This is a genomic window from Flavicella marina, from assembly GCF_009193215.1.
In the GTDB taxonomy this organism is placed as follows: domain Bacteria; phylum Bacteroidota; class Bacteroidia; order Flavobacteriales; family Flavobacteriaceae; genus Flavicella; species Flavicella marina.
On the sequence record NZ_VYVA01000006.1, the window covers coordinates 1 to 57,671 of the forward strand.

The 57,671-nt window shown below is 34.2% G+C and carries 54 protein-coding genes and 3 tRNA genes; 36 read left to right on the forward strand and 21 right to left on the reverse strand.

The features are described from left to right. Positions 1-238 precede the first annotated feature (238 nt). The 9 genes from F6P99_RS11805 to F6P99_RS11845 all read left to right on the forward strand — a co-directional run bounded on the left by F6P99_RS11805 (position 239) and on the right by F6P99_RS11845 (position 12,356). Positions 239-1,204, forward strand: coding sequence for an AAA family ATPase (locus F6P99_RS11805; protein ID WP_152287699.1), 966 nt, complete (start codon positions 239-241; stop codon positions 1,202-1,204). 3 nt (positions 1,205-1,207) lie between these two features. Next, the gene (locus F6P99_RS11810; RefSeq protein ID WP_152287700.1) at positions 1,208-2,140 is read left to right on the forward strand and encodes a DUF58 domain-containing protein; all 933 of its coding nucleotides are present in this window, start codon (positions 1,208-1,210) and stop codon (positions 2,138-2,140) included. Then, entirely contained in the window at positions 2,127-2,639 is a 513-nt protein-coding gene (locus F6P99_RS11815; RefSeq protein ID WP_193316071.1) for a DUF4381 domain-containing protein, read from the forward strand. The genes F6P99_RS11810 and F6P99_RS11815 overlap by 14 nt, the downstream gene beginning before the upstream one ends. Then, positions 2,629-3,633 (forward strand): VWA domain-containing protein, encoded by a 1,005-nt coding sequence (locus F6P99_RS11820; protein ID WP_152287702.1) that lies wholly within the window; start codon positions 2,629-2,631, stop codon positions 3,631-3,633. The genes F6P99_RS11815 and F6P99_RS11820 overlap by 11 nt, the downstream gene beginning before the upstream one ends. Next, positions 3,626-5,341 carry a VWA domain-containing protein gene (locus tag F6P99_RS11825; RefSeq protein WP_152287703.1) on the forward strand — a complete coding sequence of 572 codons (1,716 nt, stop codon included), beginning with the start codon at positions 3,626-3,628 and terminating at the stop codon, positions 5,339-5,341. The genes F6P99_RS11820 and F6P99_RS11825 overlap by 8 nt, the downstream gene beginning before the upstream one ends. Next, on the forward strand, positions 5,335-6,645 hold the full coding sequence (locus F6P99_RS11830; protein ID WP_152287704.1) for a BatD family protein: 1,311 nt from the start codon (positions 5,335-5,337) through the stop codon (positions 6,643-6,645). The genes F6P99_RS11825 and F6P99_RS11830 overlap by 7 nt, the downstream gene beginning before the upstream one ends. Before the next feature lie 27 nt (positions 6,646-6,672). Next, positions 6,673-8,886, forward strand: coding sequence for a tetratricopeptide repeat protein (locus tag F6P99_RS11835; protein WP_152287705.1), 2,214 nt, complete (start codon positions 6,673-6,675; stop codon positions 8,884-8,886). Positions 8,887-9,076: 190 nt separating this feature from the next. Further along, complete coding sequence (locus F6P99_RS11840) at positions 9,077-10,603, forward strand: arylsulfatase (protein ID WP_152287706.1); 1,527 nt, start codon at positions 9,077-9,079, stop codon at positions 10,601-10,603. Positions 10,604-10,799: 196 nt separating this feature from the next. Further along, positions 10,800-12,356 carry an arylsulfatase gene (locus tag F6P99_RS11845; protein WP_152287707.1) on the forward strand — a complete coding sequence of 519 codons (1,557 nt, stop codon included), beginning with the start codon at positions 10,800-10,802 and terminating at the stop codon, positions 12,354-12,356. A gap of 146 nt (positions 12,357-12,502) precedes the next feature. Here the strand turns inward: F6P99_RS11845 and F6P99_RS11850 are convergent. The 3 genes from F6P99_RS11850 to F6P99_RS11860 all read right to left on the reverse strand — a co-directional run bounded on the left by F6P99_RS11850 (position 12,503) and on the right by F6P99_RS11860 (position 15,808). Beyond that, positions 12,503-12,576, reverse strand: a tRNA-Thr gene (locus tag F6P99_RS11850). A 186-nt stretch (positions 12,577-12,762) separates the two neighbouring features. Further along, positions 12,763-14,103, reverse strand: a complete 1,341-nt coding sequence (locus tag F6P99_RS11855) for a DUF5723 family protein (protein WP_152287708.1) — start codon at positions 14,101-14,103, stop codon at positions 12,763-12,765. Between the two features lie 13 nt (positions 14,104-14,116). Further along, positions 14,117-15,808 carry a hypothetical protein gene (locus F6P99_RS11860; RefSeq protein WP_152287709.1) on the reverse strand — a complete coding sequence of 564 codons (1,692 nt, stop codon included), beginning with the start codon at positions 15,806-15,808 and terminating at the stop codon, positions 14,117-14,119. Between the two features lie 142 nt (positions 15,809-15,950). Between F6P99_RS11860 and F6P99_RS11865 the strand changes: the two genes are divergently transcribed. From F6P99_RS11865 to F6P99_RS11875, 3 genes are read left to right on the forward strand one after another with little or no spacing between them, the layout of a single operon-like run. Further along, a complete protein-coding gene (locus F6P99_RS11865) occupies positions 15,951-17,231 on the forward strand; it encodes a hydroxymethylglutaryl-CoA reductase, degradative (protein WP_152287710.1) in 1,281 nt (426 codons plus the stop codon). Further along, on the forward strand, positions 17,232-18,131 hold the full coding sequence (locus F6P99_RS11870) for a GYDIA family GHMP kinase (RefSeq protein ID WP_152287711.1): 900 nt from the start codon (positions 17,232-17,234) through the stop codon (positions 18,129-18,131). A gap of 3 nt (positions 18,132-18,134) precedes the next feature. After that, the gene (locus F6P99_RS11875) at positions 18,135-19,355 is read left to right on the forward strand and encodes a BaiN/RdsA family NAD(P)/FAD-dependent oxidoreductase (RefSeq protein ID WP_152287712.1); all 1,221 of its coding nucleotides are present in this window, start codon (positions 18,135-18,137) and stop codon (positions 19,353-19,355) included. On the opposite strand, the gene F6P99_RS11880 is transcribed toward F6P99_RS11875, so the two are convergent. After that, positions 19,352-22,207 (reverse strand): TolB family protein, encoded by a 2,856-nt coding sequence (locus F6P99_RS11880; protein WP_152287713.1) that lies wholly within the window; start codon positions 22,205-22,207, stop codon positions 19,352-19,354. The genes F6P99_RS11875 and F6P99_RS11880 overlap by 4 nt on opposite strands. Positions 22,208-22,224: 17 nt before the next feature. Beyond that, positions 22,225-22,461 (reverse strand): hypothetical protein, encoded by a 237-nt coding sequence (locus F6P99_RS11885; protein ID WP_152287714.1) that lies wholly within the window; start codon positions 22,459-22,461, stop codon positions 22,225-22,227. A 134-nt stretch (positions 22,462-22,595) separates the two neighbouring features. Between F6P99_RS11885 and F6P99_RS11890 the strand changes: the two genes are divergently transcribed. From F6P99_RS11890 to F6P99_RS11910, 5 genes are all read left to right on the forward strand, one after another. Next, complete coding sequence (locus F6P99_RS11890; protein WP_152287715.1) at positions 22,596-23,681, forward strand: diphosphomevalonate/mevalonate 3,5-bisphosphate decarboxylase family protein; 1,086 nt, start codon at positions 22,596-22,598, stop codon at positions 23,679-23,681. A gap of 2 nt (positions 23,682-23,683) precedes the next feature. Beyond that, positions 23,684-24,262 (forward strand): toxin-antitoxin system YwqK family antitoxin, encoded by a 579-nt coding sequence (locus F6P99_RS11895; protein ID WP_152287716.1) that lies wholly within the window; start codon positions 23,684-23,686, stop codon positions 24,260-24,262. Positions 24,263-24,330: 68 nt separating this feature from the next. Further along, a complete protein-coding gene (locus tag F6P99_RS11900) occupies positions 24,331-25,257 on the forward strand; it encodes a mevalonate kinase family protein (RefSeq protein ID WP_152287717.1) in 927 nt (308 codons plus the stop codon). A 1-nt stretch (position 25,258) separates the two neighbouring features. Beyond that, complete coding sequence (locus F6P99_RS11905) at positions 25,259-26,197, forward strand: geranylgeranylglycerol-phosphate geranylgeranyltransferase (protein ID WP_394349543.1); 939 nt, start codon at positions 25,259-25,261, stop codon at positions 26,195-26,197. 77 nt (positions 26,198-26,274) lie between these two features. Further along, a complete protein-coding gene (locus tag F6P99_RS11910; protein ID WP_152287718.1) occupies positions 26,275-27,132 on the forward strand; it encodes a pseudouridine synthase in 858 nt (285 codons plus the stop codon). 50 nt (positions 27,133-27,182) lie between these two features. On the opposite strand, the gene mnmD is transcribed toward F6P99_RS11910, so the two are convergent. Next, positions 27,183-27,854, reverse strand: coding sequence for a tRNA (5-methylaminomethyl-2-thiouridine)(34)-methyltransferase MnmD (gene mnmD, locus F6P99_RS11915; RefSeq protein WP_152287719.1), 672 nt, complete (start codon positions 27,852-27,854; stop codon positions 27,183-27,185). A 182-nt stretch (positions 27,855-28,036) separates the two neighbouring features. On the opposite strand from mnmD, the gene F6P99_RS11920 reads away from it, so the two are divergent. From F6P99_RS11920 to nadB, 3 genes are all read left to right on the forward strand, one after another. Beyond that, positions 28,037-29,113 carry a branched-chain amino acid aminotransferase gene (locus F6P99_RS11920; RefSeq protein WP_152287720.1) on the forward strand — a complete coding sequence of 359 codons (1,077 nt, stop codon included), beginning with the start codon at positions 28,037-28,039 and terminating at the stop codon, positions 29,111-29,113. An 87-nt stretch (positions 29,114-29,200) separates the two neighbouring features. After that, a complete protein-coding gene (nadA, locus tag F6P99_RS11925) occupies positions 29,201-30,199 on the forward strand; it encodes a quinolinate synthase NadA (protein WP_152287721.1) in 999 nt (332 codons plus the stop codon). A 26-nt stretch (positions 30,200-30,225) separates the two neighbouring features. Next, positions 30,226-31,794 (forward strand): L-aspartate oxidase, encoded by a 1,569-nt coding sequence (gene nadB, locus F6P99_RS11930; RefSeq protein WP_152287722.1) that lies wholly within the window; start codon positions 30,226-30,228, stop codon positions 31,792-31,794. A gap of 278 nt (positions 31,795-32,072) precedes the next feature. Here the strand turns inward: nadB and F6P99_RS11935 are convergent, their stop codons facing one another. After that, complete coding sequence (locus F6P99_RS11935) at positions 32,073-32,459, reverse strand: pyrophosphohydrolase domain-containing protein (RefSeq protein ID WP_152287723.1); 387 nt, start codon at positions 32,457-32,459, stop codon at positions 32,073-32,075. A gap of 80 nt (positions 32,460-32,539) precedes the next feature. Here F6P99_RS11935 and F6P99_RS11940 point away from each other — a divergent pair, with 80 nt between their 5' ends. Then, positions 32,540-32,728, forward strand: a complete 189-nt coding sequence (locus F6P99_RS11940; RefSeq protein WP_152287724.1) for a hypothetical protein — start codon at positions 32,540-32,542, stop codon at positions 32,726-32,728. On the opposite strand, the gene F6P99_RS11945 is transcribed toward F6P99_RS11940, so the two are convergent. Further along, the gene (locus F6P99_RS11945) at positions 32,725-33,645 is read right to left on the reverse strand and encodes an ion channel (protein ID WP_152287725.1); all 921 of its coding nucleotides are present in this window, start codon (positions 33,643-33,645) and stop codon (positions 32,725-32,727) included. The two genes, F6P99_RS11940 and F6P99_RS11945, sit on opposite strands and share 4 nt — an antisense overlap. 157 nt (positions 33,646-33,802) lie before the next feature. On the opposite strand from F6P99_RS11945, the gene F6P99_RS11950 reads away from it, so the two are divergent. Then, positions 33,803-34,186, forward strand: coding sequence for a VOC family protein (locus tag F6P99_RS11950; protein WP_152287726.1), 384 nt, complete (start codon positions 33,803-33,805; stop codon positions 34,184-34,186). A 44-nt stretch (positions 34,187-34,230) separates the two neighbouring features. After that, on the forward strand, positions 34,231-34,635 hold the full coding sequence (locus F6P99_RS11955; protein ID WP_152287727.1) for a DUF6146 family protein: 405 nt from the start codon (positions 34,231-34,233) through the stop codon (positions 34,633-34,635). On the opposite strand, the gene F6P99_RS11960 is transcribed toward F6P99_RS11955, so the two are convergent. Continuing rightward, positions 34,622-35,002, reverse strand: coding sequence for a DUF423 domain-containing protein (locus F6P99_RS11960; protein WP_152287728.1), 381 nt, complete (start codon positions 35,000-35,002; stop codon positions 34,622-34,624). The genes F6P99_RS11955 and F6P99_RS11960 overlap by 14 nt on opposite strands. Before the next feature lie 102 nt (positions 35,003-35,104). Here F6P99_RS11960 and F6P99_RS11965 point away from each other — a divergent pair, with 102 nt between their 5' ends. The 3 genes from F6P99_RS11965 to F6P99_RS11975 are packed head-to-tail and all read left to right on the forward strand — an operon-like array spanning position 35,105 to position 36,400. Beyond that, the gene (locus F6P99_RS11965) at positions 35,105-35,707 is read left to right on the forward strand and encodes a thioredoxin family protein (protein WP_152287729.1); all 603 of its coding nucleotides are present in this window, start codon (positions 35,105-35,107) and stop codon (positions 35,705-35,707) included. A 1-nt stretch (position 35,708) separates the two neighbouring features. Further along, positions 35,709-36,098, forward strand: a complete 390-nt coding sequence (locus F6P99_RS11970; RefSeq protein WP_152287730.1) for a rhodanese-like domain-containing protein — start codon at positions 35,709-35,711, stop codon at positions 36,096-36,098. After that, positions 36,098-36,400, forward strand: coding sequence for a rhodanese-like domain-containing protein (locus F6P99_RS11975; protein ID WP_152287731.1), 303 nt, complete (start codon positions 36,098-36,100; stop codon positions 36,398-36,400). Before F6P99_RS11970 ends, F6P99_RS11975 begins: the two co-directional genes overlap by 1 nt. 52 nt (positions 36,401-36,452) lie before the next feature. Here the strand turns inward: F6P99_RS11975 and F6P99_RS11980 are convergent, their stop codons facing one another. From F6P99_RS11980 to F6P99_RS12000, 5 genes are all read right to left on the reverse strand, one after another. After that, positions 36,453-37,166, reverse strand: coding sequence for a tRNA1(Val) (adenine(37)-N6)-methyltransferase (locus F6P99_RS11980; protein ID WP_152287732.1), 714 nt, complete (start codon positions 37,164-37,166; stop codon positions 36,453-36,455). A gap of 21 nt (positions 37,167-37,187) precedes the next feature. Next, on the reverse strand, positions 37,188-37,712 hold the full coding sequence (gene rimM, locus F6P99_RS11985; protein ID WP_152287733.1) for a ribosome maturation factor RimM: 525 nt from the start codon (positions 37,710-37,712) through the stop codon (positions 37,188-37,190). Between the two features lie 14 nt (positions 37,713-37,726). After that, on the reverse strand, positions 37,727-38,293 hold the full coding sequence (locus tag F6P99_RS11990; protein WP_152287734.1) for a 30S ribosomal protein S16: 567 nt from the start codon (positions 38,291-38,293) through the stop codon (positions 37,727-37,729). A gap of 130 nt (positions 38,294-38,423) precedes the next feature. After that, complete coding sequence (locus F6P99_RS11995) at positions 38,424-39,962, reverse strand: glycerol-3-phosphate dehydrogenase/oxidase (protein WP_152287735.1); 1,539 nt, start codon at positions 39,960-39,962, stop codon at positions 38,424-38,426. Continuing rightward, a complete protein-coding gene (locus F6P99_RS12000; RefSeq protein WP_152287736.1) occupies positions 39,949-40,719 on the reverse strand; it encodes a glycerophosphodiester phosphodiesterase family protein in 771 nt (256 codons plus the stop codon). The genes F6P99_RS11995 and F6P99_RS12000 overlap by 14 nt, the downstream gene beginning before the upstream one ends. Positions 40,720-40,880: 161 nt before the next feature. On the opposite strand from F6P99_RS12000, the gene F6P99_RS12005 reads away from it, so the two are divergent. The 7 genes from F6P99_RS12005 (at position 40,881) to F6P99_RS12035 (ending at position 49,487) form a co-directional block, all read left to right on the forward strand. After that, on the forward strand, positions 40,881-41,348 hold the full coding sequence (locus F6P99_RS12005) for a Dps family protein (protein WP_152287737.1): 468 nt from the start codon (positions 40,881-40,883) through the stop codon (positions 41,346-41,348). Between the two features lie 154 nt (positions 41,349-41,502). Further along, positions 41,503-46,002 carry a DNA polymerase III subunit alpha gene (gene dnaE / locus F6P99_RS12010; protein ID WP_152287738.1) on the forward strand — a complete coding sequence of 1,500 codons (4,500 nt, stop codon included), beginning with the start codon at positions 41,503-41,505 and terminating at the stop codon, positions 46,000-46,002. Between the two features lie 4 nt (positions 46,003-46,006). After that, the gene (gene hemW, locus F6P99_RS12015) at positions 46,007-47,134 is read left to right on the forward strand and encodes a radical SAM family heme chaperone HemW (protein WP_152287739.1); all 1,128 of its coding nucleotides are present in this window, start codon (positions 46,007-46,009) and stop codon (positions 47,132-47,134) included. Positions 47,135-47,179: 45 nt separating this feature from the next. After that, a complete protein-coding gene (locus tag F6P99_RS12020) occupies positions 47,180-47,689 on the forward strand; it encodes a DUF2062 domain-containing protein (RefSeq protein WP_152287740.1) in 510 nt (169 codons plus the stop codon). After that, entirely contained in the window at positions 47,679-48,029 is a 351-nt protein-coding gene (locus tag F6P99_RS12025) for an MmcQ/YjbR family DNA-binding protein (protein ID WP_152287741.1), read from the forward strand. The genes F6P99_RS12020 and F6P99_RS12025 overlap by 11 nt, the downstream gene beginning before the upstream one ends. 78 nt (positions 48,030-48,107) lie before the next feature. Further along, positions 48,108-48,725, forward strand: coding sequence for a GDSL-type esterase/lipase family protein (locus F6P99_RS12030; protein ID WP_152287742.1), 618 nt, complete (start codon positions 48,108-48,110; stop codon positions 48,723-48,725). 33 nt (positions 48,726-48,758) lie between these two features. Then, entirely contained in the window at positions 48,759-49,487 is a 729-nt protein-coding gene (locus F6P99_RS12035; protein ID WP_152287743.1) for an esterase family protein, read from the forward strand. A gap of 119 nt (positions 49,488-49,606) precedes the next feature. Here F6P99_RS12035 and F6P99_RS12040 read toward each other — a convergent pair whose 3' ends face one another. Continuing rightward, the gene (locus tag F6P99_RS12040; RefSeq protein ID WP_152287744.1) at positions 49,607-50,995 is read right to left on the reverse strand and encodes a dipeptidase; all 1,389 of its coding nucleotides are present in this window, start codon (positions 50,993-50,995) and stop codon (positions 49,607-49,609) included. A gap of 95 nt (positions 50,996-51,090) precedes the next feature. Between F6P99_RS12040 and F6P99_RS12045 the strand changes: the two genes are divergently transcribed. Next, positions 51,091-51,172 (forward strand) — tRNA-Leu (locus tag F6P99_RS12045). A gap of 293 nt (positions 51,173-51,465) precedes the next feature. Here the strand turns inward: F6P99_RS12045 and F6P99_RS12050 are convergent. After that, positions 51,466-51,539, reverse strand: a tRNA-Met gene (locus tag F6P99_RS12050). 127 nt (positions 51,540-51,666) lie between these two features. Here F6P99_RS12050 and F6P99_RS12055 point away from each other — a divergent pair. Both F6P99_RS12055 and F6P99_RS12060 read left to right on the forward strand, forming a co-directional pair. Then, positions 51,667-52,047, forward strand: coding sequence for an START-like domain-containing protein (locus tag F6P99_RS12055; protein ID WP_226913071.1), 381 nt, complete (start codon positions 51,667-51,669; stop codon positions 52,045-52,047). Positions 52,048-52,132: 85 nt separating this feature from the next. Next, on the forward strand, positions 52,133-52,960 hold the full coding sequence (locus F6P99_RS12060) for an aminotransferase class IV (RefSeq protein WP_152287746.1): 828 nt from the start codon (positions 52,133-52,135) through the stop codon (positions 52,958-52,960). 3 nt (positions 52,961-52,963) lie between these two features. On the opposite strand, the gene F6P99_RS12065 is transcribed toward F6P99_RS12060, so the two are convergent. The 5 genes from F6P99_RS12065 to F6P99_RS12085 all read right to left on the reverse strand — a co-directional run bounded on the left by F6P99_RS12065 (position 52,964) and on the right by F6P99_RS12085 (position 57,556). Then, the gene (locus tag F6P99_RS12065; RefSeq protein WP_152287747.1) at positions 52,964-53,521 is read right to left on the reverse strand and encodes a YqgE/AlgH family protein; all 558 of its coding nucleotides are present in this window, start codon (positions 53,519-53,521) and stop codon (positions 52,964-52,966) included. Between the two features lie 98 nt (positions 53,522-53,619). Beyond that, the gene (locus tag F6P99_RS12070; protein WP_152287748.1) at positions 53,620-53,892 is read right to left on the reverse strand and encodes an HU family DNA-binding protein; all 273 of its coding nucleotides are present in this window, start codon (positions 53,890-53,892) and stop codon (positions 53,620-53,622) included. 176 nt (positions 53,893-54,068) lie between these two features. Beyond that, the gene (gene fmt, locus F6P99_RS12075) at positions 54,069-55,019 is read right to left on the reverse strand and encodes a methionyl-tRNA formyltransferase (RefSeq protein ID WP_152287749.1); all 951 of its coding nucleotides are present in this window, start codon (positions 55,017-55,019) and stop codon (positions 54,069-54,071) included. 71 nt (positions 55,020-55,090) lie between these two features. Beyond that, positions 55,091-57,025 carry a RecQ family ATP-dependent DNA helicase gene (locus tag F6P99_RS12080; protein ID WP_317162588.1) on the reverse strand — a complete coding sequence of 645 codons (1,935 nt, stop codon included), beginning with the start codon at positions 57,023-57,025 and terminating at the stop codon, positions 55,091-55,093. Then, positions 57,026-57,556 carry an AAA family ATPase gene (locus tag F6P99_RS12085; protein ID WP_152287751.1) on the reverse strand — a complete coding sequence of 177 codons (531 nt, stop codon included), beginning with the start codon at positions 57,554-57,556 and terminating at the stop codon, positions 57,026-57,028. Between the last annotated feature and the right edge of the window lie 115 nt (positions 57,557-57,671).

The window sequence follows — 57,671 nt, forward strand, 5'->3', positions numbered from 1 at the left end:
TACTGCCAATGGTGGGAGAGTATGTCACCGCCTTTTTTTTAAAGCCTCAATCAGATTTATGATTGAGGCTTTTTTTTTTTGCTTTTTTTAGGTCGATTTATGACTTGTTCAATTTGTTGAGTAAAGTGTTTGCTTCAGTTTGTTTATATCCAATTATCTTACTATTGTTTTGTTTATATTTACTATAAAATAAGTGGGGTTTCTTTCCTGCTAGTATTGAACATTCAAATTTTGTTGCATGACTGTATTAGATAAAATAAATAGTTTAAAAGTTCAAATGTCGAAGTCTGTTATCGGACAAGAATTGTTAATAGATAGATTGTTATTGGTATTGCTGGCAGATGGAAATATTTTGTTGGAAAGTTTGCCAGGTTTAGCTAAAACAAGAACGATAAAAAGTTTGGCAAACGAATTGAATTGTGGGTTGAGCAGAATTCAATTTACTCCTGATTTGTTGCCTTCTGATATTACGGGTACTGAAATATACCAACCTGAATCTCAAGAGAAATTTATTTTTCAGAAAGGTCCGATATTCAATAGTTTAATTCTGGCTGATGAGATTAATCGAGCACCTGCCAAAGTTCAATCTGCTTTGTTAGAAGCAATGGAGGAGCGTCAAGTGTCTGTTGCCGGTACAACTTATAAAATGGAACCTTTATTTATGGTTATGGCTACACAGAATCCTGTTGAGCAAGAAGGAACTTATCCCTTACCAGAAGCTCAGATGGATCGTTTTTTAATGCATGTAACGATAGAATACCCAGATGATAATTCTGAATTAGAAATTATGCGTTTGAACAGAAGTGAGCAATCTGCTGCAAAAAATGATATAGTGACAAAACTTGAAACTTCTGTGGTATTTGAAGCGCGTGAAGAAATTTCGAATATTTCTATTTCTGAGGGGATGGAACGTTATATAGTAGATATTATTTCTGCTACACGTTACCCTTCTAAATATAGTGAAGAATTGGCGAAATATATTGATTATGGAGCAAGTCCTAGGGGGACTATTTCTATAGATCGTGCTGCTAGAACCCATGCATGGATGTCTGGAAACTCTTATGTTTCTCCAGACAATATTAGAGCTGTTGTTCATGACTGTTTGCGCCATAGAGTTAGTTTAAGTTATGAGGCAAATTCGCAAGGTGTGTCTGTTGATGATGTTATAAATGAAGTGCTGAATCAAGTTGCTGTAGTTGCATAATCTATGAAAGAATCGTCTGAATTTCCAGAAAATGTTTTTGTTTCACTTGAGAGTTTACTTAAGATGGAACGCGTGGCTCGTGGTTTTAGTTTTTTAGCAAATAAACAACGTGTGAAAAGTATTTTGGGAGGTAAGAACGCTTCAAAGTTGAGAGGACGTGGTTTGGACTTTGAAGAAGTTAGGAATTATGTACCGGGAGATGATGTTAGAAATATAGATTGGAAGGTAACTGCTAGAACTCAAAAAACGCACTTGAGAGTGTTTACCGAAGAAAAAGAAAAACCTGCACTCATTATTGTCGATCAAACCAAATCAATGTTTTTTGGTAGTAAAGTGAAAACAAAATCCGTTGTTGCCGCTGAGCTGGCTGCTATGGCTGCTTTTAAAGTTGCTAAGGAGGGAGATAGAGTCGGTGGTATCGTATTCGGAGATAATGGTGTTGATGCAGTTTTACCTAAAAGGAACAAAAAAAATATATTGTTTTTTTTCGAAAAATTGGTGAAAAGGAACCGAGAGTTAAGAGATTCATCATCGAGTAATTTTGAAGTTGGGTTGAATGAAGTATTTCAAAAAATCAGGAACATTATTACACATGACTTCTTAATATTTATCATTGGTGATTTTCATAGGTATTCAGAAAGTGTTGTTAAAGAAATTACCTATATGGCTGCTCACAATGATGTGATTCTCGCGAAGGTAGTCGATCCTTTAGAAAGGAATATTATTCCTGTAAAATATGTTGGTGGTAATGGAAAGGAACAGCTGTCTATAAATGGAGAAGATCAAAGATTGGTGAAAGATTTTCAAAAAGGTTTTGATAAGGACTATAGGGCTTTCGAAAAAGAAATGTCGCGACATAAAATACCTTTGTTTCAAATAAATACGGTTGATGATGTTAGTGATCAAATTCAAACTATTTTCAATGGAACAGCATAAATTGATAATAACATTTTTTCAATTGGCAACGTCGCAAAAAATAGATGCTGATTTAGGACCACTAATCGAACCTGAACCAGTGACGTTTTCATTTGATACTTTTGGATGGAAAGTCTTTTTTTGTAGTGTTCTTATATCAATTGTGCTTTTGACAACATTCAACTTAGTGCGATATGTTAAAAATAAATATCGACGTATAGCGGTGAAAAAACTCAGAAGTATAATCGGTGAACAAAATGCATCGAATTCTCAAAAACTTGTAATAGTAAATACATTGCTTAAGAGAGTTGCAATTCAAGTATATGGTCGTAAAGAAGTCGCTAGATTATTTGGAGAAGATTGGATGGCATTCTTAGAATCAAAATGTTCTAAAACTTCGTTTATACAACATCATACGATTTTTAAAAATGCAACTTTTGAATTAAATGAGATATCAGATTTCGATTTAGAAACTGTTTTGCTAACAACAAAAAAATGGATAAAATACCATGCCAGATAATTTTGAAATTATACATAAATGGGTTTTGATATTGACGCCATTACCATTGCTGTTGTATTTTATCGTACCGGCTTTAAAAATAAAGAGTGCCTCTTTGTTGATACCAAACATGGTGAAGTCTAGTGAATATACAAAACAGAAACCATCAAGAAATTCACTAATACCTAAAAAGCACTTCTTTGAAATTATCATGCTTAGTTTCGTTTGGGTATTGTTGTTATTGAGTTTGTCTTCACCGCAACTTGTTGGTAAAGCAGAGTTAAAGCCAAAAAACTCTAGAAATTTTTTAATTGTAGCAGATTTGTCTTTTAGTATGGCACAGAAAGATTGGAAGATTGAAAATAAACCAGTTACACGATGGGAAGCTGTAACATCTGTAATGAATGAGTTTATAGAAAAAAGAGAAGGTGATCGAATGGGTTTGGTGCTTTTTGGTTCAAATGCCTATGTACAAGCACCTTTTACACCGGATTTAATTACGGTTAAAACGATGTTAGATGAAGCTGCAGTTGGTTTAGCGGGACAAACGACATCGATTGGTAAAGCAATTATGAAAGGAATTGATTTGTTTGATAAAGACACCATTAAAACCAAAGTCATGCTTTTATTAACAGATGGCGTAGATGCTGGAATTGGAGTTCTTCCTTTGGATGCCGCTGATATTGCAAAAAGAGATTCAATACTGATTTATACTATCGGTATAGGTGATCCAAATAGTGGAAACTCAGATTTAGATGAAAAGACATTAGAAGAAATAGCAGAAATTACCGGAGGACAATATTTTAGGGCTATTAATACAGATCGATTGAATTCGATTTATGAGGAGTTAGACAAACTTGAGCCGATTGAATATGAAGAAGAGTCGTATCGACCAAGAACACTATTGTACCCGTACCCTCTTGGTTTGGCAATAGTATTATTTTTGTGCTATGCTTTGTTTGCTGAAATTATTTCGTTTTATAAAAAACAATTAAAATCAGATGAAAATGATTGATTCTTTAAATACGGAGTTGTTTGAGGACTTTCATTTTCTAAGACCTCATTTTCTATGGTTGTTGATTCCATTGGGAATCCTTCTTCTTTTGCTAATTGTTTCTAGAAAAGAAGAAGTGAAATGGAAAAAAGAAATACCTCTTCACCTTAGGCCTTTTATGATTCAAAAAGGAAATCAATCGAAGGTAGTACTTTGGAAATTAGTTTTATATCTGATAGTTGCCATAGGTATGATTGGGTTATCAGGACCAACATGGTCTAAAATTGAAATTCCTGGTAAAACTTTGGAGACTCCGATGGTTATCGTTCTGGACCTGTCTCAAAGTATGATGGCAGCAGACATTCAACCAAGTAGGTTGGAGAGAGCAAAGTTTAAAATAATGGATTTGTTGAAGGAAAATCCAGGTGCCCGTGTAGCCTTGGTTGGGTTTTCTGGGACGGCACATGTAATACTTCCATTGACCAACGATTATTCATTGATTGACTCTCATATAAATCAACTAAGCCCGAGTGTAATGCCTTTTTATGGGAGCGATTTAAATGCTGGAATTGAAAAAGCGATTGAATTGACAAATGTTACAGAAGCACCCGCCACAATAGTTGTTTTTTCAGATGACTTTACAGATGAAAGTTTTGCATATTTTAACGAAATACTTCAAAAGACAAATTCGAAATTCGAGATTTTTCCCGTGAATACATTGACTGGTTCTACGATACCTATTGGTAAGTCTAATCGATTAATGAAAGATAGTAAAGGTGAAAATGTTCATTCTAAACTGAATGAAGATGTATTACAAAAAATGAACTCCTTAGCAGGTATTCGTGTAAACTACCTAACTTTAGATAATAGCGATGTGGCATTGGTTGCGAAAAAAATAAAAGATCATTTAAAATTTACAGATAAAGCTGAAGAAAAAGAAGACGATTGGGAAGACCAAGGATTGTTTTTTATCATTCCATTTACTCTGATTATTTTGATATATTTTAGAAAAGGAATGGCTATTTATTTTCTATTAATCATATTTACGTCTTGTTCTAACGTAGATGATTACAAAGATCTATGGTTTACGAAGGATTATCAAGGACAGTTGGCATTTGACAATTCAAACTTTGATGCAGCAGCAAAATTGTTTGAAAATCCGTTGCGAAAAGGTGTTGCTTATTATAAAGCTGGAAATTATGACGAAGCCATTCGAGCATTTTCGAAAGACTCATCAGCAGAAGGAATGTATAATTTAGGTTTGTCGTATTATAAAAATGGTGATTATGCGGCGGCGGCTTTGGCTTTTGGTAAGACGATTGAAATAGATTCTACATTTAAACAAGCAAAGAAAAATTTACAAATATCACAGTATTTATCTGCAGGAACGAGTGAAACTTCTCCTGAAGCAGAAGTAGATTCAGGCAATGAGGAAAGGGTTCAAAACGAACAAAACAAGAGTCCAGAAGATTTGAGTGGAGGAGGACAAGAGGCTACCGAAAAAGATATGCAGAAAAAACGTTTGGAAGAAACTACCAATACAGATATTAGAAAAGGCAAAGAGTTAGATGAGTTGCCTGACGATTTTGAATTAGGGAAACCGCAAGAAAGTCCAAAAATATTGATGCAAAAAGTAGATGATGATCCTTCTCTATTTTTAAAAAGAAAATTTAGACATCAAGTAAAGGTTCAAGGAATAACGCCAAATGGTAAAATGGATAGATGGTAATAAAAAAGAAATATTTGATATATCTGTTTTTATGTTGCTCAATTTTGGTGCATGCACAAAGACATCTTAGAACAGAAGTTAGCTTCAATAAACGCGCTGTTTATGTAGGTGAGCCGATGGAAGTCAGTGTTTCGGTGTATTCTTCTACATGGTTTACCGAAGGTGTAGATCCAGGAAATATAAAAATAAACGGTGCATATACAGTGTATTTTAGATCGCTAAGTACCTCTAAAAAATTCGAAAATAAGTTGTATTCTGGTGTTACACTTTTTTTTAATGTGTTTCCATACAACGAAGAAAATGTTGAGTTTCCATCTCTAGAGTTTGTTGTTGAAACTCCCGATGAAGGCAATTATGTTGGAGTTAGAAGAAAGGTGAAAACTAGAGCTAGAGAAATTATTGTAAAACCGATACCTCCTGGTGTCGATAAAGAAGCTTGGCTCGTTTCTTCATCTGTTCGAGTTTATGATTCGTGGAGTGGTGGTGTAAGTAAAGTTAAAGTAGGTGATGTTCTTGAAAGGAATATTACCATGAAAGTAGGTGGTACTATTTCAGAATTTATCCCCAAAATTACATTCGATACGGTTCAAAATGTTAGTTTGTACCCTAAAAGGTCTTATTTAAAAAACAACAAATCAAAGACTTCAATTAGTGCACAAAGAACAGATGGAACTAGATACCTGTTTGAAAAAGAAGGAACTTATACAATTCCCGAAATAATTGTGTATTGGTGGAATCCAAGGTACAGTAGACTGTACAAACGAATTTTAAAGGAAAAAACGATTGAGGTTGCTTCGAACCCTGATTTAGGGATGTTAGAAAGTGTTCGTGAAAAGTTAGAGGCCACTGTTGAAAATGAAACTCAAGAAAATGAAGAGTTTTCTATTATGGGATTTTCTTTAAAAGAGTTTATGGTAATTGTTTTCAGTGCTCTTTTTACAATGTTTTTCGTTTTTAAAATTACTAGGAAGGTTTACAGATACGCAAAAAAGAAAAGGGTAATATACCGAATGTCTGAAGCATATTATTTTGAAAGCTTTCTAAAAGAATCTGAAAATACAAAACAACAAACTAAACTTTATAAATGGTTAGATCAATTACACTTACCTGAAGCTAGTATTAATTATTTTATTAAGATGTATGGTACATTAAAAATAAAAGAAGTTTACAATGTTGAATTGAAAAATGGAAATAATTTTATTCAAACAATTGCGTGTAAGAAAGAATGGAAGAAATCAAGAAAGAATTTTATCACTTCAAATAAACCTATTACTAATACCGACTCTAATTGGGTAAATCCTTAGATTTGTAACTATACTCATCAATTGCTCATGAATAGTTTTTTTCGAAAAAATGTTAAAATATTACTGCTCTTAACAGTTGCGACCTTTGTTAGCTGTAAAAAAGAAAATAAAGATTCTTATGCGAAGGTTTCATATGATTACACTACATCTAAATTTGTTGGTGCTGAAACCTGTAAAGAATGTCATGACACAGAAGTGAAAAGTTGGGAGGGCTCTCATCATGATTTGGCAATGAAAATTGCAGACTCAACGACAGTGTTAGGAAATTTCAACAATAGTGTCTTTATTCATAAGGATGTGAAAACTTCTTTTTATAAAAAGGGAGATGAATTTTTTGTAACCACCGCGAATAAAAATGGAGATCCAGAGGAGTACAAAATAGTCTATACCTTTGGTGTAACTCCATTACAGCAATACATTGTTGCTTTTCCAAATGGTGCATTTCAGTGTTTATTAACGGCTTGGGATAGTGTCGAAAACAAATGGTTTCATCTGCAAAAAGATGTGAATTTGGCACATGATGAATGGCTGAATTGGACAGGTGGAGCATCTAATTGGAATACAATGTGTGCCGATTGTCATTCGACAAACCTTAAAAAAAATCTAACATCTCAGACAGGTCAGTATAACACAACTTTTAGTGAAATAAATGTGAGTTGTGAAGCTTGTCATGGGCCGGCATCAGGACACGTAGCATATTATAAAAACCCGATAACAGATGTAAGTCCACCTAAACTATATATGGACAGTCATACAGGATCGAAAGAATTGGTAGATAAATGTGCACGATGTCATTCTAGACGTACCCAAATTACAGATTATTTTGATTATCAAGGGGAGTTTATGGATCATTATATACCGAGAATTCTAGAAGCACCAACATACGAGTTAGATGGGCAGATAAAAGATGAAGATTATGTATATGCATCTTTTGTGCAAAGTAAAATGTATCATAATGGTGTTTCCTGTAAAGACTGTCATAACGTGCATTCTCTCAAATTGAAAAAATCTGGAAATGCACTTTGTTTAGACTGTCATAGGTCGCATTATGACTCTGAAGAACATCATTTTCATGAAAGAGGAACAGAGCAATCCTTATGTATAAATTGTCATATGGATGGCAAAATATATATGGGGAATGATTACAGGCGTGACCATAGTTTTAGAATTCCAAGACCTGATCAATCACAAATTTATGGAACACCAAATGCTTGTGTTTCTTGTCATAAAGATAAAAGTAATGATTGGGCAGCGAAGGCAATTGTAAAAAATTATGGAACAGAAAGAGAAGATCATTTTTCCGATTATTTATTGAAAGGTTCGAACGGTGATAAAACCATGTTACTAACGTTGATGAATACTTTGAGTTATCCAAATATTGCAAGAGCCACGTCAATGTTTCATTTGATAAATCAAGGAGCTACGAAGAAAGAGGTTGGTTTGATTGCAAGGCATTTGAAAGATGCTTCACCTTTAGTAAGACGTGAAGCTATAATGTCTATTCAGAAGATTAGAGATGCATCTTATGTCGAGCAAATAATACCTTTATTAGATGATTCAGTAAGATCCGTAAGAATGGCTGCTGTTACCTATATCATTTCCTTAAAGATTAATTTGAACTCAAATTCAAGCTTTAAAAAGGCTGAAAAAGAGTATTTAAAATTTTTAGACCTTAATTCTGATTTTGCAAGTGGACAATTACAAATAGCTGAATATTTACAAACGAAAGGAGAAATAGAATTGGCTATAAAGGCTTATGAAAAAGCGATACAAATAGATTCATACTACAATACGGCAAGAATGAATTTAGCATTATTGTATTATCAAAAAAATGAAGTTTCTAAAAGTATCGAGTTGTATGAAAAGGTAATTGAATTGGAGCCTGATTTTGGCTATTCATATTATATGTTGGGATTGCTTTATAATGAAATACAAAATCCAAAATTAGCATTGAAATATATGGCTACAGCTATAATTAAAGATCCTTTTAATGTAAATGCACACTATAATTATGCATTAATGTTACAAGCTAATAAAAAAGAGCAGCAAGCAATTTCTGTATTAATTAATGCAGTAGTGACGTTCCCTACTAATGAAAAGTTGTTGTATGCGAAATTGATAGCTGAATTAAATGCTAATGACACCAAAAATGCCTTTGTAACTTGTTCTAAATTACTCGAGATTTCTTCTCAAAATGAAACCTATCGACAAATATTGGAACAGTTGAAGTTTACTGAGTAATCGATAGTATATAGTTACATACTAGTAGCAAGAAAACATAGTAGTTTTATTAACAACATTATTGCTATATTAGAGGTAACACTTTAATATTCAGAAAAAACACGAAATTACAAGTTGTTTTTTGAGTCAAGTAAGAGCTGTCAATTCAATTACCTTATTAAAAATTTAAATATTAATTAAATATGTTATTATGAAAATGAAAAAAATGAATTTCTTAAAATGTGTGATTTCTTTTGTTGTTGTGGCAATAGGAATGAGTGCACAAGCACAAAAAAAGCCAAATATTTTGGTGATCTGGGGAGATGATGTCGGTTGGGGAAATATTAGCGCATACAACCATGGAATGATGGGGTATAAAACTCCTAATATAGACCGAATTGCAAATGAAGGAGCTATGTTTACTGATTGGTACGCACAACAGTCTTGTACTGCAGGACGTGCTGCATTTATTTTAGGGCAACACCCATTTAGAACAGGACTGCTTACTATTGGAATGCCCGGATCTACTCAAGGTATAAAAGACAATCAACCGACGATCGCAGAGTTGCTGAAGAATCAAGGTTATACTTCAGGTCAGTTTGGTAAGAATCATTTAGGTGATCGAGATGAGCATTTGCCTACAAATCATGGTTTTGATGAGTTTTATGGAAATTTATATCATTTAAATGCAGAAGAAGAACCAGAAACATATTATTACCCAAAAGATCCTGAATTTCATAAGAAGTTTGGTCCAAGAGGTGTAATTCATGCAACATCAGATGGTAAAATTAAAGATACAGGACCGTTAACTAGAAAACGAATGGAAACTGCAGATGATGAGTTTACAGCGGCTGCTATTAAGTTTATAGAAAAAGCACATGCCAATAAGCAACCTTTCTTTGTGTGGTTAAGTGCAACTAGAATGCATGTTTGGACACATATGAAAGAAGAGAGTATCGGTGTTACAGGAATTGGTTTGTACCCTGATGGTATGGTTGAGCATGATAAAACTGTTGGAGTTGTTTTAGATAAATTAGAAGAATTAGGAATCATTGACAATACCTTAATAATGTATTCTACTGATAATGGAGCAGAGAAGTTTACATGGCCTGATGGAGGAACGACTCCATTTAAAGGTGAAAAAGGAACTACTTGGGAAGGTGGTTTCAGAGTTCCATGTGCGATTCGTTGGCCGGGTGTAATCAAACCTGGTACTGTTGAAAATAGTATTTTTTCTCATGAAGATATGATGCCTACGATATTGGCTGCAGCGGGTGTTTCAGATGTAAAAGAAAAATTATTGAAAGGTTACAAGGCGAACGATAAGAAATTCAATGTCCATTTGGATGGATATAATATGATGCCTTACTTGAAGGGTGATGTTGAGGAGAATCCTAGAAAAGAGATTTTTTATTTTGATGCTGGAGGAAATTTAAACGCTTTAAGGTATGGGAATTGGAAACTGCACTTTTCTACTATGGAAGGAGCGATCAACACAGCATATAGAAAAACACCTTCTTGGCCGTTAGTTGTAAATTTAAGAGCAGATCCGTATGAGGTATCTACAGATTCTGCTTTATACATCCGTTGGATGGCAGATAATATGTGGTTGTTTGTTCCTGCACAAGCCTACATAGGTAAGTTTTTACAGACCTTTAAAAAATACCCACCGGTTCAGGGTGGTTCTTTGGGGATCGACAAAGTTGTTCAGTCGTTGAATACGCCCCCAAGAAACTAAGCTGTTGTTTTTATTATTGAAAAGCTTGTACTAGGTATCTAGTACAAGCTTTTTTTATGCAAGCATAATTCTTATCTTAGAGGTAAACATTTGTTAAGGTGTGACCATGCATTTGTTTGTAATTTAGTTTGGTCAGTTTTTTTATGTTACGACATTGAATTATTTGAAAAATCAATTATTAATTAAATATGTTATTATGAAAATGAAAAAAAGGGATTTCTTCAAATCCATTGTTTCAACAGTTGCTTTGATTGCAATTGGAATGAGTGCAAATGCACAAAAAAAGCCCAATATATTGGTAATATGGGGAGATGATATAGGTCAATCTAACATTAGCGCTTATACGAAAGGAATGATGGGGTATACAACTCCAAATATTGATAGAATTGCAAATGAAGGATTGATTTTCACAGATTATTACGCAGAACAAAGTTGTACAGCAGGTAGGTCTTCATTTATAATGGGTCAAAGTGTTTTTAGAACAGGTTTGAGTAAAGTTGGGTTACCTGGTGCCAAAGAAGGGATTTCTTCTGAAGATCCTACAATTGCTGAATTGTTAAAGCCAATGGGATATGCCACGGGACAATTCGGTAAAAATCATTTAGGGGATAGAGACGAGCATCTACCTACGAACCATGGATTTGATGAGTTTTTAGGAAATCTATATCACTTAAATGCAGAGGAAGAACCAGAGTTGCCAGATTATCCAGATCCTAAAAAATATCCAAACTTTAGAAAAAAGTATGGTCCAAGGGGGGTAATTAGTAGTTCTTCTGACGGGAAAATTAAAGATACAGGACCATTAACTAAAAAGAGAATGGAAACTATCGATGATGAAACTATCGCTGCCGCAAAAGCTTTTATTACGAAAACAGTGAAGTCTGGAAAGCCATTTTTTGTATGGTGGAATGGTACTAGAATGCATTTTAGAACACATGTAAAAGATGAGCATAGAGGAATTTCTGGACAAAATGAATATGGTGATGGAATGGTAGAACATGATATGCATGTAGGAGAATTATTGAAACTATTAGATGATTTGGGAGTTGCAGATAATACGATAGTAACTTACGGTACAGATAATGGACCACATAAAAACTCTTGGCCAGATGCTGCTGCAAGTCCGTTTAGAGGAGAAAAAAACACCAACTGGGAAGGTGGTTGGAGAGTACCAGCGATGATTCGTTGGCCTAAAAAAATAGAAGCAGGTTCTATTTCTAATGATATATTTTCTGGTATGGATTGGCTTCCTACGTTTGTTGCTGCTGCAGGAGATAAAAACATAAAGAAAAAATTGTTAAAAGGTCATAAAATAGGAGATAAAACTTATAAGGTTCACTTAGATGGTTATAATATGTTGCCACTTTTAACAGGAAAATCGAAAGAAAACCCGCGTCATGAGTTGTTTTACTTTTCTGATGATGGAGACTTAACCGCAATGCGTTATGATGATTGGAAGTTTATTTTTATGGAGCAACGAATGGCCGGAACTTTAGGAGTTTGGGCAAATCCATTTACTCCGTTAAGAGTTCCAATGATTTATAATCTAAGACGTGATCCGTATGAAGAAGCAACAATTACTTCGAATACTTATTATGACTGGTTATTAGATCATGTGTTTTTATTAGTTCCAGCACAGGATGTAGTAGGAGAATTTTTAGGTACTTTTAAAGAGTATCCACCAAGAATGAAGGCTGCAAGTTTTAGTTTGGATAAAGTATTAGATAAGCTATCTACACCGACGTCGAATTAACAAACAAATTTATATAAAGAAAAGGTCAGTCTGATTAGATTGACCTTTTTTTGTGTTTTATATTTTGCTGCATACTACTCGACGAGCAGTGATTTTTGCTACTAAGTGAAAAGCAAAAAAAAACACTCCAATTGGAGTGTTTTTTGAGCCGATAGAGGGACTCGAACCCACGACCTGCTGATTACAAATCAGCTGCTCTAGCCAGCTGAGCTATATCGGCTTGTTTAAAGTAAATTACTTTACCTTTAAAGCGCTGCAAATATAATATGGATGTATCTATTGTACAAGAAAAAAAAGTATAAAAATGAAACTTTTTTTTAACTCGTTGGAAATCAATAAAACACTATGGAAATAAAAAAGCTACTCGTATACGAGTAGCTTTTTTACTTAGAATATGCAATTATTACTATTGAGCTTCTGCCTCTGCAGCCTCTTTAGCTTTGATGTGTTTGTTGTATCCGAAAACAAAGTTTAAACCAACACGAACGTTTGCACCATATGCTTCTTCTGGTTTAGCGAAAAGTGCTTTTAAACTATCAGTTGCAGCATACAATTGTAAAGGACCTAGTTTCATAGCAAAGTTGGCACCGAATAAAAAGTCATTATCAATTCCTCCCATACTTGCTAAGACACCGAAAGTAGTTTTCTTTAGAGTTCTATTGTATCCTAAAGAGTAACTTGGCTTAAACTCGTCAAAAGCATGTGTGTTAAAAGCTGCTAACGTAAATGTATTCTTTTCAGTTAAAGCATAACGGGCAGATAAATATGTTTTCATATTTAACTTAGTTTCGAATTCTTCCTCAGTTTCATTCGTTTGAAATATAGCTTCAATTCTATCCAAGGCATTGTCTTCAAGACCTGCTCTACTTCTTAAATCAACACCAGAATATACTTCTCTATCTGTGTCTTCTATATTAAAGTTTTTTACATCTTCTTTCCAAGTAATCGAACCTATGTCATTTACAGCGATTTCAAAAGTCAATTTTTTTGTTGCTTTGAAAGTTGCTCCAAAGTCAAATCCAAAACCTGTATTCTCTGTAAACACTTTAAATTCTTCTTCACTATCTCCATTAAAAAATGAACCTGCACTATTGACTGTTGCATTTTGAGCAGAAAGAATGAAATTTCCAGATTCATCAATTTCTAAAGCAGCCATTGCTCCATCTTCAGTAGAACTATGAACAAAACCATTCAAGTATTTTGCTCTAACTGCAAGGGCAAGTCTATCGTCAAAAAATGTTTGCGTAAATCCAATACCAATTTCGTTATACCCTGTATATTCATTTTGCTCTTGTAACAAGAAATCACTTGTAATACCGTTAGCCGCAATACCTAAGAAGTCTTTTGTGTACCTCCAGTTGTTTGTTGCACGCGTATTAGCAAATATGGTTAACGATCCTCTCTTTCTTTTGAAAGCCATGTAAAAAAGGTTGATAGTAACATCAACGTTCATGTCATTAAAATCACCAGCTTCGTTATAAAGGTTTGCTAAGTTATATTCTAACTTATTGGTGTTCTCATTTTTCACCAACAATTCATTTACTTTAAATCCAGAGTTAAAATTAAAACCTAAGTTGGCAACTGGTACGGCAAATGTAAATGAGTTTTTAGGAATATAAACTGGAGATACATTTTGGGTTTGTACTACATAATCTCCTAAGTTGTAAAAAGAAAAATAATCTTGCGCATTGATGTTGCTAATTCCAACAACTAAAAATGCTATGTATATGTATATATGTTTTTTCATCTCTATGTTGTTTTTAGTTGTTTTCTTCTTCATCAGGTGCGATTTCAAGTGCGATATCTGCAGATAAAATCAACTTAATTTTATCGTTACCGTTTAATTTAACAGCGTTTGTTCCAGAATTGAAAGTAATATCTAAACCAACATCAGTTGCCTGTTTTAATAATTCCATTTCAGCATCATTAAATTGAAGTTCTGCTGAACTAGTTGTAGATCCATTTGATTTACCTGTGTTGTCTGTTGGTGCAGCTTCAAATACTGGAATTGACTTTGTAAGTCCTAATAAATTTCCATTTTCCTTGAAAATCAAATTGATAGTACCAGATAAAGGTATTTCGTTGATGGTTGCAACTTTAAGTAGTATGTTATTTAAGTCATCAATATCATCACCCAAATCTAGTTCAATATCATCTTGAGAGATTTTTACATCTGTGAACTTTACATCTAAAGGAACATCAACAGTGACATCAACAGATAATCCATTATTTGTTGCAGAATAGAAATTTTCATTTGTACCTCCAGAAACAGGATTAGCCATACCTGCAACATTCAAATTGAATCTTGTAGGTTTCGAAGATAATAATGCGTTAATGTTCGAGTTTGTATTGTCTAAAGTAGTAGTTGTTACAACAGATGCAGCTCCTGCAGTGTAAGTAGAAATACCATCGAAAATCATATAATCGCTTCCTGCTGCTAATTCATCTGCATCAGTACTTGTGTAAGTTAAGGCTGTAGCAGGAGTTCCAGCACCTGTGTCACCAGAAATTCCACTAACATCGATTCCAATAGGGAATCCAAATCCATTACTTGCTGAGATTGTCATTGAAGCATTCTCAAAAGCAATACCACCATCACCGAAGTCTTCGAAAAAGTCTAAATCTATAGTGTTGTTGTCAACAGAGAAAGCTTCTTGTTTAAAGTCACCATAGACAACATCCGTTCCCGCACCTGTTAATACAGCACTATAAGAAATTTGATCTGAAGCAGTAAGAACATTTCCAGGAGCGAAAGTAAATGTTGCAGACATATTTAAAACAACGCTATTTACAGTGTTGTCAAAACCTGATCCGTCATTGGTGAAATCTGCGTTGTAATCATTCAATAGAACCACCAATTGTTGTGTTCCTGCACCTGTAAAGTTTACAGTTCCAGAATATGGAGAATCGTCTGTTTTTTTCTTGAAAGTAGGAATATCCATCGTCAAAGAAATGGCAGCATCAAATGTTGAGTTAAATGAGATTGTCATGGTACCTGAACTTAGTTCTGCACCGGTTAAATCTTGGCTCAATGCTAAGTCATAAACAACTTGGTTGTTTTGAGCTTTCCCTCCGGCTAATGGTCCAGGAACTGGATCAGGAAGCGTTATAGGAAATGTAGCAGGTGAAATGTCTGAAGCCGTTACAGGAGTTGCAACTGAAGAATTAATAGTAACATCATTAATTTCAACATCAAAAGCAGTTTCGTTTCCTCCTGAAATACTTTCAGTATAAGAAAAAGATAAATTTCCATTAGCATCTTCATCCAAAGAAGAAACCTCTAATTCGTCAAATAATTCAGATAAAGTATAGGTCGCATGCCCAACAGGTGCTTTTAGTCCCCCATCCCATACAAAATCTTCAATATCGCTATCAAAATAAGAGACATCACACGATGTGAATGTCGTTGCTATAGCGAACAGCAACATAGTTAAATAAGCAGTTTTTTTCATAAAATTTATTTATAAAGTGAGTATTAATGGTCTGTGTACAAATATAGGAATAAAATATTAACATAATTTAACAAACGTATTTGTAGTGCTCTTTTTGGTGTAAGCGGTATATTTGCAATCATTAATGATTTTATACTAAAATATGGTACGTAGAATTACGGGATTTTCAAAGCTTTCCAAAGAAGAAAAGATTGATTGGTTGGTGAAAGCATTTTTCAATCAAGAGTCCATTACTAAAGAGACTTTAAAAAGTTATTGGAATACAGATGAAAAGTTACAAAGGTTACACGATGATTTTATAGAGAATACCATTTCAAATTTTTATTTGCCCTTTGGAGTGGCACCAAATTTTATTATTGATGGAATAGATTATACGATTCCTATGGTAATAGAAGAAAGTTCTGTAGTTGCTGCAGCTTCTTTGGTTGGGAAATTTTGGAGTACTAGAGGTGGTTTTATAACGACAATTTTAGGTACAAAAAAAATTGGCCAAGTACATTTTATGTATGAAGGAAATACAACCGACATCGAGGCATATTTTAATGGAATAAAATCTGATTTAATTGAAAGTACCGAGGCAATTACTGCAAACATGCGTAAACGTGGCGGTGGAATTTTAGACATAGAATTGCGTTCAAAAACAGATCAATTGGCTAATTATTACCAATTGCATGTGACGTTTGAGACGAAAGATTCAATGGGGGCGAACTTTATCAATTCTTGTTTAGAGGCTATTGCAGCTCGATTTGAGAAAGATGGTATACAAATAGTAATGAGTATTTTATCGAATTATGTACCTGAATGTTTGGTTCGTGCTGAAGTGTCTTGTAAGGTAGAAGAATTGATTCAAGGAACATCTGAAATTGACCCGTTGGTATATGCTGAAAAATTTAAAACGGCTGTTGCCATTGCCAACGTAGAACCACACAGAGCGGTGACACATAACAAGGGAATAATGAACGGAATTGATGCTGTCGTGTTGGCTACAGGAAACGATTTTAGAGCAATTGAAGCTTGTGCGCATGCTTATGCGGTGAAAGAAGGAAGCTATAAGAGTTTGACTCAATGTGAGGTGAAAGATGGTGAATTTCGTTTTTGGATAGAAATACCTTTGGCTTTAGGAACTGTAGGAGGATTGACAGCTTTGCACCCAATGGCCAAGTTATCTTTAGAATTGTTACAAAATCCTTCAGCTGAAGAATTGATGAAAATTATTGCGGTTGCAGGATTGGCTCAAAACTTTGCAGCTTTAAGAGCATTGACAACGACTGGGATTCAAAAGGGACACATGAAAATGCATTTGATGAATATTTTAAATCAACTTGGCGCGACAAACGAACAGAAAGAAAAAACGGTAAAATATTTTGAATCTATTCCAGTTACGCATAGTGCGGTTCATGAATTTTACAAAACCTTGCAATAAATGGAGCGTTTTTATAGTAATGGTAAATTGCTGATTACCGGTGAATATGCTGTTTTAGATGGAGCTAAATCTTTGGCCTTGCCCACGAAATTTGGACAGAGTTTAGAAGTAAGTCAATTAGATGTTCCGGTGTTGATTTGGGAAAGTTTTACCTGCGAAAAACAACTATGGTTTCAGGCTGAAATTCAGTTGAATCAATTGCAAGAAATGAGCCATGACCCAAAATTAAAAACCCTGCAAGAAATATTACTTGCTGCTCAAACCTTGAATCCAGAGTTTTTGAAAGATGGCAAAGGAGCGTTTGTTCAAACATTTTTAACATTTCCGAACGAATGGGGGTTGGGTACTTCATCAACATTGATAAATAATATTGCAAGTTGGGCAAATATAGATGCTTTTCAATTGTTACAAACCTCTTTTGGAGGAAGTGGGTATGATATAGCTTGTGCTCAGAATAATACAGCCATTCATTATCAATTGGGGAATGATTCTCCTTCGGTGATTCCATTTAAGTTTTCACCCGAATTTATAGATCGAATTTATTTTGTTTATTTGAATCAAAAGCAAGACAGTAAAGAAGGAATTCAGCTGTATAGAAATACTGAAGGTGATAGAAATACTCTGATCGAAAAAATTTCAGAAATCACAGAGAAAATTACGATTGAAAAAAGTTTTGAGGTATTTGAATCACTCTTAAAGAAACATGAACAATTGATTGGGGAATTTATCAACATTGTTCCGCTACAAGATCAGTTGTTTTCAAATTACCAGGGCGCAATTAAGAGTTTAGGAGCATGGGGTGGTGACTTTATTTTGGTGACCGGAGATGTTTCAACACCAGATTTCTTTCGAGAAAAAGGATTTGATACGGTATTGACCTATAAAGAAATGATTCTTTAAACTATGGAAGCAAAAAGAGATGTGATTATTGTTGGTGGAGGTGCTGCAGGTTTTTTTACAGCGATTACTGCGAAAGAGTTGAATCCAAATTTACAGATTACCATTCTGGAAAAAGGAAAAGAGGTTTTGCAAAAAGTTAAAATCTCTGGAGGAGGTCGTTGCAATGTTACACATGCCTGTTTTGTGCCGAAAGATCTTACAGAATTTTACCCAAGAGGTAAAAAAGAATTGTTAGGGCCTTTTCATCAGTTTATGACAGGTGATACTATGGAGTGGTTTGAGTCAAGAGGAGTTCCTTTAAAAATAGAAAAAGACAACCGAGTTTTTCCACAGTCAAATTCATCACAGAGTATTATTGATTGTTTTCAAAAATTAGTTGACAAATATAATATTGAAGTTTTAAAAAATCATGGGGTAAACTCTGTGATAAAAGAAGACAATTTATGGAAACTAAATACGAGTAAAGGAATATTTTGTTCTGATAAATTGGTGGTTACTGCAGGAAGCAGCAAAAAAGTTTGGGATCTTGTCTCAAGTTTAGGGCACAAGATAATAGAACCTGTTCCATCGTTGTTTACGTTCAATATAAAAGACAGTCGCTTGACTGATTTATTGGGAGTTTCTGTACCCAATGCAACTGTAAAAATTATAGGAACTAAATTAGAAAGTCATGGTCCATTGTTGATTACGCATTGGGGAATGAGTGGTCCAGCAGTTTTAAAATTATCAGCTTTTGGAGCAAGAATTTTAGCAGAAAAAAAATATGTGTACGAAGTAGAGGTCAATTGGTTGTCGAAACCTTTTGGGCAAGTTGTACAAGAGTTACATAAAATAAAAAAAACAAATTCAAAGAAACAGATTGCTTTACGTTCTCCGTTTGAACCTATTTCTAAAAGGTTGTGGGAGCGATTTGTAACTACAGTAGGTGTAAATCCTACTAGTAGGTGGGCAGATTTGAGTAATAAATCTCTTGATGAAATTGCCAGTCAATTGACAAAAGCAGTTTTTAAAGCAAGCGGAAAAAGTACCTTTAAAGATGAATTTGTTACAGCTGGTGGAATTGCGTTAAAAGAAATTAATTTCAAAAAATTTGAAAGTAAATTACACAATAATTTATTCTTTGCAGGTGAGGTTTTAAATATTGATGCAGTAACAGGCGGATTTAACTTTCAAAATGCTTGGACAGGTGGCTTTATCATCGGAAATGTCTTGGCAGAAAATTAAAACCCTAGTTGTAAAAATACCTCAAAAGCATTTGTTTTTGTAGGGTTGCTTAGGTTGTTGTTTAATAAAAAACTTTGACGCAAACCTAAAGCAATAGGAGCTATGTTGAAATAGATATTGTCAAAAATTAATTCGGCACCATATGAATTTTGATTCAAACTTATTGGGCTGATTACGATAATTGGATCAAATTCTGTTCCTTCAATTGTATATTCATTCGTCTGTAATACACTGGCATCAAAAAATGCATTCAATCTGATACGTTTGAAGTAGGTGATTCCCCAAATACCGAAATCAGGATAGAGTAAAGGTAATTCGTAGTTTGAAGAGATTTTTACAACTTCACTGTTTACAATTCCAGAGTATCCTCTAGCGTATCTAAAAGTATCAGAATAACGGTATGTGTTGGAGAGGAGTTCTTTTTGCCAATTCAATGCAAAATTTAAACTGTGGTTTTTTACGATACCAGGAAAGAAAAACAAACTGTTGATGTAGAGTTTTTCAGCGGTTGATTCATCGTTACTTTTATTGTAGTTGATGTTTATGTACTGTCCCCATCTAGGAGCAACATTTTGCAAAGCTCTTCTTCTTATGTTTGAGAAGGTAAAGCTCGATTCAAATGCACCGAAATCTAAGTTAATCGAATCGTCTAGACTGTAATTAGAGGTGCTATGTTGTATGTAGTTGAATGCTAATTTTAGCGATTGAGAATAATTGCCTTTGTAGCGAGAGAGTGGGATAGAAAATCCTCCTCCATAAAAGATTTCATTAAAACTTGTTGAAAACCCAATGTCGTTAAACCCAAACGTTGAGTTTCTATCTAGTGTTGCAGTATTAAAATTCCAATTTAATAAACCTCTACCATATGAGATGTTTGCTCTCAGGCTGTTTGTGTTTTCGTTTAGGTTTCTCAATACAGCGACATTCGCATTAAAATCGTTTAATATGTTTTTAAACTGAACATTGGCACCAAGTGTGTTGGTAGATGTTGTAGAAGTTGTCAATCCCCAACTATGTAATTTTGTTCCTCTAAAAAAACTAGAATACTCTTTTATATCGTAGGAGTTTTCTGGTATAGAATCTAAAATTGAGTGTTCAATCTCAGTTGTTTTTACATTGTAAAATGCATCTAAATTTTTAAAAACAAAATGCTTTGCAGTATTCGTTTTTTGCTCTCTTAGCTGGTAACCATTACTTGTAAATTCACTAAAAACAATTTTTTGTTCATCTTCAGTGATGTTCGGAAAATAGGCGCCTACTTTTACTGATGTGATTTTTTTTAGTTGTTTGTTTCCGAAAGTATCGATGCTGTAAATATTGTCAATGCCGCTAAAGGCACCAGAAAAATAAATTTTTTCGTCCCCTACAGAATATTGGCCAATTGTAAAGTTGGTCCAATCGGATAGTTGAATTGTTTTTTTTGTTTCAAATGTATATTTGAAAAAAGCAAGTTTTCCCTGTTTTTTTGCTAAATAGATAAGAGCTTTGTCATCCTTCGTCCATTTAGGAGTGCTTATAAAAAGAGATTCTTTATTTAGTATGGTTTCCAATACATGTCCTGTTTCTGCATCGATTAAATCAATCTGATAAGATATGTTTTCAGAATATTTTACTGCAGCAATTTTTTTTGTATTTGAATTGTATGATGGAGAAAAATAACGTTGCTTAGTTGTAATTGTGTTTTTTGATTTGGTTGTCAAATCATAGGTTACAATATTGCTATAATTTTTGTTAGCATATCTAGGGTCACGTTGGTGCTCTGTCCAAACCAATTTGTTCTCAGTACTTGCAAGATATTCTTGTGCAGAAATACCTATTGTTGTCAGTTTTTCTTCGATTCCATTATCCAACTGAACGATATAGGGTGTCTCTTGAAAACTTTTTTTAATTGCAATGATACTTCCATCTTTTCGATAATGAGGAAAAGTGTAGTGGGTAATTGTTTTGTTGTTTTTTGTTATTTTTTTGGTTTCTAAAATGTCGAGTTGTGCTGCTTCAGATACCCATTTTTCTTGTAAGGCAAGGGCACTTTCTTTATACATTTTTGTTGTGGTTAGTCCGGTATGTGCTTTCATTGCACTAGAAAAAGGGTAAAAACCATATTTGTATTTTCCGGCATCGGCCAATATTTTACTTCCTTTTTCGATGCCGTAGTTGTTTCTTACATGATTGTTAATCATATAGCCTAAAGGATATATGTTTGGTACAATGTCTTTATAAGAGCCGTTTTGTGCTTTGTGATACGAGTAGATTTTTCCTTCTAAAAACAAAGCTCGTTGTTCTTTGAAAAAATAGGGGATTCTCCCTCTTCCGTTTTCAGACAAAAGAGTTTCAGACAAAACGGCATCTCCTTCCAAATACCAAGAAGGGATACTAAGTCCCTGACTAGCTGCCCATCCATTTTGACCAGCAATGACATGAAATATTTTTGTCAATCCTCTATTTGCATTTGCATATTGAAGTGCATGTCGGTATTCGTGAACCGAAAGCAAGTCGAGCCAATCAGGAGTTCCTAAAGAGGATTGGTCTTGTGGACTGATGGCAAAAAACTCCGATCGGTATGGAGATAGCGTAACAAAACCATTCGAGATCGTTTGCTGATTTTGTAGGACGAGGTCAATTTTTTTTGATTTTTCTCCTACTGATATAGTTTTGTGATTGTGAATGTACTCAATTACATCAGCGATTCTTCTGGCTTGAGCACTTGTACCTCTCGGGAAAATAATTTTTACATTTTCATTTTCAATTGTTTTCCAATTGATATTGGCATCATGATTTCCGATAGTTTGCGCAGATCCAACGAAAGCACAAGAAAGTACAAGAATTAAAAGAAGACGAAGTGTAGGTTTCATAGCAAATGGTGAGAGGTTTATTGAGCCAATTCTCCTCGGTGAGGTTTTAACGCATCTCGATAGGTTTTCATATCAACTTCATCAACAACAATGAAAGCAGTGGCGTGCATTTCTGAAATTTCTGAAAAATCAATCTCGTAAAAATGCAATTTTTCTAGGTTGGCAAATTCTTCTAAATGAATGCAATGGTGTTTTGCAGTACCTAAACCAGTAGGGCCTTTAAAATCCCATATAAGTTTTAATTTTCTATTCAAAATACATGTTTGTTAATTGTGATAAACAAATGTAGTAAAAACAATAAAGTGACATTGACGAAACTCAAAATATGTATCTCTTGTTTGGGAGTCTATTTCGTTAAATGAAGTATATTTGTCAAAAATTTTAAGATTTGACTACAGAAAATTTTATAGCAAGTTCAAGTTTAGCGCTTATAACTTCCGGAAGTACTACTTGGAAAACTCCGAGTAATATTGCGTTAGTGAAATATTGGGGAAAACGTGATCCGCAATTACCAGAAAATCCATCTATTAGTTTTACGCTGAACAATTGCCATACAATTACAACTTTGTCTTTCGAAAAAAAAGAAAATCTAGCAAGCGATTTCGAATTCAAGATTGTTTTTGAAGGCGAAGAAAAACCTTCGTTTCAACCAAAAATTCAGAAGTTTTTTGAACGAATTGTTGCCTATGTTCCTTTTATCAAGGCTTATAAATTTGTAATTAGTTCAGAGAATTCTTTCCCTCATAGTAGTGGAATTGCATCTTCAGCGAGTGGTATGTCAGCTATTTCGATGTGTTTGATGCAATTAGAAAAGATGTTAGATCCAAGTATAACTGAAGAGTACTTTTATAAAAAAGCATCGTTTTTAGCTCGTTTAGGTTCAGGAAGTGCATGCAGAAGTATCAAAGGAGAATTGGTAGTTTGGGGTGCACATAAAGATATTGAAGGGAGTTCTGATTTATTTGGTGTTCCGTTTTCTTCTGAAGTTGCTCCAATCTTTAAAAATTACCAAGACACGGTTTTATTGGTCGATAAAGGCGAGAAACAAGTTAGTAGTACTGTTGGTCATGATTTGATGCATGGGCATCCCTATGCAAAGAATAGGTTTGCTCAGGCAGTAGACAATATTTCTAAAATGAAAAATGTTTTAGAAAAAGGTGCAGTAAAAGAGTTTATCGAACTTGTAGAAAGTGAGGCTTTGACGTTACATGCAATGATGATGACAAGTCAACCTTATTTTATTCTAATGAAACCGAATACCTTAGAGATTATTCAAAAAATTTGGAGCTATCGTGCAGCAAACAATTCTAATATTTGTTTTACGCTTGATGCTGGTGCCAATGTTCACATATTATACCCCAAAGTAGAAAAAGAAGCGATTCATAGATTTATCGAAGAAGAGCTTTCGGTTTATTGTCAGAATGCTCACTATATCCACGATGAAGTTGGTGAAGGTGCACAAGAAATTAAATAAATATGAAACTAAAGGGAATAGTAGTTTTCTTTTTTATGGTGTCTGTAAGTAGTGCTTTTTCGCAAAAAGACACGATTTGGTTTGATGCGAATTGGAAAGCGGTACAAAAAGATTCTTCGAGTTATTATCGATTGTCAGAACATAAAGAAGTTCGCTTTAAAGACTTTTATCATTTTACGGATTATGATAGTTTAGGTGTTAAGTTGAAGACCGGAGTATCGTTAGAAGAAAGATCAGATAAATTTGAGGGAGAAGTGGTGCACTATCACAACGGCGAAAGAATTGCCGAAAGAATTCTTTATAAAAATGGGTTTCCTTACGGAACACACAGGGTTTATTACGAGTCAGGGAAATTAAAAAGCGTTAAAACGTATGCCTATTCTAAGTTAAATGGTCCGAGCAAGGTGTATTTTGAAGATGGTGCTTTGAAAGAATCGGGTGCGTATGAAGATGGTTTTCGAAGTGGAGAATGGAAGGTGTACCATACCAATAGAAAATTAAAAGAACAAGGACAGTACCATAAAGGCCATAGAGTAGGTGTGTGGAAGGTGTATTATTACAATGGTACTTCTCAAGAGTAAAAACGGTAATAACTTGAATGTGTGCAAAAAAACGTATCTTTGCAACAGCTATAGTAAATAAATACCCTATGAAAGGACCTTTATTTTATGCCAAAATATTATTGTTTGGTGAGTACGGAATCATAAAAGATTCTAAAGGATTGGCAATACCGTACAATCATTACCAAGGGGCATTAAAAATTTCTGATTCTCAAACAGAAATTACTGAAAAATCTAACCAAAACTTATTAAAGTTATATCGATACTTGTCAGAATTAGATACTGATTTGGTTCGTTTTAATTTGAAAGGATTCAAAGTTGATATTGATAATGGAATGTATTTTGATTCTAGTATACCTCAAGGATATGGAGTTGGAAGTTCTGGAGCTTTAGTTGCTTCGATATATGATAAATATGCAATAGATAAGATTACAGTTTTAGAAAATCTTACAAAAGATAAATTGCTAAAGCTAAAGCAGATTTTTTCTTTGATGGAGTCATTTTTTCATGGCAAAAGTTCTGGATTAGATCCGTTGAATAGTTATTTGAGTTTGCCAATATTGATCAACTCAAACAAAAATATAGAACCTACAGGGATTCCTTACCAAAAGGAAGGAAAAGCTGCTGTTTTCTTGTTAGACTCTAAGATTATAGGTGAAACAGAGCCTATGGTGAATATCTTTATGAACAAGATGAAAAACGAAGGTTTTAGAAAAATGTTTAGCGAAGAATTTGCGACCCACACCGATGCTTGCATCGATGATTTTTTACAAGGTGATGTAAAATCTCTTTTTTCTAACATGAAAAGCTTGTCAAAGGTGGTGTTAGAAAATTTCAAACCTATGATTCCTTCTGCCTTTCATAAATTATGGAAGCAAGGGATAGATTCAAACGATTATTACTTGAAACTTTGCGGTTCTGGTGGTGGTGGTTATATTTTGGGTTTTGCTAAAGATTTTGAAAAGGTAAAAAAACAATTGAGCGACTACAATTTAGAGCTAGTTTATAGATTTTAAAATGGATCTATTAGAAATCTCTGAACAAAATAAAAAAGCCAAGCGATCTATTTTATACGGAGTATTAGGGATGTTGTCTGTTATGAGAGGGTACAATATTCTCGTTGTAGTGATTGCACAATACCTAGCCTCTATTTTTATCTTTTCTCCAGAGAAACCTTTAAGAACGATTCTTTTAGATTTTCATTTGTTTGTAACAGTATTTGCTACCAGTTTGGTAATTGCAGCTGGTTATATTATCAATAGCTTTTACGATTCAGAAATTGATCGAATCAACAAACCGATCAAATCAAAAATTGACAATTTTGTAAGTCAGAAAACCAAATTAAAAACATATTTCGCTTTAAATGCATTAGGGTTTTTGTTAGGTTTTATTGTTTCTTGGAGAGCAGCCGTATTTTTCGCAATTTATATTTTTGCTATCTGGTTGTATTCCCATAAGTTAAAAAAACACCCAGTTGCAGGTTTGTTGTCTTCGTCTGTTTTGGCAATGTTGCCCTTTTTCGCTGTTTTTGTTTATCATAAAAATATATCTGAAATTATTTTTACCCATGCTGCTTTCTTGTTTTTTATCATTACCATACGTGAGTTGATCAAAGATTTAGAAGGAGTGAAAGGAGCTTTTGTAAACGATTATCAAACGATACCTGTAAAATATGGAGAAAGGTTTACTAAAATCTTGATTTCAATAGTGGTGGTGTTTTCATTGAATCCAATTTATTTTTTATGGAAATATCCAGAAATAGGGGAGATGAAATATTATTTTTATCTTGTGTTTACTGTGTTTTTAATGTTTCCGTTTCTTTTATGGAAAGCTAAGAGTATACAACAGTACAATGTGCTGCACAATGTATTGAAGTTTCTAATCGTTTTAGGTGTTTTTAGTTTGGCGCTCATAGATACTTCAGTGTTGATAACTAGAATTTTACAGAAAATATAATCTAGATTTCTTTTCTTAGATTTTCAAACTGAAAATCAATATTAAACTGTATTTTTGCAAAAATTAAAATTTTAAAAATGAGTACAGAAAGAAACTCGTCGAGAGGACGACAGGGATCTAATAAATCCGCATCGAGAAGAACAAATAATTCACAAGGAAGTTTTAAAAAGCGACCAAGTAAGTTTGAGAAAAAGGCTCCGGCAAAACCTGTGAAGACAGATGCAGATGGAATTAGATTGAATAAATACATTTCTAACTCGGGTGTTTGTTCTCGAAGAGAAGCAGATGTGTTGATCGCAGCAGGTAGTGCTATGGTTAATGGAAAAGTGATCACTGAAATGGGGTACAAAGTTCAATTGACAGACGAGGTTCGTTTTGATGGAGCACTTATAAATCCAGAAACGAAACGATATGTTTTATTGAACAAGCCAAAAAATTACATAACCACTATGGACGACGAACGCGGACGTAAGACGGTTATGGAATTGGTGCATATGGCGACTAAAGAACGCATTTACCCAGTGGGTCGTTTGGATAGAAATACAACTGGTTTGCTGTTGTTTACTAATGATGGTGAGTTGGCAAAAAAGTTGACACACCCTAAACACAATGTACGTAAGTTATACCATGCATCTTTAGATAGAAAATTTGCTGTCAAAGATTTACAAACCTTGAGTGAAGGTGAGTTCATGGTAGAAGGTAAAAAGGTTTTTATTGATGATGTAGCTTATGTTGAAGGGGCTTCAAAATCAGAAGTTGGGATTGAAATTCATTCAGGAAGAAACAGAATTGTTAGAAAGATTTTTGATACTTTGGGCTACAAAGTAGTAAAATTGGATCGTGTGATTTTTGCAGGAATGACGAAAAAAAATATTCAAAGAGGTCATTGGAGACATCTTACAGAGCAAGAAGTTAGTAATTTAAAAATGATATAATTACCACTTCTTTTCAAATAAAAAAAGCCTTTTCAAATGAAGAGGCTTTTTTATTTGTCTGAAGTTTTTACTGCATGAAGCATTTCCCTTTTTCCTGGAGGGCCAGGCAATTTGGTTACCGTAAAACCAACGGAAATCATTGCTCTTCTTACACTTCCTTTTGCAGAATATGTTACTAATATTCCATTTTCTTTCAGTGAATTGTACATCTTATGAAAAATTTCTTCTGTCCAAAGTTCAGGTTGTACTCTAGCACCAAAAGCATCAAAATAAATAAGATCAAACGTATTTACATCGTCGATATCTTTGATAAATTGTTGTCTTTTGGTCAAGTAGAAGTCTTTGTGCACTTCTTGCTTTTTGTTCCAATCAAACAAGTGCATTTCTTCAAATTTGTGTGAAAAGTTTCGTGCTTCCAATTCCGACACGTAATTCAATTGCAAAATCTCATCCTCCTGAATTGGATAGGCTTCTACTCCTGTGTATTCTATTTTTAAATTTCTTTTAGCGGCTTCAATTAAGGTAATAAAGCAATTCAAACCTGTTCCAAATCCTATTTCAAGTATCGATAAGTTAGAGCTGTTGTGAGTTTCTAAACCATTGCGAATAAATACATGATAGGCCTCTTGAATAGCCCCGTGCTTCGAGTGGTATTGCTCGTCCCATTCAGGCATGTGAATCGTAGTGGATCCGTCAGAAGTTATGATGATTTCTCTTTTCAATTTGAAACTGTTAATTTGACAACAAATATACCTAAAGGATTTAGGATTGCTAAAAAAATGATTTATTATTTGAGTTAAGAAAAATAGGAGGTCAATTTCATGCGATAATTCATAGGATAAGATGTCTATTATCAATAAAAGTGTTATTTTTGTATTCTTGTTTATAGGAAACAAATTAGATCATGATATTAGATAAAACAACAGAAATCGACATCCAAAAAGTTACAGAATCTAAAATCTCACAGATAGATTTTAGCAACCTTGCTTTTGGAAACGTCTTTACAGATCACATGTTAGAGTGTGATTATAAAGATGGCAAATGGCAAACGATCAAAATTAGACCTTATGGTCCAATAACTTTAGATCCATCTGCGAAAGTCTTTCATTATGGTCAAGCAATTTTTGAAGGGATGAAAGCATACAAAGATGATATCGATCAGATTTGGATGTTCAGACCTGATGAAAATCAAAAAAGATTGAACAAATCAGCGGTTCGTTTAGAGATGCCAGAATTTCCAGAATCATTGTTTTTTGATGGTTTAGAAACTTTGTTGAACATTGAAAAAGATTGGATTCAGAAAGAAGAAGGAAGCTCTCTTTACATACGTCCGTTTGTAATTGCAACTGAGGCAGGTGTATCTGCGAATCCGGCGAAAGAATATAAATTTATGATTTTATGTTCTCCAGCACAATCTTACTATAGTGGTGAAGTTCGTGTATTGTTTGCCGATACTTACAGTCGTTCAGCGAGTGGAGGTGTAGGTTTTGCAAAATGTGCAGGAAACTATGCTGGGCAGTTTTACCCAACGAAGTTGGCAAATGAAGCGGGTTACCAACAAGTAGTTTGGACAGATGCTAGTACACATGAAAATCTTGAAGAAGCTGGTACGATGAATGTTTTCTTTAGAATTGGAGATAAAATTATAACAGCTCCAACTTCTGATAGAATTTTAGATGGAGTAACTCGTAAGAGTGTATTGACTTTGGCTGAAGATTTAGGTATCGAAGCTGAGGTTAGAAATATTTCGGTGTACGAAATAGAGGAAGCTGCAAAGAACGGAACGTTGCAAGAAATGTTTGGAGCAGGAACAGCTGCCGTAATTAATCCGATACTAGGTTTTCACTTTAGAGGGAATGATTACGAATTGCCAAAATTAGAAAGTACGTATGCTGATTTATTCAAAGATAAAATTACAAGCATACAAACAAAGAAGGCCGAAGATAAATTTGGTTGGACCTATAAAGTTAGGACTCTTTAACCTACAACAAATTACGAATCAAAACTTGTGTGAGTTACTTGCACAAGTTTTTTGGGATATAAAAAGACCTCCATTAACCTAAATATTATGGATACACTATTAGATAAAGCTAAACAAAACATGATTTCAAAAGGTTTTTTAGACGTAGAATCGTCTGAGAAATTGGATTATGTGAAAGAGATTGAGAAATTAAAGAAGGAGAAGAATGCGGTAATTTTAGCTCATTATTATCAAGAAGATGCTATTCAAGATATTGCTGATTTTGTGGGTGATAGTTTGGCTTTAGCTCAAGAAGCTGCTAAAACAGATGCGGATATTATTGTTTTTGCTGGAGTTCATTTTATGGCTGAAACAGCGAAAATTTTAAATCCTGATAAAAAAGTATTATTGCCTGATTTAAAAGCTGGATGTTCGTTGGCAGATTCTTGTCCACCTGCAGATTTTAAAGCTTTTATCGAGGCGCATCCAGATCATAAGGTAGTGACATATATCAACTGTTCTGCAGAAATAAAGACTTTAAGCGATGTGGTTTGTACTTCTGGAAATGCAGTAAAAATTATTGAATCTTTTCCGAAAGATCAAAAATTAATTTTTGCTCCAGATAAAAACCTGGGAGATTATTTAAACAAAGAAACTGGTCGCGATATGTTGCTGTGGGACGGTGCTTGTATGGTACATGAAGCTTTTTCTATTGAGAAATTGTTAGATATACATAAAGAGCATCCAGATGCTGAGATTATTGCGCACCCAGAATCACCTTCTCATATATTAAAAACGGCTTCGTTTATTGGTTCTACTGCAGGTTTGTTAAAGTATGCAAGAGAGAGTAAGAAAGAAAAATTTATTGTTGCTACTGAAGCTGGTATTTTACATGAAATGATTAGTCAAGTGCCAAATAAAATTTTAATTCCTGCTCCAGCTGAAGAAGACAATACTTGTGCTTGTAGTGAATGTGCATACATGAAATTGAATACCATGAAGAAATTGTACAATTGCATGAAGTACGAATTGCCAGATATAGAAGTTGATAAAGAATTGGCTGAAAAAGCATTGTTACCTATCGAGAGAATGTTGGCACTTTCATAAATAATTTTTGATAGTATTTCACAAAGATGATTAAAACCGATTACCTTGTTATAGGCTCTGGTATTGCTGGGTTAACCTATGCTTTGCGTGTAGCACATCAGTCAAAAGATGTCAACGTAATTATAGTTACCAAAGCAGATAAAAGCGAATCAAATACCAAATATGCACAAGGAGGAATTGCCACTGTACACGATTTAGATATCGATTCTTTTGAGCAACACATTCAAGATACATTGATTGCAGGAGATGGTTTGTGTAATGAAGAAGTTGTGCGTATGGTTGTTGAAGAAGGACCGGCTCGTTTGCAAGAATTGATTGATTGGGGAGTTCAGTTTGATGAAAATAATATCGGTGATTTTGATTTAGGAAAAGAAGGTGGTCATTCACAAAATAGAATACTACATCATAAAGATATTACAGGCTACGAAATCGAGCGTGCTTTATTGGTGATGATTTCGAAAACTCCGAATATTCAAATTCTTGAAAAACATTACGCGATTGATTTTATTACGGAGCATCATTTAAAAGAAACAAATGAAGAGACTTTGTCTGATATTACGTGTTTTGGAGCATATGTATTAGATAAGAATAGCAATGAAGTAAAGACGATCGTTTCTAAAATTACAATGGTTGCTTCTGGAGGTAGTGGTCAAGCATATACTACCACAACAAATCCACTGATAGCAACAGGTGATGGTATTGGGATGGCTTATAGAGCCAAAGCTCAAATAGAAGATGTAGAATTTGTACAATTTCATCCAACCGCTTTATATCAGGTGCCACAAGAATCACCTGCATTTTTAATATCTGAAGCGGTGAGAGGGTTTGGAGCAAGATTAAGGACTGCCAAAGGAGAGTTCTTCATGAAAAAATATGACTCTAGAGAAGAGCTTGCATCAAGAGATATTGTCGCCAGAGCCATAGATACTGAGTTGAAAGCGAGTGGTGACAATTACGTGTTTTTAGATTGCACACATTTGAATTATAAAAAATTCAAGAAGCATTTCCCGAATATATTAGAAAAATGCAAGAGCTTGGGCATAGATGTTCGAAAAAAATGGATTCCTGTTGTTACAGCAGCTCATTATATCTGTGGAGGAATTAAAGTTGATATGGATGGTAGAACATCAATCAAAAATTTATATGCTTGTGGAGAATGTACTTCTACAGGTTTGCATGGAGCAAATAGATTAGCATCAAATTCATTGTTAGAAGCATTGGTTTATTCACAGAGGTGTTTTGTTAATAGTTTGCATACTATTAAGAATGTGTCTTTTAATGAAGAGGTTCCGGAGTGGGATACTACAAATACATCACAGAATAAAGAAAATATATTGATTACCCATGGGCGTTCGTCAGTGCAAAAAATCATGAGTGATTATGTAGGAATTGTTCGTTCAAATAGACGTTTGAAAAGTGCTGAAAAAAGGTTGAGCGTTATTTACGAAGAAACTGAAGAATTATATAAAGAGTCAATTATTTCTGTGGAACTATGTGAGTTGAGAAATTTAATTACAACTGCTTATTTGATCTGTAAGTTCTCAATGAATAGAAAGGAAAATAAAGGAGGATTCTTCAATAAAGATTTTTCTTAAATCTAGCTTTGCAGTTAATGAAAACTGCAAAACCAGACTGTATTACTGTAAAATTTTCTTCTAGAATTTAGTTTTCATAGCAATTCCCACACTTGAAACTTTTTTACAGTATAATAATAGGTTTTAAAAATCGATTTAGAATCAAATTCTCTCTATTATTATGTTTTTTTGCCTTTGCAAAATAACTCTTAGGGGTACTACAAATGTACTCTTAACAGCCAAAATCGGCAATCCGTAAAACTAGTGTAATTTTTATCTCCCTATTTTTAGGGATAAGACTATTGGTTTAATATTTTTTCAATATTTGGTTTGAAATAATCAGGGCCTTTCAATACTTTTCCATCTTCACGATAAATAGGTTTTCCATCTTCTCCCAACTTACTCATGTTACTTCTTTGTATTTCATTGAAGACTTCTTCTATTTTATATTGCATACCATGTTCTAGAATAGTCCCACAAAGGATGTACAACATATCTCCTAAAGCATCAGCTACTTCAATAATATCATTGTTATTTGCTGCTTCTAAGTACTCTTCGTTCTCTTCGGCCATTAAGTTGAAACGCAACTTGTTTTTAGCTTCACCTAAATCGGCAATTGGCTCATGGTTGATACCTAATTTAAAAGATTGATGAAATTCTTGAACAGCTTTTATTTTGTTTTTCATTTTATAATATTTTCGAAATTATTTTTTTAGGATTCGCTATCTCCTTTTGTTTTGATTATTTTTGCCTAAAATACAAAATTATGTTTAGTAGCGGACAGTTGGCTTTTGCCGGTTTTTTTGTGGTAGCCTTTATAGCACTGATGATTTGGAGTTACAGAAAAGATATACAACGTCATAAATTGCATTATAAAAATGTAGGCTACAAAGTCGGTATTGCTTGTGTGGTCGTGATTTTTGTTTTTATTGTGTTAAGAATACTGATTCATTAAACCAATGGTTCTGTTTGGTTCAGTAAATTGTGATCCAAAACAATTTGACCTTCTTCGCTAAACTTTACTGAAGATTTGAATTGCACATTTGTTTGCAAGTCTTCAAATTGATACGAATGTAACTTGTATACTTTTTGAGCAAACGAATCTTCGTGGTACTGAAATAAGATGTACAAATTGGCCTTCAATTGTTGCAATTCTTCGTCGCTGTATTTGTAAAGAGGACTCGTGTGGTCAATTTTATGGACAAGGGTCCACATCGTTGGTAGATAGGTTATTTTCTCCCTTTCAAGTTTTAATTGATAAAACGAACGTTTGAATTCACCTGATTTGTCTGATTCACTTATCGTTAACGTTACTTTGATCTCTGGTTCAATCATTATTGTAGTTCGTTTGCTAGACAGTCGGAACATAAGTGCTCTGTCTTCTTCAAATTTTCGAACTAAGAATGTTCTGCTAAATCGAACCGAGGGTTTGGGTTTTGAAAATCTACCATATAGCAAACCTGTAATGAATGAAAAACTCATGAGACCTATAAGAGCTTCTATAGAAGAAACAATACCACTTAACAAACTCGTAGGAGAGATGCTTCCATACCCAACAGTTGTAATGGTTTGAGCACTAAAATTAAAAGCATTTACAAAGTCGCCCCAAAATCCTACCGGTAGACTTGATAGATGTTCTATGCCTATCCATAGATAAATAAACGCAAAAAAGGTATTCAATAAAATAAAACCTAGGGTAACCAGACTCAAAAAAGAAACCCAAGACAAACTCAATAAATAGGTGTATAAATCATCGAAATTTCTTTCTCGATTTAGGTGTAAGATATTGGGACTTCCATCAGGGTTGATAAAGCTTTGAACATTTTTATCTGATGAGTACCCTAAACCAGGATCTTTTATTTTTCTTGCCATAGTAACTGCGCTAAAGACAAATATAGAAACTTTCTAATGAAATATATTTTCACCGTTTCTGCTTTTGTTGTAAATTATCCACATAAAAAGCAGAGAGTGTTATTTGCAATACTTGTTCAAACAGCTATAATTCAAACTTAATTTTATTTGTATTAACATGTTTAGTTTTTCATTAAATCACATCGCTATTTCAGTCAAAGATGTCAATAAATCTATTGAATTTTATAAAAAAGTGTTGGAACTTCAAGAAATAGAGAATACTGCTTCAAACTCAAAAACAAGATGGTTGTCATTGAACGAAGGAAAACAACTTCACCTTATTCCTCGACCAGATGCTGAAATAAAAATAAATAAAGCTGTACATTTCGCTTTAGCTACTGCAGATGTATCCTTATTTATAAAACATTTAGAAAATTTAAAGATTGATTATTCTGATTGGCTAGATACACCCACTAAAAATTACATTAGAAAAGATGGTGTAAAGCAATTTTATTTTCAAGATTTAGATGGCTATTGGATTGAAATTAACGAAGCTGTTTAATATAGACCTACTAAGTAGTAGCTAAAATTATGAATTAGACCGATATGTTGTGTAAAAAGTTACTTGTCGTTTTCCTTTTTGGGATATTGCTGTTTTCATGTAAAACAGTGAAAAAAAGCACACAAGTACTTGACAAACAAGAAGTGGTTGTCATCGCAAACGACAGTCTTGAATATGAAATTATTATTATAGATCAAGGTTTTCAAACCTATTTAAATAGTATTGCCAAGCCAATGTGGTATTATTCAGAATCATATTATATCATTAAGAATAAATTCTATGTAACAGAGTGGAATATTCGTGTCAGAGAGCCTTATAGATATCAGCCAGCTATTTACGAACAGAGAATAGATTATGACCCCAATGCCAACTATGGACTGGAAGTGAATTACAAATTATACAATTACTTTAAGTTTGTAGAGTATAAGTACAAAGTTAGTTTTTTGTAGTCTTTAAAAATGCTATTGCAAGATATACCCATCCGGCAATTAAAAACAAACCTCCGATCGGAGTAACAAACCAAATAAATTTCGCAGGTATTTTTAATGCTGTTAATGCATAAATTGAACCTGAGAATAACACGATACCGGTTAAGAAAAATAAACTAATTCGTTTGCTTGTCTTTGCATTTAATTTTTGGGTTGTGTTTACAATCAACAATACGATCACATGTAGCATTTGATAACGAACACCAGTTTCAAAGCTTTTTATCGAGTTTTCTGATAAGACATCTTTCAAAGCATGGGCACCAAATGCGCCTAAAACAATTCCTAGAGCTCCTAAAATTGCTGTGAAAAAAAGTAGGTTGGTTTTCATAAAATCATAGTTTTTGCGAAGTTATCGATTTTTTGCTTGTGTAACTAATGTTACTTTCCACACCAAATTCATGCTGTACTTTTGTGGTATAAATTTAAAGTTATGGAAGCAACGATAAGTAAAAAGCCACAAATGTATTCTTATAAAGCGTATACAGAAGAAGTAATTTCGTTATTTGATAAAGGTTTGGTTTCGGGTGATGTTCAGTCAGAGGCTCTATTACAAACAACAGAAATGAACCTGCACCGAATGAAAAGACATGACGCGAAAACAAAATTGTCTGATGAGATCATTGCATTGGATGCTACTCTAAAGAGAAAATTGTCTTGGTATGTATTGATAGAAGGTTGGTGTGCCGATGGTTCACAAAACCTACCAATTATTGCGAAAATGGCTGATGCTTTTTCTAATATTGAATTGAAAATAATGTTCAGAGATGAAAACCCTGAAATCATGAATCAATATTTGACAAATGGAGGAAAAGCGGTTCCTAAATTAATTTGTTTTGATTCAGAAACAAACGAAGAGTTGGGTACCTGGGGACCTCGTCCTATGGCAATACAAGAAAAAGTTGTAGCTTACAAAGAGACGCATCCAGAAATGGATAAAAATGATTTTGCTGCAAATTTGCACAAGTGGTATGCGAAAGATAAGTCAAAATCTATTCAGTCAGAATTTGTTGAATTAATAAAAAACTGGAGGTAATATGCTCTATAAGAAAATGGTATTCGCGTTGTTTCTGGCAATCACTGTCGTGAGTTGTCAGAATAAAAGTGAAACAGATCTAAATGTAGAAGAATTTGAACGTAAAATTTATCAAGAAGATAGTTTTTTATTAGATGTTCGAACTCCAAGTGAAGTTGCAGAGGGAATAATAGAGGGAGCGACAGTTCTTGATATCATGAGCAGTGACTTTTATAATAATTATAGAACGGTACCTAAAAATAAAACAATTTATATCTATTGCAGGTCTGGGAGCAGGAGTGGAAAGGCTGTGCGATTTTTTAAAGAACAAGGATATACTTCTGTATTTCATTTAGAGGGAGGAATGAATGCGTGGAAACAATCAAATAAAAAAATAAAAAAAAGAAATTAATGGGATTATTAGACTTTTTAGGAATCGGTAAAAAAAGAAAGAAAATGATACAAGAAGTTTTAGAAAAAGGAGCGGTTATAATTGATGTTCGTTCAGAAGGAGAGTTTCAACAAGGGCATGTTGCAGGAAGTATTAATATGCCATTGCCAACGATCACAGGTCAGATAAATAAAATTAATAAAATGAACAAACCTGTGGTTCTGTGTTGTGCAAGTGGTATGCGTAGTGGTTCTGCAACTTCGATATTGAAAGGAGCAGGAATTGAGTGCTACAACGGAGGAAGTTGGGTGAATTTGAATTGATATTCGAAATTATATAGAAAAAAAGGCTTTCAGAGAAATTTGAAAGCTTTTTTTATAACTTCAAATAAAAATCTTTCACCAAGTTTTTATATGCGTCAGTATAGTGATGGCGCGAAATTTCTAATGTTAAACTTTCTTCAATGATTGAAGATTCTTCAAAAGAAAATTCCATCAAACTTCTTTTGATTGGACTGGTTGCTGTTCCTTTAACCCTGCAAACTCTATTCAAGTGGAGGTTGTTCTGTTTTGCGATCTCGGTAAATGTAGCTTCTTCTTTAAAAGGAATAACAAGAGAAAAAATGCCGTTTGGAGTTAAAAGTTGAGCCGCTGCATTAGCCAGGTGTTCAAAAGGCATAGCGTCTTCAAAACGAGCTAGGCTACGTTCTTTATTTTCTGAAGGATTTGCATCTGTGTAAAAAGGAGGATTGCTAATAATCAAATCGTATTTGTCGTCGATTTCTTCTGCAAATTCTTGCAAAGAGGCATGGTAGCAAAATAAGCGATCGCTCCATGGACTATTCTCGAAATTTTGAACAGCTTGTTCGAAAGCAGGCCCGTCAATTTCGATAGCATCTATAATTTCAGCATCACTTCGCTGTGCTAGCATTAAGCTTATTACACCAGTTCCCGTGCCTAAATCTAGCGTTGAAAATTCATTTTTCACCGTTGCCCAAGCTCCCAATAATACACCATCTGTACCAATTTTCATGGCACATTGATCTTGTTGAACAGAAAATTCTTTGAATTGAAAAGGTTGTTTGCTCATATGTTGCTTATCAAAAGAGTATTAGCGATACATATCAACTAAACCTTCAGGGGTTTTAAGATGCATTATTTTATTTTCGCGATCTACTTTAATGATGAATTCATCCAACATTGGAATCAACATTTGGGCAGATCCAAATGCAACTTCAAATAAGGGTTGAGCGGTAGTGTCATTGACACCTGTTATCGTACCAATATTCCCGTATTTTTCATCTTCAACTTGAAAATCTATAATTTCATGAAAATAAAACTTCTTACCGGTTAGTTTAGGTAGCAAATCCAATGGTAGATAGATGCCAGCTTTTAGAATAGCTTCTGCATCTTCTTCAGAATCGATGTTTTCGAATCGAACTCTGAGTTGATTCCCTTTTTGTAGTAAAGAGTTTTCAATAAAAAATGGAATCAAGTTATTGCCTAAATTGACAAAAACTGATTCCATTTCTTGGTACATTTCAGGTTCATCGGTATCTAATTTGATAACAACTTCACCTTTAAAACTGTGTTTTCTAACGATTTTGCCTAAATAAAAACAATCTTCTTTACGCATCTCGTTAAAATGATTTACTCAGCAGCTTTTTCTTCAGTAGCATCTGCTTCTGGAGCAGCTTCTTCAGATGCGGCAGCTTCAGCAGCAGCTTCTGCTTCTGCAGCAGCAGCCTCAGCTTTCAATGCATCTTCTGCAGCTTGAGCGTCATCAATACGTTTTTGGTTTACTGCTTGTTCAGCTGCAAATGCTTTTGCTTTTGCTTCAGCCTCAGCTGCAGATAATCCGTCTTTCTTAGCTTGAATTCTTGCTTCTTTTTCAGCAACCCATGCGTTGAATTTTTCTTCTGCTTGTTCTTCAGTGATAGCTCCTTTACGAACTCCACCTACTAAGTGATTTTTCAACATTGCACCTTTGTAAGATAAGATTGCTTTCGCAGTATCTGTAGGTTGTGCTCCGTTTTGTAACCATTGAACAGCTCCGTCAACATCTAAATCGATTGTTGCTGGGTTTGTGTTAGGGTTGTAAGTTCCTAATTTCTCTAAGAATTTACCATCTCTTTTAGAACGAGCATCTGCTGCTACGATTGAATAAAATGGTTTTCCTTTTTTACCGTGTCTTTGTAGTCTAATTTTTACTGACATAATTTAAATTTTAAGGTACTCGACCTTGATTATTAATGAGCTGCAAAATTACACTTTTTTATCAATTCTTGAATGATTTTTTAAAAAAATAATTCTTTGAAGTTTAGCAGGTTAATTCAATGCAAGTTTGTTAAAGTTGTATTTGGTAGGTTCTGGCGGTAGTTTTGAAATTTTCTAACTCTGAATGTAACCAAGAATTGTCTTTTTTTAATTCATCTTGAAGTAATTTTCCAACAGTTTCTGCAGCTTCGAGTGAGGCTTTTACATCTAGAAACAACAGCCTTGTTCTTCGGGCTAGTAAGTCTTCGATGGTTTTCGCGTGTTCATAACGTATTGAAAAGATAAGTTGGCCGATTGTAATTGCATAGTCTTTATGAATTGGCTTTTTGAAACTACTGTTTTCTTTATATAGATTATTTATGAGGATAGCATCTGAACCATATGATTTTAAGTGTTCATAATTGTTTGAGTTTACATCATAACCGTGTAGTTTAAGATGAAGTGTTTTAGATTTCACACGAGGAAGTCCGACAAGAGTCGATGCTTTGTTGATTACATCTTTGGCCATTTTTCTGTAGGTTGTCCATTTTCCTCCCATGATACTAACCAAACCACTTTCGCTGATTTCTATGCGATGTTCACGTGATATTTCTGATGTGTTATTTGAATTTTTGTTTGAAACTAACGGTCGGATACCAGAAAAGACACTTTTCACATCTGTTCTTTTAGGGTTTTTGGTTAAGTATTGTGCTGTGTGGTTTAATAAAAACTCTATTTCTTTTTCTTTCGGAACAGGGTTTATTGGGTAAGATTCTAGTGCGGTGTCTGTAGTGCCCACTAGAACTTTTCCATGCCAAGGAACAGCAAATAATACCCTTCCATCGTTTGTTTGAGGAATCATGATAGCCTTGTTTCCAGGTAAAAAATCCTTATCTAAAACGATATGAATTCCCTGACTTCCTTTCATTAAAGAAGTACATGTTTTTAGATCTTTCTTTCTAAGTGTGTCAGCATGTACTCCCGTTGCGTTGATGATTACTTTGCCTTTTATTTTTTTTTGCACACCAGTTTCGATGCATTCAATAACACCTCCGTCAATTTTTTGATTGGTTTTAGTGAGTTCTTTCAATTGGGTATAGTTCAATAAAGTCGCTCCTAAATGTTCGGCGGTTCGAACCATGCTAATTAGCAACCGTGTATCGTCGAATTGACCATCGTGGTATAAAACTCCTCCTTGTAGATTTTTCTGTTCTATTGTAGGTAAATACTCTATTGTTTCTTCTTTTGACAAGAATATAGAATCACCAAAGCTTTCTTTTCTGGCAAGCAAATCGTAAAGCTTTAATCCTATTCCGTAAAATGGTCCTTCCCACCAATCATAGTTTGGTACGATAAATTCAAGATCCGAAACAATATGGGGAGCATTTCGTTTTAAGATAGCTCTTTCTTTAAGTGCTTCCATTACCAAAGATATGTTTCCTTGTTGCAGATATCTTACTCCTCCATGAATAAGTTTAGTGCTTTTACTAGAAGTACCTTTCCCAAAATCATGTTGTTCAACTAAGAGTGTTTTGTAACCTCTAGACGCAGCATCAATAGCAGAACCAACTCCTGTTGCACCACCTCCTACAATCAATACATCCCAGTGGGTGTTTTCAATGTCTGTCATTATTTTTGTTTTCTAATTGTTGTAACAGCCAACTAGGCCGGTCTGTAGTAATAGCATCCACATTTAAGTGTAAAAAGTGCTTGGCAGTATCCAAATTATTTATGGTCCATGTGTAAACCAAAAGGTTGTTTTTTTTAACCGTGTCAATAAATAGTTTGTCAGCAGTTTTTCCTGCCCAAACATTGAGTCCATCTAAATTTGCTTTTTTCGCTTTAGTAATGTAATCGTTTGTCGATAACGTACTTTTTTTGGTTTCTTCGTTGTAGTCTAAATCTAGCAACCATATTGCTTTGTGTTTTGGTTGTAATTTTTTAATCAATGCTACTATATTATAATCGAAGCTTATAAATTCTATTGTGTGTTGAGGTGTTCTTTCAATTGTATTTAATAGAATAGGAACAATGTCAATGTTACATTTTATTTCGATAACCAAAATACCTTTTTTAGGGATTGTTTCTAGAACATCTTCTAAGGTTGGGATTTTAGTGTTTTTCCATAGTATTCCTTTCCAGTGACCTACATCTAGTTGTGAAAGGGTTTCATAGGTTTCATTTTTTACTTCTAAATACGTGCCTGTAAGTTTGTGTGTATTTGCATCGTGAAAAGCAATAATTTTGTTGTCTAGTGTCAAATGAACATCAATTTCAACTTTTTTTATGCCTTGCTTCCAAGCTAGGTTTATCGCATGCAGTGTGTTTTCCGGGGCGTCAAATGAAGCGCCTCGGTGTGCAATTATTTTTGAATCAAGCTTTTCCATATTAGTACAAGTTTAATGATAAAAAATAGAAAACAGAAGCGAAAACGAGTACTGTTGATAGTATTTGATTATGATTAAATAAAAACTATCAATTTTGTTTATATGTTGGTTTTTCGCATCTTTGTATGACAAAAGATTAAGAATTATAAAAGATAGAAATTATGAAAAATAGTATAGGAATAGGAATAGAAAAGGCAAATGTATTGGCTAAAAAGTTAAATCAATTATTGGCAGATTACCAATTGTTTTATCAAAACGTAAGAGGTTTGCATTGGAATATTAAAGGAAAAGATTTTTTTGAGTTGCATTTGAAATTCGAAGAGTTTTACGACAATGCAGTTGTGAAAATTGATGAAATTGCTGAGCGTATATTGACCTTAGAAGGTGAACCTTTACATACCTTTACAGATTACGTGAAAACTGCAAAAATAAAAGAAGAAAAATCAGTGACCGATGGTACGAAAGGAGTTGAAATTGTGTTGAAAAACTTTGGAGTGCTGATAGCACAAGAAAGAGAAATACTTGCTGATGCCGGTGATGCTGATGATGAAGGTACTGCAAGTTTAATGAGTGATTATATTACCGAAACTGAAAAGGTAATTTGGATGCTGAATTCGTATCTAAAATAAGCTATTAAGACTACAAATATTAAAAGGTTGAAACTTGAATTAGTTTCGACCTTTTTTGGTTTTGAATAAAAATCTAATTTTTGAAAATTCGTAGTAAATACTTTGAATTATTTGTACTTTTAAACATTCTAAAAAGCACACACAGTATTTTTCTATGTATTTGATATTTGACACTGAAACTACCGGTTTACCAAAGAGTTACAAGGCTCCTATGACCGATCTTGAAAACTGGCCTAGATGTATTCAAATAGCTTGGCAGCTCCATGATGATATGGGGCAGGTGATTGAACACGATAATTTTATGGTTCAGCCTGATGGATTTAATATTCCGTTTGATTCAGAAAAAATACATGGTATATCTACCGAATTGGCAGAAGAGCAAGGTATTTCTCTAAAAGAGGGTTTAAGTCGTTTTAACAAGGTTTTAGCACAAACTAAGTTTTTGGTAGGGCAAAATGTGACTTTTGATGTAAATATCATGGGAGCTGAATTTATTCGTGCCGGAATACAACCTAATTTTAAAGCGTTTGAATTTGACTCATTCAACCTTGATGAGTATGATTTTTCTACAAAATCTCCGGCCAATAGAACAATGTCTATAGACGATCTAAACGATCAAGATAAAAATCGTTTAGGTATCTTAGATACTTGTACTGAGATAACCGCAGCAATGTGTCAAATACCAGGAGGTAGAGGAGGTAAATTTAAATTACCAACTTTAACTGAATTACACGAGTATTTATTTGGTGTTGGTTTTGGTGAGGCGCATAATGCCACAGCAGATGTTGAAGCTACAACGCGATGCTTTTTTGAATTGATTCGTAAACAACGATTCACAAAAGAACAACTCGATGTTTCTCCAGAGTATTTCACAGAGTTCAAAACTGTGAATCCAAATCCGATTGAAGTAATTGGGTTAAAGCACTTGAACCTCAAACAAGAAAGCGATAAAATACGCAAACGTCAATCGAAACAAGAAGGAGCAAAAGGAAAAGGAGTTGATGTAAAAGAGAGTTTAGAAAAATTAAAAGAAGTTTCTTTTGGTCATTTACATAACCATACGCAATATTCAATTCTGCAATCTACTATTGAGATTGGAGCACTTGTAAACACAGCAGGTAAGCACAATATGTCTGCTGTTGCAATGACTGATACTGCAAATATGATGGCAGCGTTTCATTTTACAAATGCGGTAGCTGGATATAACAAAGGAATCAAAGAAAAAATAGCGGCAGCTGAAGAAGCTGGAGAGGTTTTTGAAGGAAAGGAGCTAGTACCGATTGTGGGTTGCGAATTTAATGTTTGTAAAAATCACTTAGATAAGTCTCAAAAAGACAATGGTTATCAAGCGGTATTACTTGCAAAGAATAGAAATGGTTATCAGAATTTAGCAAAAATGTCTTCCATCGCTTTTGTCGATGGGTTTTATTACGTACCACGAATCGATAGAGAGGTTATTGAGAAATACAAAGAAGACGTTATTGTTCTAACTGGTAGTCTCTATGGTGAAGTGCCTAGTAAAATTTTGAATATAGGAGAAAAGCAAGCCGAAGAAGCATTGGTTTGGTGGAAAGAACAATTCGGAGACGATTTGTATATTGAATTGATGCGCCATGGCCAGGAAGATGAAAATGTAGTGAACAAAGTGTTGTTGCAGTTCGCAGAGAAACACAATGTAAAAACAGTTGCTACCAATAACACGTTCTATATAAACAAAGAAGATGCCAATGCACATGATATTTTATTATGTGTAAAGGATGGTGAGAAACAAGCAACACCTAAGGGAAGAGGTAGAGGGTATCGTTTTGGTCTTCCAAACGATGAATATTACTTCAAGTCGCCGGATGAGATGAAGGAGTTGTTTGCAGATATTCCTGAGGCAATTACCAATATTCAAGAATTAGTCGATAAGATCACACCTTTTACCCTTGCTAGTGATGTATTGTTGCCTGCTTTTGACATTCCAGAACAGTTTCAAGATTCTAAAGATCTAGAAGATGGAGGTAAAAGAGGTGAGAATAACTTTTTGGCACATTTAGTTTATGAAGGAGCCAAAAAAAGGTATGGAGAAATAACGCCAGAAATAAAAGATCGATTGGATCTGGAGCTCGATGTAATTGAGAAGACAGGGTATCCTGGTTACTTTTTGATTGTAGAAGATTTTATTCGAGCAGCACGTGAGATGGGCGTTTCGGTTGGTCCCGGTCGTGGTTCTGCAGCTGGTTCTGTAGCTGCTTACTGTTTGTGGATCACAAATATTGACCCAATCAAATACGATTTGCTTTTTGAGCGTTTCTTAAATCCAGAACGTATATCAATGCCCGATATTGATATTGATTTTGATGACGAGGGTCGTGGACGTGTGATTGATTATGTGATCGATAAATACGGAGCCAATCAAGTAGCGCAAATTATTACCTATGGTACCATGGCTGCGAAATCTTCTATTCGTGATACGGCGCGTGTGTTAGATTTGCCCTTGTATGAAGCAGATAGGGTGGCAAAATTGATTCCGGGTATGAAACTGAAAAAGATTTTCGGTTTGGATGATAAAGCTTTGGCTGATAAACTGCGTTCGGAGGAAATGGAGATGGTGAATGAGCTCAAGCGTATTGCAGATGGGGCGGATTTGACTGCTGAAACAGTAAACAAAGCTAGGATTTTAGAAGGATCTGTTAGAAATACTGGGATTCATGCTTGTGGTGTCATTATTACTCCAGATGATATTACCAAATATGTGCCGGTTTCTGTGGCAAAAGACTCAGACATGTATGTTACACAATTTGACAATTCAGTCGTAGAGAACGCTGGGTTGTTGAAAATGGACTTCCTAGGGTTGAAGACCCTTACATTAATTAAACATACATGTAAAATAGTAAAAGCGCGTCATAATGTAGACTTAGATCCTGAGTCATTTCCGATAGATGATGTAAAAACCTATGAGCTTTTTCAAAGAGGAGAGACAGTTGGTATTTTCCAATACGAGTCTCCAGGGATGCAAAAATACATGCGTGAACTGAAACCAACGGTTTTTGCAGATTTGATTGCGATGAATGCTTTGTATAGACCTGGTCCTCTTGAATATATACCAAGTTTTATCAATAGAAAGCATGGTATTGAAGAAATTATTTACGATTTACCGGCAGAGGAATACAAGGCACGATTAGCCGAAACTTATGGGATTACGGTCTATCAAGAGCAGGTGATGTTGCTTTCTCAAGATTTGGCTGGTTTTACAAAAGGTCAAGCCGATACGTTGCGTAAGGCAATGGGTAAAAAGCAAATTGCCGTGCTAGCAAAAATGAAACCATTGTTTGTGAGTCAGGCGATGGAAAAAGGGCATGATGAAAAAGCGTTAGAAAAAATTTGGAAAGATTGGGAGGCGTTTGCATCGTATGCCTTTAATAAATCGCACTCTACATGCTATGCGTGGATCGCATACCAAACAGCTTATTTAAAAGCTCACTACCCTGCCGAATACATGGCTGCAGTGCTTTCGAATAATATGAACGATATCAAGCAGGTTGCCTTTTTTATGGAAGAATGCAAGAGAGCGGGAATCAAAGTGCTAGGGCCAGATATCAATGAATCGTATTTGAAATTCTCTGTAAATGAAGAAGGAGCTATTCGATTCGGAATGGGAGCTATCAAAGGAGTGGGTGGTGCTGCTGTAGAAGAGATCATAAGAGAGCGAAAAGAGAATGGTAAGTTTACTTCAATATTTGATGTTGTCAAGCGAATAGATTTAAGAGTTGCAGGTAAAAAAGCAGTTGAAGGATTGATTTTAGCTGGTGGTTTCGACTCTTTTACCGATACACATCGTGCTCAGTATTATGTGTTAGATGAAAAAGGATCCACCTTTTTAGAACGTTCTTTGAAGTTTGGAAGTAAATACCAAGAAAGTCAAAATTCTTCTCAGGTTTCGTTGTTTGGAGAGGCTTCAGCTGTGACATTTCCAGAACCTGATATTCCAGGTTGTGAAACATGGGGTACAATGGAATTGTTAGCTAGGGAAAAAGAGGTTACAGGTATGTATATTTCTGCACATCCATTGGATGACTTTAAAAATGAAATGCGTTTTTGTAATACTACTTTGGGAGCGTTTAAAGAAGATTTGAACAAGTATGTAGGACATAAATTAAATATTGGTGCAATTCTAACAGGAGTTGAACATCGTGTTTCTAAAATGGGAAAAGGATGGGCTACTTTTGTGTTAGAAGATTATGGAGATAGTCATGAATTTAGAATTTTTGGAAATGAATATTTGCAATTCAGACCTTTTTTAACTGAGAATACATTCTTGTATGTGAATGTGATTGTACAAGCGGGTTGGACGAATAAAGAAACCGGAGTTCAAGGAGAACCTCGTTTGAAATTTACAAACTTTATGTTATTGCATGATGTGATGGATGAAAAGTGCGAGAAAATAACCATACATCTAGATTCAAACGAAATCTCAGAAGCCAAAGTGAGTGAATTGTACGAGATACTGGCAGATTATTCTATCGCAGGGAAACAAAAATTGAGTTTTACAATTCGTGAACAAAAAGAAAAAATAGAATTGACTATGCCGAGTAGAGGAATGAAAATAAATGCTTCTACAGAGTTTTTTAATAGGATGGAAAAAGAACAGATTCGTTATAAAATAAATTAAATTTATGGCGGGTATCTATATCCATATTCCTTTTTGCAAGCAGGCTTGTCATTATTGCGATTTTCATTTTTCAACTTCTTTGAAGTACAAGGAAAGAATGTTAGTAGCGATTCAAAAAGAGTTGTTGTTACGTGCTTCAGTTTTACAAAACGAAGTTGTGGAAACGATATATTTCGGAGGCGGAACACCTAGTTTGTTAAATCAGACCGAAATAGATAAGATACTAGCTGTTATTCAAGAAAACTTTTCTTTGAGTACTTCTTTAGAAATTACACTAGAGGCCAATCCCGATGATTTAACAAAAGAAAAAATAATTGAGTTATCCGAATCAAAAATCAATAGATTGAGTATCGGTGTGCAATCTTTTATTGAAGAAGATTTACAGATGATGAATCGTGCTCATAATGCAAACGAAGCCTTGTCGTGTTTGCAACTTGCTGCAAGGTATTTTGATAATATTACTGTAGATTTAATTTATGGAATACCAGGATTGACCAATGAAAAATGGCTCGAAAACCTCACAACGGTTTTTAACTTAAATATTCATCATATATCTTGTTATGCTCTAACGGTTGAAGATAAAACTGCTTTGGCAAGTTTTATCAAGAATAAAAAGTATCCGCCGGTAGATGAAGAGTTGGCTTTGTCTCATTTTACAACCCTTGTAGATGTGGCAGAGGAAAAAGGATTTGTACATTATGAAATATCCAACTTTGGAAAACCGAACTATTTTTCTATGCATAATACTTCTTATTGGCTAGGGAAAAGTTATTTAGGGGTCGGACCCTCTGCTCATTCATATTATAAAGGAAATAGGTATTGGAATGTTGCAAACAATTCTCAGTATATCAAAGCTATTGAAAACAATAAAAGTTGTCTAGAGGTTGAAAACTTAAGTGTTCAAGATCGATTTAATGAAAGTGTCATGATAGGTTTGAGAACTGTTTTTGGTGTTGATTTAAATAATATTGAAATTGAGTATGGTGGTGAGTATTTAGATCATTTAAAACGGGCATCAAATCCATTTATAGAAAATAACACCTTAGAAGTTTTTGAAGGGAAATTAAAAACAACACAAAAAGGTAAGTTTTTAGCAGATGGCATTGCATCAGAGTTGTTTTATGTAAATTAGTTTGTAAGAAAAATTATTTTTTTTGACTCAATAGTTAAAATTGAGATGAATTATTTAAAACGAAATATTCAGAAAATTAAAACTACTTTTAAAGGTAGTTTGACGCCTCATCAATTGGCTTTGAGTTGTTCATTAACTTTGTTGATGACCTTGTTCCCTTTTTATGGGTTTACAATTTTGGTGCTGAGTGCTTTGACGATACCGCTTCGTCTGAATTTACCCTTAATGATTGCGTTGAATTTCCTTTTAGAGCCTTTGCGTTTTATGCTGTTTGTGCCTTTTTTGAAATTTGGGGTTTCTGTTTTTGGAATCGAATCTCATTTGTTGTCTTCTGAGTTTTTTACGATTAGTTTAGATAGGGGGATTATTGAAACGTTTCATATAGTTTCAAATGAAATTTTTTATGCAATTGTTGGTTGGTTGCTTTTGGCAGTACCCTTCAGTGTGCTCGTTTTTTATGGTTTGAAGATGTTTTTGAAAATATATGGAAAGAAGAGACAAACAGTTGTTTTTAAAGATGAATTGGCTAACTTAGAAATAAAAAATGAACATTGAAGAGTTAAGAACATACTGTCTTTCTAAGGCTCATGTGACAGAAGGATTTCCTTTTGATGAAAAAACACTTGTTTTTAAAGTTGCGAATAAAATGTTTGCGTTAACAGGGCTGGAAATGTATCCACCGTCTGTGAATTTAAAATGTGATCCAGACCTTTCTTTGGATCTACAAGAAGAGTACCCTGAAATCACGCCAGGCTATCATATGAACAAAAAACATTGGATTACTGTTCAGTATTCAGAATTGTCAGATGAACTAGTGAAAAAAATGATTGACGACTCTTATGAGTTAGTGTTAAAAAGTCTTACAAAAAAGCTTAGGACTGAGTTGAAATTATAAATATTAGTTTATTGAATTGTTGGCTTAGATTACAATGTTTTTTATACTTTTAAAAGATAATTATAAAAGGAGGGGATTGTGTTTTGGTACCATGAAGATTTAGAAAGATTAGAGAAAGAAATAAATGCATTAGAATACGATCCAAAGTTGGTTTTTTACGGTAGTTCTTCTATTAGATTATGGGAAGGATTGGTACAAACCTATAAAGATTATAAACCGGTAAATTTAGGTTTTGGAGGTTCTACGTTAGGGGCTTGTACTTGGTTTTTTGAGCGCGTGTTTGAAAACATTAAAAAGCCGGAAGCGATTGTTATTTATGCAGGAGACAACGATTTGGGTGATCAAAGACATCCTGAGGAGGTTGTGTTGTTTTTCGAGAATTTATTATTAAAAATAAGAGAGAAGTACGGAGATATACCCTGTAGTTATATTTCGATAAAACCTAGTATAAGTAGGTGGTATTTGTCAGGGAGTATTCGTTATACGAATAGTAATATTAAAGAAATTTGCCTGAAAGATCCGAATTTTCATTATGTGAATATCTATGATGCAATGTTAGATGAAAATGGATATCCGAAAGGAGAATATTTTGTTGAGGATGGCTTGCATTTGAGTAAAAAAGGCTATCGATTATGGGAACAGATTTTAAAAAAACACAAAGAAATTTTTCCTGAAAAGATTCTTGTTAAAATGTGATTTTATTTGCCAAATAACCAAAAGACTAAGTTTATGAAACGAACATACCATAAATGGTTCAGTCCGAATTTAGAAAAAGATATGGAACTTTTGGTGTTTGGTCATGGGGGAGCTAGAGTTATTTTTTTTCCACCGCGAATGGGTCGTTTTTATGATTATGAGAATTGGCATGTTGTCGAAGCATTGAGTGATAAAATTAACGCAGGTCATCTTCAGGTGTTTTGTGTAGATAGTGTTGATGAAGAGTCTTTTTATAATAATTTTAGTCATCCAGGTTATCGTATATTTCGGCATTCTCAATATGAAAAATATATCATTCGAGAAGTGGTTCCCTTAACAAAAGAAATTAATTCGAATCCGCATTTGATTTCTGCTGGATGTAGTTTAGGGGCTTATCATGCTGTTAATATAGCGATGCGTCATCCGCATTTGTTTTGTAAAGTTGTTGGAATGAGTGGTCGATACGATTTGACTGAGTCGAAAGGATACTTTCAAGATTTGCTAAGTGGGTATCACGATACAGATGTGTATTTCCATATGCCCAATCAATATTTGAAAAACCTTACGGATCCTTTTTTATTGAAAGAATTAAAGCGTTTGGATATTATTTTAGCTATCGGTAAAGAAGATTTGTTTTTAGCTAGTAATTTTTTGTTGAGTGGAATTCTCAACTCGAAAGGAGTTTCTCATAAACTATACGAGTGGAATGAAGAAGCACATAAAGCTCGTTATTGGCGAGAAATGGTGAAGTTATACATCTAAGCATTAGCGATAGTAGCGACATCCTTTTTGATTTATTCGAAATTTCGAAACAGACACCTTAGATAAATGCAAGAAGATACAGCAGATAGCGCGACTTTTAGGGAATGCCTAAAAAAAAATTATAGAGATAACTCTGTGTAATATTTATAAAATAAAGGGATGGTTTCTATTCCTTTCAAGAAATTAAATACTCCGAAATGTTCGTTTGGTGAGTGGATAGCATCGCTATCTAGACCAAAGCCCATGAGTATAGATTTACTTTTCAATTCATTTTCGAATAAGGCTACAATCGGAATGCTTCCTCCGGAACGTTGTGGAATTGGACTCGTGCTAAATGTTGCTTGGTATGCTTTTTTTGCGGCTTGATAACCGATACTGTCGATTGGTGTAACATAGGGATGTCCGCCATGGTGAGAAGTTACATCGACTTTTACCGATTGTGGAGCGATTTTTTTGATATACTGTGCGAACAATTCTGATATTTCTTCATGGTTTTGACCAGGAACAAGTCGCATTGAGATTTTTGCATGCGCTTTTGATGGAATTACTGTTTTTGCTCCTTCTCCAGTATATCCACCCCAAATTCCGTTTACATCTAATGTTGGTCGGATAGAGTTTCTTTCGTTGGTCGAGTAGCCTTTTTCGCCATGCACATCAGTAATTTCGAGAGCGTTTTTGTAGTCATCTATAGAAAAAGGCGCTTTCGCCATTTCGGCTCTTTCTTCCATTGAAAGTTCTTCAACGTTATTGTAAAAACCTGGAATTGTTATTTTATTGTTTTCATCTTGTAGTTTTGAAATTAACTGACTGAGAATGTTGATCGGGTTGGCCACAGCACCACCATACAAGCCAGAATGCAAGTCTCGGTTTGGCCCAGTAACGGTAACTTCCATGTATGATAGACCTCTAAGGCCTGTTGTGATCGAAGGTTGGGAGTTAGAAATCATACCTGTATCAGAAATTAGGATGATATCGTTTTTTAGTTTGTCTTTGTATTCTTTTACGAACCATTCTAAACTGGGAGAACCAATCTCTTCTTCTCCTTCAATCATGAATTTTACATTACAAGGTAGCGACTCGTTTTGAACCATGAATTCAAATGCTTTTATGTGCATAAACATTTGCCCTTTGTCATCAGAAGCACCTCGTGCAAAAATGGCACCATCAGGATGTGTGTCAGTTGGGAGTATTATTGGTTCAAACGGAGGGGAGTTCCATAGATGAATTGGGTCGGCTGGCTGTACATCATAATGACCGTATACCAAAACAGTTGGTAGGTTTGGATCTATTATTTTTTCGCCATAAACAACTGGATATCCCGGGGTGTCAAATACTTCTGTTGCGTCACAACCTGCATCGGATAAGTTTTTTTTGATCAACTCTGCAGTGTCTAAAACGTCTTGTGTAAAGGCTGTGTCTGCACTAATTGAAGGATGTTTGAGAATTGTAAAGAGTTCTGATAGAAATCTATCTTTATGATTTTCAATGTATTGTTTTGCGTTGTTCATAGCGATGAAAAAAATGTTTCTCAAAAATAAGAAAAAAGAAAATAACTGCTTTGCAGTTTGGGAGTATTGTGTATATTTGCAATCACAATTTAAAAGCGGGCGTGGTGGAATTGGTAGACACGCTAGACTTAGGATCTAGTGCTTCACGGCGTGAGAGTTCGAGTCTCTCCGCCCGCACAGAAAAGCTCTTGCATTTGCTAGAGCTTTTTTTATTTGTACGATGTGCGAAAAAGTTTATTTCGAACACGTCAAAGGGGTAGTCTCTGCGGATGCATATTTAAAAATCTAAATATTATTATTTCAGTTTTTTGCTTCGTATTTAAGCTTAGAAATAGGTTGTTTTCTTACTTGTTTTGGTTGCCTTGATTTGAATTGGTTGATTTTCTTTGAGTTGTAATGCGGTACAACGAGGTAAGTTTGATTTTGAGAGAAATAAAAAAAGCTTCTAATAAAATTAGAAGCTTTTTTAGTAGCGTGAAGCAGAATTGAACTGCTGACCTCCGGGTTATGAATCCGACGCTCTAACCATCTGAGCTACCACGCCTTTTGCGGGTGCAAATATATAATAAATTTGACTTTTCGCAAGTAAAAAATAAAAAAATATAGCACTTCAGAATAATTTTTTTTTATTGAAAATATTACATACATTGTGACCACAAGACTTAGGAATTATGAGTAAAATTAAATATGAGTTAGAGTTTCCAATACATGCTTCACCGAACATGTTGTATCAGTATTTTTCATCGCCATCTGCATTAGGAGAGTGGTTTGCTGATAATGTGAATTCTAGAGGTGTTATGTATACATTTATCTGGGATGGGGCAGAAGAGCAGGCTAAATTATTATCTGATAAAACAGATGAGAAAACGAGGTATAAATGGGTAGATGATGAGGATCCAGATTCGTATTTTGAATTTAAAATTCAGATTGATGCCATTACTAAAGACGTTTCTTTAATTATTACGGATTTTGCCTACGAAGATGAAATGGATGAAGCTAAAATGCTTTGGGAAAATCAAATAAGTGAATTAAAGCATACTATCGGAGCATAGAAAATTAAACCTAGAATAATTAACGCCTTGAACCTGTGTTCAAGGCGTTTTTTTTGATTAAATTTGTCGCTAAATTTTTCGAGAGATGGTAAATTATAACGGAGCACTTATAGAAAAAGAATCTTTTCATTTGTCAAAAAACAACAGGGGGTTTGCATATGGAGATTCGTTGTTTGAAACGATTCGAATTGTAAATGGTGAGATTTATTTTTTAGAAGATCACTATTTTAGATTGATGGCTTCAATGAGGATGATTCGTATGGAGATTCCGATGGCCTTTACTTTGGATTATTTTGAGAAACAAATTTCGAATTTGATTAAATTGGTGGGAGAGGCAAATGTGTCTAGAGTAAAATGTACTGTATATCGTAAAGAAGGCGGTTTGTATACTCCTAATTCTAATGAGATAGAATTTTTAATTGAGGCTTCAGAAGTAATGAGTCCTGTTAAAGATTCTTATGTGATTGATATTTATAAAGACCATTATGTCAATTCTGGTTTGTTGTCTACATTAAAGTCTTCAAACAGGTTGTTGAATGTTGTTGCTAGTATTTATGCAAAAGAAAATGAATACGACGCCTGTGTTTTGATAAACGAGGATAAGAAAATTGTGGAAACTGCAAATGCAAATATTTTTTTAGTAAAAGGTGATGTGATTCGAACACCAAAATTACTAGATGGATGTATCAAAGGTGTTGCTAGAAAAAAAATAATTGAAATATTAGAGAAAGACGCATCATTTAAATTTGAAGAAACATCTATTTCTCCTTTTGATTTACAAAAGTCAGATGAGGTTTTTGTTACCAATGCTATCGTTGGAGTCCAGCCAGTAACAAAGTATCGTAAAAAATCTTTTGATACTAAAATTGGGAATCAATTGAGGAAATTATTTTTAGAATTGCCTGCTAAATAAAGGTTAATTTAGTTTTGGATCAGAGGGAGCATTGGCCCATAGTTTATATTTACCCCCCAATTCAAGCAGATGGTTTTTCCAAAAAGAGTTGTTTTCTTCTTTTAAAATATTGGCATAACTGTTTTCTATGCAGAACCATGAGTTAGATCCTAATTCTTCCGCGAGTTGATTTTGTGACCAACCAGAGTATCCTAAAAAAAAACGAATACTGCTACTGTCAATTTTGTTATCGTTGAGCAAGTCGGTCAATGATTCAAAATTACCACCCCAAAATATACCATTTCCAACTTCTATACTATTTGGGATGTGTTCTGGAATTTGATGAATAAAATATAGGTTGTCTTGTTCAACCGGTCCTCCTTGATATATTGTAAAATCACAATCTATCTCTGGTATTAGGTCGTTTAATGTATAAGACAGTGGTTTGTTTAAAATAAAACCTATTGAGTTTTCAGGTGTGTGTTCGGTAAGTAAGATTACCGACCTATTGAACGAGCTGTCATTTAAAATAGAGGGCTCAGCTACTAATAATCTACCTTTATGAGGTGCTAATGACATCATTGTTGCTTGGTTTTGCTATTCAATATACAAAATATAGCTATAAAAAAAAACTTCCTTGGTTTGAACCAAGGAAGTTTTGAATAAGTATATACTACTAATTAGTTTACTGAATCACTTAATCCAGCTCCTGCTTTAAACTTAACAATGTTTTTAGCAGCGATTTGAATAGTAGCTCCTGTCTGAGGGTTTCTACCTTCTCTTGCTTCTCTTTTAGAAACAGACCAAGTACCCCATCCTACTAAAGCAACTTTACCTCCACCTTTTAAAGTTTTAGTAACATTACCTGTAAAAGATTCTAATGCTGCCTTAGCAGCTGCTTTAGAGATTCCTGCGTCAGCAGCCATTTCACTAATTAATTCTGATTTGTTCATAATTATAGTTTTAAAAATTAAAAAATTGGTTTCTTTATTTTGTTATTCTCTTAACAAATATAGCAGGAATAAGGGTTCGTGCAAGTCTTATCAGTGAAAACCCCCTATTTTGTTAATAAAACACTGTTAATTGTTAATAACAAGCGTAAAAATTACGTTGTTTCCTTGTTTTTTTATCAGTTTTGAAGCATCATTGCATCGTCTCCAAAGCTAAAACCATTGAGAAGACTAGCAATATCCATTCTTTTTTTACCTGAAATCTGCAGAGAATGTATATGTAAGAAACCATTTTTTACTGCAACTTTCATCGTTTTTTTTGTTGCAATTATTTTTCCGATTTCATACTTGTGCTCAGCTATTTCTTTTTCTACATCAAATATTTTTAGTTTTGACTCTTTGTTCGAGGTGATAAAATTACTCCATGCAGCTGGATATGGATTTAGACCTCTGATGAGATTGTATATGTTTTCTAATGTGTCTGACCAATCTATTTGACAAGTTGAGGTGTGAATTTTGTATGCTGATTTTGCTACTTTTTCTGGTTGAGTGCTGGTAATGACTGAATCGTTTTTGATGAGGTCTAAAGTTTCAATTACCAAATCACTACCTAAATGCATTAATTTGTCGTGAAGTACACCTACAGTTTCATTTTCAGCAATGGTAGTTTCTTTTTGTAAGATTATTTCTCCTGTGTCAATTTTATCATCTAAGAAAAATGTGGATACCCCAGTTTTTTCTTCACCATTGATAATGGCCCAATTGATTGGTGCAGCTCCTCTATAATCAGGCAACAAAGATGCGTGTAAGTTAAATGTACCTAACTCAGGCATGTTCCAAACGACCTCTGGTAACATTCTAAAAGCGACAATAATTTGAAGGTTCGCTTCTAGTGATTTTAACTCTTCTATAAATAGAGGGTCTTTTAAATTTGTTGGTTGTAATAGTTTGAGGTTGTTTTGTACTGCGTATTTTTTTACTGCAGATTCATTTATTTTTCTTCCACGACCGGCAGGTTTGTCTGGAGCTGTAATGACTCCGACTATATTGTGGTTTTCTTTTATCAATCGATCCAATATGGCTACAGCAAAGTCAGGTGTACCCATAAATACTATTTTTAAGTCTTTCATGTTTTAATAATAGAGGTGTATGCAGCTGCAAATATAAAATATCTATAGGTTGCGATTCTTTTCAAACTACTTTATTTAATTATTTGGTAGTTATTATAAGGTGTTGTTTTGATTTTGTTTTGTTCGAGTAGCGCTTCAATAGCTGTCAAGACTTCTTTTTCATGATGTTCATTTAATTGCAAAACGAGTTGCCTTGAACTGATTTCTTTTGTTTTTGATACAATAGTTATTATTTGTTCTTGTATTGTTGGATTCCGTTTGGTTAGAATTCCTTTTTTCTCCAAACAACTGTCACAGATACCACAAGTGTCTTTTTTATTTTCGCCGAAATATGTTAGCAATTGTTTGTTTCTGCATTTTTGAGAATTCTCAATCAGTTCTATCATTGCTGATGCTTTGAATGCTTTGTTTTTTTCGAGGCTCTCAATGTTTTTTGCAATGCGATTGATTGTTTTGTTGTCTTCTCTAGGTACTAAAAATCGTATTTTCGCATGGTTGTTTGCTCGATTGTATTTCAAAATCTCATCGGTTTCAAGTCTGATAAGTCCGTTTATTATCGATGCGACATCAGTTTTAAGTGATTTTGCGATGTTGTATTCGTTAATAGTACCTTGTGTATCAAACAAACCTCCATAACTACGTAAAATATGAGTCACTAATTTTGAGAGGTTTGGGTGTTCGTCTGCATAGTCTAAAACTCGATTGCTACTTGTGGTAAATGAGATCGTACTTTTTGTTTGCTTTCCTTCAGAAAATGAAACTATGCTTTGTGTAGATAAAGTTTTAAGTGCCTGATAGGTTTTGTTGTATGGATAACCGTATTTAGAGCAAAAGGCATTGATGTCAAAAGAAAATTCATCTAGGGGTGTTTCTCCTAATGGAATTTGGTAAAATTGGTTCAGGGAAAAATATATGTTTTTTATAAATCCTATCTCAACAGAGTGTTCCTCAATTTTTTTAGCGAAAGCTGCTGTGTCTTGTTTGTTTAGTAGTGTTACAGCAAAAGCTTTTTTCCCGTCTCTACCTGCGCGACCCGCCTCTTGAATGTAGTTTTCAATGCTATTAGGGATGTTCATGTGAATCACCACTCGAATATTCGGTTTGTCGATTCCCATACCAAAAGCATTGGTAGCGATAATTATGGGTGTCTTTTCTGTGTACCAATTTTCATAAGCTTCTTTTTTTGCTTGGTGGTTTAGTCCGCCATGGTAATAGGTAGTTTTAAAACCTTGAGTCGAAAGTAGGTCGGCTATTTTTTTTGTTTCATTTCTGGTTGAAACATAGATAATGGTCGGTGCAACAATTTTTGTGAGTATTTGTTTGATTTTAAAAATTTTGTCTTCTACTTCGAAAAATTGATACGCTAGGTTTTTTCTTTCAAAGGAAGTTTTGAAAATTTTAGGAGCTTCTATTGCTAATTGCAAAATAATATCGTCTAGCACCTTGGGAGTTGCTGTTGCTGTCAGCGAAATGATAGGTGTTGACGGTATAAGTTCAGTAAGTTTATTTAATTTTAAGTATGAAGGTCTAAAATCATGCCCCCATTCAGAAACGCAATGAGCTTCGTCGATTGCAATTAAGTTTATGTTTAGTTGTTTTATCTTTTCTTGGATCAGCGCTGATTCAAATTTCTCAGGTGACAAATACAAGAATTTTATGTTATTGTTTTGAATGTTGTCAAACAATACAATAGTTTCATCAGTAGAAATTGCTTGGTTCAAGGCTACAGCTTTGATGTTTTTGTGCCTCAAATTATCTACCTGGTCTTCCATGAGGGCAAGTAGTGGAGAAATTACCAAACAGACACCATCCATCACAAGAGCAGGAATCTGATAACAAATTGATTTCCCACCTCCAGTAGGCAGAAGAACAACTGAGTTATTGCCTTCTAATACATTTGAAATGATAGCTTCTTGCAGAGGACGAAATTCATCGTGACCCCAGTATGTTTTTAATATGTTTTTTATATCCTTCAGAGCTGTAAAATTTAAACTAAAGTAAAATATTTAAATCGAGTTTATAATAAAATTCACCCGATTTTCAGGAGTATCGAATGGTATTTCAATTGGGTTGTAACCTTCTTTTTTATAACTCTCTAAAAGGTTTTTGTGGATGTCTTTGGCTTGTTCAAATGACTCATAGCGCTCATTGTCAGTTGTGTGTATCTCTTTCCAAGGCGGACAAATAAATACTTTTTGATATTTTTTCTCATTTAAGACTTCAGAGAAGTCAATATCATGTGTTGTGTCCGAAAAATCAAGATAAGCAATAATGTCGATAATGCCTCGATCAAAAAAAACGAGATTATCAGTTTTGCTTTCAGCTTGAAGAAATTGATCTATGCGTTTGTTTAATAAAATTTCACTGAATTTAATTGGGGAAGAGAGAAACAAATGTTCAACACCCTTGGCTCTTGCTTCAAGAATTACTTCTCTTGAAATTTCATCCATACATGTATACCCTTCTTGTTGTAGTGTTTTGATTAAGGTGGATTTTCCTGTACTTGGTCCTCCGGTGATAACAATTTTTTGTTGCATAAAACAAAGGTACTGATTTTTGAAAAGTGAATCAGCTTAGCTCCGAAAAAGCATGATATTCTTATGAGTAATATTCGTTTTTGTAACACTTTAATAAGTCGTAGTTTTAATGTAA

What these genes read in the sequence shown, in the direction of transcription:
- F6P99_RS11805 (WP_152287699.1), top strand. Translation starts at nt 239, where the DNA reads ATGACTGTATTAGATAAAATAAATAGTTTAAAAGTTCAAATGTCGAAG.
- F6P99_RS11810 (WP_152287700.1), top strand. Translation starts at nt 1,208, where the DNA reads ATGAAAGAATCGTCTGAATTTCCAGAAAATGTTTTTGTTTCACTTGAG.
- F6P99_RS11815 (WP_193316071.1), top strand. Translation starts at nt 2,127, where the DNA reads ATGGAACAGCATAAATTGATAATAACATTTTTTCAATTGGCAACGTCG.
- F6P99_RS11820 (WP_152287702.1), top strand. Translation starts at nt 2,629, where the DNA reads ATGCCAGATAATTTTGAAATTATACATAAATGGGTTTTGATATTGACG.
- F6P99_RS11825 (WP_152287703.1), top strand. Translation starts at nt 3,626, where the DNA reads ATGATTGATTCTTTAAATACGGAGTTGTTTGAGGACTTTCATTTTCTA.
- F6P99_RS11830 (WP_152287704.1), top strand. Translation starts at nt 5,335, where the DNA reads ATGGTAATAAAAAAGAAATATTTGATATATCTGTTTTTATGTTGCTCA.
- F6P99_RS11835 (WP_152287705.1), top strand. Translation starts at nt 6,673, where the DNA reads ATGAATAGTTTTTTTCGAAAAAATGTTAAAATATTACTGCTCTTAACA.
- F6P99_RS11840 (WP_152287706.1), top strand. Translation starts at nt 9,077, where the DNA reads ATGAAAATGAAAAAAATGAATTTCTTAAAATGTGTGATTTCTTTTGTT.
- F6P99_RS11845 (WP_152287707.1), top strand. Translation starts at nt 10,800, where the DNA reads ATGAAAATGAAAAAAAGGGATTTCTTCAAATCCATTGTTTCAACAGTT.
- F6P99_RS11855 (WP_152287708.1), bottom strand. Translation starts at nt 14,103, where the DNA reads ATGAAAAAACATATATACATATACATAGCATTTTTAGTTGTTGGAATT.
- F6P99_RS11860 (WP_152287709.1), bottom strand. Translation starts at nt 15,808, where the DNA reads ATGAAAAAAACTGCTTATTTAACTATGTTGCTGTTCGCTATAGCAACG.
- F6P99_RS11865 (WP_152287710.1), top strand. Translation starts at nt 15,951, where the DNA reads ATGGTACGTAGAATTACGGGATTTTCAAAGCTTTCCAAAGAAGAAAAG.
- F6P99_RS11870 (WP_152287711.1), top strand. Translation starts at nt 17,232, where the DNA reads ATGGAGCGTTTTTATAGTAATGGTAAATTGCTGATTACCGGTGAATAT.
- F6P99_RS11875 (WP_152287712.1), top strand. Translation starts at nt 18,135, where the DNA reads ATGGAAGCAAAAAGAGATGTGATTATTGTTGGTGGAGGTGCTGCAGGT.
- F6P99_RS11880 (WP_152287713.1), bottom strand. Translation starts at nt 22,207, where the DNA reads ATGAAACCTACACTTCGTCTTCTTTTAATTCTTGTACTTTCTTGTGCT.
- F6P99_RS11895 (WP_152287716.1), top strand. Translation starts at nt 23,684, where the DNA reads ATGAAACTAAAGGGAATAGTAGTTTTCTTTTTTATGGTGTCTGTAAGT.
- F6P99_RS11900 (WP_152287717.1), top strand. Translation starts at nt 24,331, where the DNA reads ATGAAAGGACCTTTATTTTATGCCAAAATATTATTGTTTGGTGAGTAC.
- F6P99_RS11905 (WP_394349543.1), top strand. Translation starts at nt 25,259, where the DNA reads ATGGATCTATTAGAAATCTCTGAACAAAATAAAAAAGCCAAGCGATCT.
- F6P99_RS11910 (WP_152287718.1), top strand. Translation starts at nt 26,275, where the DNA reads ATGAGTACAGAAAGAAACTCGTCGAGAGGACGACAGGGATCTAATAAA.
- F6P99_RS11920 (WP_152287720.1), top strand. Translation starts at nt 28,037, where the DNA reads ATGATATTAGATAAAACAACAGAAATCGACATCCAAAAAGTTACAGAA.
- nadA (WP_152287721.1), top strand. Translation starts at nt 29,201, where the DNA reads ATGGATACACTATTAGATAAAGCTAAACAAAACATGATTTCAAAAGGT.
- nadB (WP_152287722.1), top strand. Translation starts at nt 30,226, where the DNA reads ATGATTAAAACCGATTACCTTGTTATAGGCTCTGGTATTGCTGGGTTA.
- F6P99_RS11935 (WP_152287723.1), bottom strand. Translation starts at nt 32,459, where the DNA reads ATGAAAAACAAAATAAAAGCTGTTCAAGAATTTCATCAATCTTTTAAA.
- F6P99_RS11940 (WP_152287724.1), top strand. Translation starts at nt 32,540, where the DNA reads ATGTTTAGTAGCGGACAGTTGGCTTTTGCCGGTTTTTTTGTGGTAGCC.
- F6P99_RS11945 (WP_152287725.1), bottom strand. Translation starts at nt 33,645, where the DNA reads ATGGCAAGAAAAATAAAAGATCCTGGTTTAGGGTACTCATCAGATAAA.
- F6P99_RS11950 (WP_152287726.1), top strand. Translation starts at nt 33,803, where the DNA reads ATGTTTAGTTTTTCATTAAATCACATCGCTATTTCAGTCAAAGATGTC.
- F6P99_RS11955 (WP_152287727.1), top strand. Translation starts at nt 34,231, where the DNA reads ATGTTGTGTAAAAAGTTACTTGTCGTTTTCCTTTTTGGGATATTGCTG.
- F6P99_RS11960 (WP_152287728.1), bottom strand. Translation starts at nt 35,002, where the DNA reads ATGAAAACCAACCTACTTTTTTTCACAGCAATTTTAGGAGCTCTAGGA.
- F6P99_RS11965 (WP_152287729.1), top strand. Translation starts at nt 35,105, where the DNA reads ATGGAAGCAACGATAAGTAAAAAGCCACAAATGTATTCTTATAAAGCG.
- F6P99_RS11970 (WP_152287730.1), top strand. Translation starts at nt 35,709, where the DNA reads ATGCTCTATAAGAAAATGGTATTCGCGTTGTTTCTGGCAATCACTGTC.
- F6P99_RS11975 (WP_152287731.1), top strand. Translation starts at nt 36,098, where the DNA reads ATGGGATTATTAGACTTTTTAGGAATCGGTAAAAAAAGAAAGAAAATG.
- F6P99_RS11980 (WP_152287732.1), bottom strand. Translation starts at nt 37,166, where the DNA reads ATGAGCAAACAACCTTTTCAATTCAAAGAATTTTCTGTTCAACAAGAT.
- rimM (WP_152287733.1), bottom strand. Translation starts at nt 37,712, where the DNA reads ATGCGTAAAGAAGATTGTTTTTATTTAGGCAAAATCGTTAGAAAACAC.
- F6P99_RS11990 (WP_152287734.1), bottom strand. Translation starts at nt 38,293, where the DNA reads ATGTCAGTAAAAATTAGACTACAAAGACACGGTAAAAAAGGAAAACCA.
- F6P99_RS11995 (WP_152287735.1), bottom strand. Translation starts at nt 39,962, where the DNA reads ATGACAGACATTGAAAACACCCACTGGGATGTATTGATTGTAGGAGGT.
- F6P99_RS12000 (WP_152287736.1), bottom strand. Translation starts at nt 40,719, where the DNA reads ATGGAAAAGCTTGATTCAAAAATAATTGCACACCGAGGCGCTTCATTT.
- F6P99_RS12005 (WP_152287737.1), top strand. Translation starts at nt 40,881, where the DNA reads ATGAAAAATAGTATAGGAATAGGAATAGAAAAGGCAAATGTATTGGCT.
- dnaE (WP_152287738.1), top strand. Translation starts at nt 41,503, where the DNA reads ATGTATTTGATATTTGACACTGAAACTACCGGTTTACCAAAGAGTTAC.
- hemW (WP_152287739.1), top strand. Translation starts at nt 46,007, where the DNA reads ATGGCGGGTATCTATATCCATATTCCTTTTTGCAAGCAGGCTTGTCAT.
- F6P99_RS12020 (WP_152287740.1), top strand. Translation starts at nt 47,180, where the DNA reads ATGAATTATTTAAAACGAAATATTCAGAAAATTAAAACTACTTTTAAA.
- F6P99_RS12025 (WP_152287741.1), top strand. Translation starts at nt 47,679, where the DNA reads ATGAACATTGAAGAGTTAAGAACATACTGTCTTTCTAAGGCTCATGTG.
- F6P99_RS12035 (WP_152287743.1), top strand. Translation starts at nt 48,759, where the DNA reads ATGAAACGAACATACCATAAATGGTTCAGTCCGAATTTAGAAAAAGAT.
- F6P99_RS12040 (WP_152287744.1), bottom strand. Translation starts at nt 50,995, where the DNA reads ATGAACAACGCAAAACAATACATTGAAAATCATAAAGATAGATTTCTA.
- F6P99_RS12055 (WP_226913071.1), top strand. Translation starts at nt 51,667, where the DNA reads ATGAGTAAAATTAAATATGAGTTAGAGTTTCCAATACATGCTTCACCG.
- F6P99_RS12060 (WP_152287746.1), top strand. Translation starts at nt 52,133, where the DNA reads ATGGTAAATTATAACGGAGCACTTATAGAAAAAGAATCTTTTCATTTG.
- F6P99_RS12065 (WP_152287747.1), bottom strand. Translation starts at nt 53,521, where the DNA reads ATGATGTCATTAGCACCTCATAAAGGTAGATTATTAGTAGCTGAGCCC.
- F6P99_RS12070 (WP_152287748.1), bottom strand. Translation starts at nt 53,892, where the DNA reads ATGAACAAATCAGAATTAATTAGTGAAATGGCTGCTGACGCAGGAATC.
- fmt (WP_152287749.1), bottom strand. Translation starts at nt 55,019, where the DNA reads ATGAAAGACTTAAAAATAGTATTTATGGGTACACCTGACTTTGCTGTA.
- F6P99_RS12085 (WP_152287751.1), bottom strand. Translation starts at nt 57,556, where the DNA reads ATGCAACAAAAAATTGTTATCACCGGAGGACCAAGTACAGGAAAATCC.